Here is a 57,671-nt window from a genome sequence, read left to right on the forward strand (position 1 = left end):
CATATTTGTAATGAAGAGCATAACAAAGGGGATGTCTGAAATGACAAGGAAAATCGTACAGGGGGTCACTTCTTCACTGAGTGTGCTGTTTTTGAGGGATCAGGTGAAATATCTTGAACAAAACGGCTATGAAGTGAAAATCGTATGCAACAATGATTTCGATAAGACGTACAAAGATATCGAATTGGATCATATACCGTTTGAAAGGGAAATCAATATCACTAAAGACATATCTGCACTTTATAAACTCTTCTTATATTTAAGGGGGGAATCACCGGACATCATAAATTTCAGTACGGCGAAAGCCGGGCTGCTCGGTATGATTGCGGGTTTCCTGAATGGTACAGGCACACGCATCTACATCATCAGGGGGCTCAGGCTCGAGACCGTGAAAGGCGCCAAATCCAAAGTGCTGCATCTTACTGAAAGAATTGCATGTCTGCTCAGCACCCATGTGATCGTCATTTCAGAGAGTCTTGAACAGGAAGTGGTCAAGAGGGGACTCGTGAAGCCGGATAAGGTGATGCGGATCGGCACAGGCAGCAGCAACGGCATCGATCTGGAGAAATTCGATCCTGAGAAGATTCCGATGGAGCAGGTCAAGGCACTGAAGGAAGAACTTGGCATCGGCCCGGATGACTTCGTCATGGGCTACATCGGACGCATCACCAGGGATAAGGGCTGTAATGAACTGGTCGAGGCATTTGAGGCATTGTCCGAGGACCGTCCCGATGTGAAGCTTTTGCTCGTCGGGGATTTCGAGGACAGTGATGCCATTGAACAGGAGAATATTGATAAAATCCATGAAAATGAAAATATCATACTGTGCGGCTACACGCTGGACATCCAAAAGTATTACCTTTTGATGGACCTGTTCGTCTTCCCGACCTACCGAGAGGGGTTCGGTAACGTCAGCATCGAGGCACAGGCAATGGGGGTGCCCGTCGTGACGTTCAATGTGACGGGGGCGAGGGATACGCTTCTTGACGGACAGACAGGTATGATCACAAAGAGTAAGGATGCGGAAGGTCTGACGCAGGCAATTAGTCACCTTATGGAGAGTCCGGAAGTGTTGGACAATATGGCCGGAGATTCGCGTAAATTCGTGGCAGATCATTTCGACAGGCGCTTCATGCAGGAAGAATTACTGAAGTTTTACGACAGTCTTGATGTTTCTCAAGTACCGGCAGAAGAAGCAGAGCATTTATAGATAATTATATTTTAGTGAGGGAGCGACTTTTGAGGTCACTCCCTCATTTTTTATTTTTTTTAAGCAAATTGATTAATAATATCCCCTGTTTTTCATATATGAAAACTTATGCATATCATTCAGTATTTTAGGTGTCTCGATATAGAGTCTTTTACTTTAAATTAATGAAACTGACTGTTAATTTGACATGCTATACCGCTATATAACTCGATATCTATATAAAAAAGAGATAATATACTCTAAAATAGTAATTTAAAGATATAATAATCAGAAGATTCTAATAAATAATTAGTTTATTTTAGTTAATGGTAACTTTTTACACAATATGCAATTATGAATTTCTTGATGATTTAATATTCAGAAAAGTATTGATTATTCATTTTGTATTGATATAATAGGATTCAAGTACTATTAAATTGTAAAATTAAACTAATTGAAGAAGCTTTACAATTTAGCGGTTCTTTACAAAATGAAATGCATGGGGGAATGGTTATGGGGGATTCGGTCAATCTGGAGATCGTGCTGAAGATCATCAGGAAGAATGCAGTGTCCATCATATTATTTACGGTCATTACGGGGCTGCTTATGGCTCTGGTCACTTTCTTTCTGCTCACGCCGAAATATGAATCAGAGACCCAGATTTTAGTGAGCCAGCCGGAGAGCAGCGGAATCGTGGACAATCAGAACATCGAGACCAGCCTGCAGCTGGTCACCACTTACAGGGATATCATTTTAAACCCCCTCGTACTCGGGGAAGTCAGAGACAACCTCGATCTGGAACAGACGACGGGTGAATTATCTGAACAGATCACCGTCAGCAATGAAGATCAGTCGCAGATCATCACGGTGACCGTCGTCGGTGACAGCATTGATGAGGCGGCGGGTATCGCAGATGAAATCGCGAGCGTCTTCCAGGAGAGAGTGATTGAAATCATGAACGTAGATAATGTATCTGTACTTGCTTCAGCATTCATGGATGCGGATACTACACAGGTCTCGCCGCAGCCTGTCATAAATATCGCAGTCGGTCTCGTGGTCGGCTTGATGCTCGGTCTGGCACTCGCATTCACGAGGGCATTTTTCGACAAGTCTGTAAGGAACGAAGAAGATGTCGACAAACATCTGTCGATACCGGTCATCGGGTCGATCGATAAATTTGAAAAACAAGTAGGGGCAGGGGATGGACTATGAACAAAAGAAATCATGAAGAAGGCACTGCGCCGAAGTACCTGGTGGTGGACAAACAGCCGCATGCCACTGTGAGCGAACAGTTCCGCACGATAAGAACGAACATAATGTATTCAAGTGTGAATACGGACATCAAATCAGTCCTTTTCACATCGGACCTGGCAGGGTCGGGGAAATCAACAGTTGCTGCGAATATGGCCGTCGCCTACGCACAGGCCGGCAAGAAGACGTTACTTCTTGATGCGGACCTGCGCCGGCCGACCTCCCATGAAACATTCAGGGTGGGCAACAGGGAAGGGCTGTCCACTTTGATCGTCAATGATATCCATCTTAAGGAAGTGATCAAGGGAACCGAATTCGACAACCTGGATCTGATCACCTCGGGTCCGATACCGCCGAATCCGGCAGAGCTGCTCTCAGCACCTAAATTGGATGCGATCATGGTCAGGCTGGTGACGCATTATGATATGGTCATCATCGACTCGCCGCCCATACTGTCGGTCACAGATGCCCAGCTTCTAAGTAAGAATGCAGACGGCGTCGTCCTGGTCACCAACGTGGAAAAGAACAACAGGGACCGGTTGAATGAAGCGAAAGACCTGCTCAACAAGTCCGGCGCGAATATCCTCGGTATCGTCCTGAACGGACGGACTGCGGAATACAAGCGGGACGGCCACAACTACTACTATCAGAAGTCGCAGGCGACTTGAGAAGCGCGGGATGGAAGTAAAGTATTCAGGAATTAAAATAGGTAATGAAGGAAGAGGGTAATATGGGAGCTAAAAAACGATACTTTCTCTTCGTATCCGTTGATTCTTTAATCGTGACTTTTTCAATATTCATCAGTTATTACATTCTTGTCCCCTTTTTCTCGGAGTATTCACTTGCCGTCCTCGGCACGACTTCGGTGATCATCCTCCTCAGCCATCATATTTATGCCTACATCTTTAACCTTTATCACAGGGCATGGGAGTTTGCGAGTGTCAGGGAGCTGGTCTCGATCTCTTTGTCGGTGACGGCGACATTGATCACGACGGCGGTTCTGACTTATATGATGTTCGGCATCACGTTCTTCAGGCTGATGCTCATCACATGGATGATGCACTTGATATTGATCGGGGGTTCGAGGATGACCTGGCGGGTCTTCCACCATCATCTGAAAGGCAGAAGGTACAATGGTTCAAGGATGGTGCGTACATTGGTCGTCGGTGCTGGAAAAGGGGGAACCATGCTGATCAGGCAGATGCTTGATAATCCGACGATGGGCATGAATCCGGTGGCGATCGTGGACGATGATGAGATGAAGCGTAATATGGAAGTGGCAGGGGGCATCAAGGTCGAGGGGAACAGGTATGATATCGGAAATCTTGTGAACAAGTATGATATACGGAAGATCGTCATTGCAATCCCGTCACTCAGTAAGAGAGAATTGAACAGGATACACAGTCTTGTGAATCTCGAAGGTGTGGACGTCCTGATCATGCCGAACATAGAGGATGTGATGTCCGGAAGGCTTGAAGTGAACATGCTGAAGCAGGTGGAAGTCGAAGACCTTCTCGGACGGGAGCCTGTAGAGCTCGACATGGAAGGCATTGAAGAGCAGGTGACCGATAAGACGATTCTCGTGACAGGTGCCGGGGGGAGCATCGGTTCGGAAATCGTCAGGCAGATCGCCAAATTCCAGCCGCGTCGCATACTGCTGCTCGGGCACGGGGAGAACAGCATCTATACAATCCTCGAGGAAGTCCTGGATCAAAAGAATGAAAACATCAGCTATATACCGATCATCGCAGATGTCCAGAACCGCAAGCGGATGTTTGAAGTGTTTGAAAAGTACAGGCCGGATATGGTCTATCATGCGGCCGCCCACAAACATGTGCCGATGATGGAATACAACCCGATCGAAGCGATCAGGAACAACATCATCGGGACGAAAAATACGGCGGAAGCGGCCTGCCACTACAAGGCTAAAAAGTTTGTGATGATCTCCACGGACAAGGCGGTCAACCCGCCGAACGTCATGGGGGCGACGAAGCGGGTCGCCGAGATGATCATCCAGGCACTGGATAAGGACTGTGAGGATACGACACTCGTTGCCGTGAGATTCGGAAACGTCCTTGGAAGCAACGGCTCCGTGGTGCCTAAGTTCAAACGCCAGATAGAAGGCGGCGGACCGATCACCGTGACCGATCCGAGGATGACGCGCTACTTCATGACGATTCCCGAAGCATCGCGGCTCGTCATCCAGGCGAGTACACTCGCAGAAGGCGGCGAAGTGTTCGTCCTCGACATGGGTGAACCGGTCAAGATCGTCGACCTCGCCAAAAATATGATACGTCTCAGCGGATTCAGCGAAGAGGATATCGGTATCGAATTCGTCGGTATAAGACCCGGTGAGAAACTGTATGAAGAACTTCTCAACCCTGAGGAGATTCATCCTGAACAAGTATATGAAAAAATATACCGGGGGAGGGTATCTGAATCCTCTTTACAGGCTATTGAAGAGAAAATAAAGGTGTTTATGGCGCTGAATGAAAATGAAGTGAAGGAAACTCTGATCAACTTTGTCGGCCAGGAAGATAACGGGGAAGAATTGGAGCAGATCCGTGCAGTCTAGGGTGATGAACATTGTCGGGACATTGTTCATGGCGGCGAACCAATGGCTCCAGGTCATATTGATCACACGTCTGCTTGGGCTTTACGAAGTGGGGTTGTTCTCATATTTCCTGGCCCTGACGGGTCCACTCGTACTGTTCGCCCGGTTTTCACTGTCCAGGCTCGTCCCGACACAGACGAAACTGAGTTACGATTATGCGATATTCAAGCAGTTCCGTGATATTACGAACTATGGGTTCATATTCATGAGCCTGGCAGCAGTGATATTCATCGACCTCACTGTTTATGAGAGCATCTGCCTGTTCTTCTTCGTACTCTTCAAGTTTTACGAAAACAAGGAAGAGTTCATCTATACGGAAAACATTTCGGAGTCGCGGATTTCTTTTTTGGCATTATCAAAGATTTATAAAAGCATTTTGACAATCATATTATTCACAGCAAGCATCTTCATATTCGATTCATTGCTGATGGCGATGGTGAGCCTGCTTGTATCACAGGTGCTCATCTATTACTTCTACGGTCTGAAGTTCACGTTCTCACCGCGTAAACCGGTGGTCAAGTTGAATTCCGGCGATTTCAAAAAGATTTTCGCCCTCGGAATCGGGTTGTCACTTGTGGAAGTCCTCTCCTCACTGGTGTCGAATGTGCCAAGGTACATGCTCGAATATTTCCATAGTGTTGAAACTCTGGGTATCTTTGCAACAATCATGTACTTCGCACTGATCACAAACAATATCGTCTTTGCACTGAATGAGGGGTTCATTGCCGGACTCGCCCGTGAAGCAAGGCAGAACATCAGGTCATTCTACCGGTCGTTCTTTAAGATATGCGGTGTATTCCTGATTTTGACCGCGGCCGGGGAGATCATACTCATTCTTTTCGGCAACGACATACTGGTGCTGGTGTACGGGGAGGAATTCATGGGGTATCAGCGTGAAATGCTGCTGCTCGGGGTCTTGTTGTTTTTCATCGTCTACACGAAACTTTTTGAAATGGCACTCAACGTCCTCAATCTCTATACACCGCAGGTCGTGATGCAGGCGATCACTTTTGTTACAACGATTGTGCTCTCCATAGCAGTGATCATACCTTTCGGGCTGGCGGGGGCATTCATCGTGAGCATCAGCACACACTTGCTGCTGCTGCTGGGGCAGATCACGATATTAATGTATCACAGGAAATACAAAGTCAGTATTTAGGAGGGGTGGTGGAATATGATCATCATCTGGCTCGCGGCATCATTATATATCATCGTCAGCTTTTTGTTTCAACATTACATCACAGATACTTACTACATGACGTTTTCATTCATTATTTTTACAGTAATCGTATTATTCTTCACACTTTTGATCAATCATACAAAATTCATCGCCATCATCTACACGAGTTTCATCATAAGGCTGATAATGATGCTGATAGATTCAAGGCCGGGTGAAAAGGTCATTCCGCACAGTGGTGAGGACACTGAGAATTATTATGAGACTGCACTCGAAATCAGCGCCAATCCGGCGCTCGTGAATTCGGACATCTACGGCGGTTTTTATTCGAAATTCCTGGGGCTGCTGTTCCATGTATACGGGGATGACCGGCTGTTCGCACAATTCCTGAACATCATCATCGCCGTCACGGCAATACTGATTATGATAAAGATCTTCAAAATGCTCGATATCTCAGGCAGGGTCCAATGGTTCCTCGTACTGTTGATGGCTTTCTTCCCGCATTCGCTGATATTTTCAAGCATATTGATGCGGGAATCGCTGATATCGATCACCATCGTACTCTCATTATATTTCTTCACCCGCTGGTATAAACACAGGGAACGGTCGAGCGCCCTGCTCAGTGTCGTCTTCGTATTGCTCGGGGCATCCTTCCATACCGCAGTGATGGGGATACTGATCGGTTATCTGTTCGGGTTCATCTTCTACAGGCATAACACAAAGGAGTTCAAATTCTCGGTGGAATCACTGGTGCCGTTCAGCATATTTGCGGTCATCACGACTTATATGCTGGTATTTCCGAATGTGGTCGCGGACCTGCCGATCTTCAACAAGGTGGATCAGGTGTTCAACGAAGATGTCGGCCTGTATGAGACGGTGGCTTCGGCAAGCGGCGGCTCGGCTTACCTTACAGGACTGGAAGTGAACAACCTTTTCCAGCTGCTGCTGTATTCACCGATCAAGTTCATCTATTTCATTGCATCACCCATGCCATGGAACATCGGCAGTTTGAATGAGCTGATAGCATTCCTGCTCGACGGTGTCTTCTACATCGTGGCACTCGCGGTGTTCATAAAAAATTATTACATCATCAAAGAAAGGCCGATCCTTGCGATACTGCTGCTCAGTGTCATGGCCGGCTGGTTCATATTCGGGCTCGCCATCTCCAATGCGGGGACGGGCCTCAGACACCGCTTCAAATTCTTCTACATCATCGTCGTCATACTCGGCGTCATCTGGGATCAGCGGAGAAAACGATGATGCAGCATGCTTCAGGGGAGATTTACATTAAAAGGGGATAACAGGGGGAGTAAAATGTTAAAGAAACTCACAAAAATTGATGCACATGATATTTATTACCATTCACCGATATTCATGCAGCATGTGTTCACAAGTGCGTACGGCTACATGTTGAAAAGGGAGCGGTATACGGGGCTGTACCGTGAGGCGCTCAAGCGCTACATCCGCGGCGGCATCAGGCAGGAGGACCTGCTGCTGGAATTGATGCATCACCTGAAAGGCAATATCGAAGTCTATAAAAACATCCGGATCGATGAAAAGGATCTGTTGAAGAGTTTCAAAAGACTGCCGATGACGGTCAAGGAGGATCTGAGGTCTGAAGTGGAGGAGCGTTCCTATAAAAAAGGAATCATCAGAAAATCCACGACAAGCGGAACGACCGGTGCGAACCTGGTCGTCTACGAATCCGAGCACGACCGGGCAAGGCGGATGGCTTTCCTCGACTACATCAAATATCAGAACGGCGTCATGCCGTTTTCAAGACGGGCTTCATTCACGGAGAAGGAGCTGAACCCCGTCAATCACAAGAACAAGCTGTGGCGCTACAATATCACGATGAAGCAGATGCTCTACGGGGCGAGGAGCATGACGCCGGACAATATGAAGTATGTTTACGCGAGCCTTGCGAAGTTCAAACCGGAGACACTCGATGGCTTTACGACTTCAGTCCATATGGTGGCCAAGTACATGCTCCGGAACGGCATCACCGCGGATTGGGAAGTCAAAGGCATCTTCCCTTCCTCCGAAATGCTGCTCCCTCATATGAAGGAGGATATCGAGAAGGCGTTCAATACGAAGCTCATCGACACATATGCAAGTTCCGAAGGTGCACCGTTCATCTACGGCACTCCGGAAGGATGGTACCAGGTCGGTCATGAAACGGGTCTGTTCGAGTTCTTCAGGAAGGACCACAATATATACGAAATGGTCGTCACAAGCTATGTCAACCATGCGACACCTGTCATCCGTTACAGGATCGGGGACCAGGTGGAGATAGAGTCGGATGCGAAATACCTGAACTCTTATGAGGATGATATCAAAATCAAGAAAATCATAGGCAGGGGCGCAGATTTCCTTTATACGACGGATGGGAATAAAATCACGAGCGTCATCGCCACATGGGTCATACTGGGCATGGAGGAGCTGGTCTCCCATATACAGTTTGTTCAGAAGGCGATGGATGATGTCATCATCAACCTGGTTGTGGAGGATGACTACACTAAAGAAGATGAAGCGGCCATCCGGGAGAAGATGAAGCGCATGCTCGGGAAAGACATCGGCGTCACTTTCAAATATATGTCCGCAATCCCAAAAGAGAGAAGTGGAAAGACGCGGATGATCATCAATGAAGTGGGGTGAAGCTGATGGATAGAAATGTGGGCGTAGTGGGACTGGGTTATGTCGGACTGCCGGTGGCAGTCGCTTTCGGCAGACACAGTCAGGTCATCGGATACGATGTTAGTGAAAGCAGAATCGGGGAATTGCGGCGCGGGTACGACCGGACCGGTGAAGTGAGCCGGACAGCACTCTCGGATACGGATATTTTATTCACCACCGATGAGGGTGTGCTCGGAAGTGCGGATTTCATCATCATTTCAGTCGGAACACCGATCAATGAACATAACCAGCCCGACCTGGGCCCGCTGCTCGATGCGAGTGCGGCGGTCGGCAGGGTGTTGAGAAAAGGTACAATCGTCGTCTATGAATCGACGGTCTTCCCGGGGGCCACCGAGGAAGAATGCCTGCCCGTATTGGAAGCGCATTCCGGCCTCATCAGTGGGAAGGATTTCTTCATCGGGTATTCACCGGAGCGGATCAATCCGGGGGACAGGGTGAATACTTTCGAAAACATTTTGAAGGTCGTCAGTGGAGAGACGGAAGAGGTCATGACAATCATCGCTGATGTCTATTCAACAGTCGTCAAAGCCGGTGTCTACAAAGCACCGAGCATCAAAGTCGCAGAATCCGCGAAATTGATTGAAAACATCCAGCGTGACGTCAACATTGCGTTGATGAATGAACTGGCAATCATACTGGACAGGGTGGGGGTGGATACGAAGGATGTCCTGGAAACGGCAGGGACGAAATGGAATTTCCTGAAGTTCTATCCGGGTCTTGTAGGCGGGCACTGCATCGGTGTGGATCCTTACTATCTCACTTACAAGGCCGAAGAGCTCGGCACCTATCCGGAGCTCGTCCTTGCGAGCAGGCGGATCAATGACGGCATGGCGAAGCACATCGCACTCGCTATACTGGAGCAGATGATCAATAAAGGTCTGCATATACGCGGAGCAACCATCAATATCCTGGGACTTACATTCAAGGAGAATACACCGGATCTCCGGAACACGAAAGTCGCAGACCTCATCGAGGAGCTCGAGCGTTTCGGGATGAACATCGTCGTAAACGATCCAGTGGCGGATAAGGATGAAGCGAAACGGTTGTATGATGTCGACCTCATCGACAAGGAGTGGCTGACGGAAACCGATGTAATGATTTTTGCAGTGGCGCATGACGAATACAGGAAGAACATCACAGAATACATGAATTTCCTCGGAGATAACGGTATCGCCGTAGATATCAAAGGCATGATCACAGAGGAACATCTGGCCGGATATCAGACATTATGGAGACTGTGATTACTGAAAACGCGACTGCGTTGAACAAGGGACTGGGTCAAGGGAGTATAAATGGGCAGGATGAATGACCAACACGTTTTAAGGGGAAAGGGGCTTATCATATGGTTTCAAACAGGGTATTTCTATCGTCTCCGCATATGGGAGGCAGCGAAGAGAAGTATGTCAGTGATGCATTCGAGAAGAACTGGATTGCACCGCTCGGGGAGAACGTCGACGAATTCGAAAATCAGATCAGGCAGTATACAGGGACGAAGGCTGCGTGCGCCGTATCCAGCGGCACCGGGGCAATCCACCTCGCACTGGACGTGCTGAATGTCGGCAGGGGAGATATCGTGTTGTGTTCGTCGCTCACTTTCGTCGCGAGTGCGAATCCGATCCTCTATATGGGGGCAACACCGGTATTCATCGATTCCGAGATGGACAGCTGGAATATGTCACCGGATCTGCTGGAGAAGGCCATGAGATTTTTCCGGATGAAAGGGAAGCTGCCGAAGGCGGTCATCGTGGTCAACCTTTACGGCCAGTCGGCAAGGATGGACCGGATCATGGAAATCTGCAACCGCTACGGCGTACCGGTGATCGAAGACGCGGCGGAATCCCTCGGTGCAGAGTATCAGGGGCAGCCGAGCGGGACGTTCGGTAAGATTGGCATATTTTCCTTCAACGGCAACAAAATCATCACGACTTCCGGGGGCGGCATGATTGTTTCGGACGAAGAGCTGCTCATCAAGAAGGCGTTGAAAAAAGCGACGCAGTCAAAGGAAGTTGCAGAACATTACCAGCATAATGAAGTTGGCTACAACTACCGATTGAGCAACATCAGCGCAGGCATCGGCCGCGGACAGATGGAAGTGCTCGAGGATCGGATCAAAAAGAAACGGGCGATCTTTGAGCAGTACGTTGAGGGCTTCAGCGATATAAGCGCCATCAACTTCATGCCTGAAATCGAAGGATCGTTCCATACAAGATGGCTGTCGACGTTCACTATCGACCCGGCCAAATCACCGATCACTCCGCGTCAGATCACACGGCATCTGGCCAATGAGAACATTGAGGCACGTCCGGTGTGGAAACCGCTTCATATGCAGCCTTTATTTGAAACGTGTGGTTATTTCAGGGGCGTACAGGACAATGCCAGATATCTTTTTGAACATGGTGTATGCCTCCCTTCCGACACGAAGATGACGGAAGAGGAGATCGACAGGGTCATCACCCTGGTCAGGGAACTGCTGCCGATTCACAGAATCATTGCGTGATTATCAGGATGGTATAAAGGGAGAGGTGTCATAATAATGACTCAGAACAGTATGGGAGCTTACAAGGGGACGTTCGGAAAAAGGAGTCTTGACCCTGAATCACTTGAAACGGCGTACACAGCTGAGGAAAGCAGCAGCAACAGGATCAGAGTGACGAGGTTTAAAAGGGAAGCGCTGGACGCAGCCGCCGGGGGTGCTGCAGAAGCAGAACAGGCCGCTGCGGTGAAAAGCCCGGCGGTGGATTTGAAGACGGCGGACCGAGATATACGCCCTGCAGCCAAAAAGGCCATGGACATCTACTTTACGAAGGATTACGTCAAAGTCAATGAACTCATTGAAAACGGGGAAGGCAAGTTTTTTGAAATCAAGAGCAAATATGGTCACGTCACCCATAGTGCAATCAAAAGGGAAATCCACACGACAATCAACGGGGAAAAATATTATGATCTGATTTCACCTTACGGCTACGGCGGTCCGGTCATCCATGAATCGACGAATAAGGAAAAGCTGATGTCAGAATTCGAGGACTGCTTCAGTGTCTACTGCGCAAACAATAATATCGTCTCGGAATTCATCAGGTTCCATCCGATATTCCAGAACCAGGAAGACTTCAAGGGTATTTACGACACAATGTACTTAAGGCAGACCGTCGGGACCGACTTCATAAAGTTCGAAGACACTTTTCAGAACGAATTTTCAAGGACTGCCAGGACAAAGGTCAGGAAGCGGCTCCGGGATGACAGGTTTTCTTTCCATATCGACAGGGGATTCAAGAATGTCGAGCCTTTTATCGACATCTACAATTTGACGATGGAACGGCATAATGCGACGCAGTTCTATTATTTCAACAGGGAATATTTCTACGCATTGAAGGATAAATTCGGGGACGACCTGATGACGATCAGCGTCAAATTTGAAGATAAGATCATTGCGATGGGGCTCTACTTCCTGTCGGGTGATGTCATACACGATCATCTTAACGGGACGAATCCGGATTATCTCGAGTATTCACCCGCTTATCTTTTGAAATATGCCTCGATGAAGTGGGGCGTCGAGAACGGTTATTCACTGATTCATTACGGCGGCGGCGTCTCCAACGCCGAAGACGATCCGGTACTGCATTTCAAGAAACGGTTCAGTAAGCATACGGAATTCGAATTCCACATCGGGAAGAAAATATGGGACCGGGAAGTATATGACACACTGTGTGATATGCGGGGAATGGATAAAAACAGAGACTTCTTCCCGGCGTATCGGTGAAGGGAACCGGCGGACTGAAAGTGAGGATGATTATAATCGGGGGCTGCGTCATCCTGCTGTTCATCATCATCGTCTTCATCGAGAGCTTCGACCACAATGTGAATGAAGACCCCGTGCCTGCGGACGTGATCATCATGCTCGGCGGGGATGATCAGGGGCGCCTGAAAAAGGCAGCTGAACTGTACCATGAGGGATACGCAGATTATGTGATGATTTCTCCACTTATGAGTGAATTTTATTCACAGAGCCGGGAGTTCGCCAACGCACTCGGCATTCCTGATACGGCAATCATCGCAGAGACAGAAGCCACCAGCACTTATACAAATGCCGTCCTGACTCTTGAAATGATGGAGAAATTAGGGCTTGAGAGCGCCCTCGTCGTGACGAGTGATTTTCATATGAAGCGCTCCAGGCTTTCCTTCGAACGCGTGAACCAGGACCGTTTTGAACTGACCTATGTTGCTGCATTGAGCGAAAACGGAGAGAAATGGCATGAAAGGTCTTATGCCAGACTGCTGTGGTCCAAGGAGTTCTATAAAATATGGGGCTACAGGCTCGGCTTGTATAAAGTGCTGGATCTCCCCGACGATTGATTATATCGGATTGTACCTATAAAAGAAGCGGGTGAGACTGATGATCTCCTATCAGACAATGAATATTCATCTCAATAAGATCGTATTGCCGCAGACCGTTGCACACATTCTTGAGTCGAAATTTGATTTCACGGATGCGGAGCTGGAATTCATCAATGGTGCCAATCAGTTTTTGAAGGCACATGCAGGTATTGAAAACTATAAAGTGAAGCAGGTATACTGCATCGGCACATGCCTCTTCAATTTTACGCGGATTGGGCTTTATTTCCTGCTGGAAGATGAAGTGTTGACCATCAGCACTTCGAACTTGAAGAAGATCAACGGCGAAGAACCTGACTGGCAGGTCAGACACTTTCCATTCAAGACCATTGAGGCACTCGACCTCGAGATGGTTGAAAATCTCAATGATCATAAGTATGAAGCGGGGATATTATATGTGACGGTCATCAATGACAAAGGCATCAGCCGCACCCATGTGCTCCATAATATCAATCCGGAACATATCCACTGCTTCAGGGATTTTTATACTAATATCATGGAAAATAAAAGGATCAGGGGAGCTTGAATATAAATGGCTTTACATGTTTATCCACGGCGCTTCAAAGGAATTTGAATGGTGAGGTGATAGGCATGGAAAAAGAGAAGGTCAGAAAAAAGGTTGAGAGGATTTTTGAGACGCCGAAGGTTGGCATCATGTCCACCGCCTACGGCAACAAACCCTATAGCCGTTATGTAACATTTTATAATGACGGTTGGAATCTTTATACTGAGGTCACAGCAGAATCCGTCGATTCGGATGAAATCAAGGACAATAACCTCAGCTACATCATCCTCGGTTATGATGAGGAGGCGGATTCGAGCTATGTGGAAATGCTCGCCAGGACGGAAGTGGTCATGGATCAGCCGACAGTGGACTGGCTGTGGGATCAGCAGGATGACCATGATATCGAGGCGCTCGAAAACCAGGTGATGGTGGTGCTGAAATTCATTCCGAAAGAGATCAAGCTGATGAACGCGAACGATGAAATTGATGTGCCGGAAGTGCTTGATTTTGCCGGCTGATTGAAGAGATGATTCTTCTTGATGAAGAGGCATCTCTTTTTTTATTCCGGAAAGAATTGCAAACGGCCGGGAAAAGATATAGTTTTAAAGTAATACATAAAGTGAAAGTGGTGTGCATATGCAGGCTGTCAAACAACCTCAGAAACTCCGGGACAATATCCCCCTCGTCATCGGCATCATAGCGGTGGCTGCAATGCTCCGTGCACCGCTCACCGCGGTCGGGCCGGTGATCGGCGACATCCGGGAGGATCTCCTGATTTCGAATACGGTGGCGGGTCTGCTCACCACGATTCCGCTGCTCACTTTTGCGGCGGTGTCCCCGTTTGTCTCGAAGGCCGTCGATAAGTTCACGATGCCGGTCACGATATTCTATGCGATCATTTTGCTGATTGCTTCATTATATATAAGGACACTTGGGACACTTGAATGGTTCTTGATCGGGACTGTCCTGCTTGGGGTTGCCATCAGTGTCGGCAATGTGACGCTGCCGAGCTATGCCAAATGGAAGTTCCCGCTTCAGATGGGATTCATCACCGCAATCTACAGTTCGACGATGAACCTCACTGCTGGACTCGGCAGCGGATTCAGTGTGCCGCTTGCGGAGATCGGCGGAGGTTACGGTCTGTCGCTCACGATATGGATCGCGTTCGGTGTTGTGGCGCTCATCGTCTGGATCCCACAGCTGCGAGGTGCAGGAGAGATGCGTTCGGCGGTACGGAAGGTGGAGCGTGCGCCGGGACGGAAGATTCATCAGTCGAAGATGGCCTGGGCGATTGCGATCATGTTCGCACTCCAGTCGACGACGTTCTACACGAATGCTGCATGGCTGCCGTCCATTTTGATGGAGAAGGGGATGTCGGCTGAAACTGCCGGATACCTCTTCATGTTCTGTCAGTTCGCCCAGCTGCCGATGACGTTTTTATTCCCTATACTCGCAAGCCGGGTGGACAACCAGCGAACGATTGTTTTTGCCATCACCGGACTGCTGCTGACCGGATATCTGCTGTTGTTTGCACAGTCATTTGCATTCCTCGTCATCAGTATGATTTTCATCGGCTTCGGTACGGGCGCTGCCTTCAGCACATGCATGCTGCTGTTCTCATTGAAGGCACGGACAGATTCCGGAAGCATCTCACTTTCCGGATTCGGCCAGTCGATCGGCTACCTGCTTGCAGCCATCGGACCATTCCTGATGGGTTATCTGTATGATGCGACCGGCACATGGACCCCCGCGCTGTTCTCTTATCTCATCATCGTTGCGTTGTTCTGTGCGGCGGGTGTGATTGCGACCAGGGAATTTTATATAGAGGATGAGCTGGAGGATAAGGTGTAGGCTTGATGCTTGCTCTATCGGAGTCTCGTTTGCATAACGAGGTGGTACTAGCCGTTTAATGGAGTCTCGATCGCGAAACGAGGTGGTACTAGCCGTTTAATGGAGTCTCGATTACGGGACAAGGTGTGGGGTTTATTTTATTAGTTAATATACTTAATATTCTGTAAATTAAATCATCCCGCACAGGGTATATGAATATTAACAGTCGGGGAAAATTGTGTGTATTCGAATACCTTCAAGGGGATGATGGATTTGAAGAAAGAGAGAAAGACGCCATCAATCTGGTACTCTGTGTTTGTGATGATTATGGTTATCGTTCTGATCATGGGCGGTGTAATTGTGTTCGATGCGTCCATCGAACTGATGCTGCTGATTACATTAATGGCGACAATACCGTTCGTATTATATTTGGGCTTTACTTTTAAGGAACTGGAGTCCGCGATGCTGTCGATGATGGCAAAAGCACTGCTGCCTTCCATGATCATTCTTGTCGTCGGGGCCATGATTGGGGCATGGCTGATATCAGGCACTGTGCCGACATTGATCTATTACGGCATCCAGTCGATTTCACCGGGGTACTTTTTTGCCACTGCTTTGATTTTCTGTACGATCGTCTCAGTTTCTACGGGAACTTCCTGGGGGACGATGGGGACGGCAGGTGTGGCTTTGATGGGCATCAGCCATGGTCTCGGTCTGCCTCCCGGCATGTCTGCAGGTGCAATCATCAGCGGTGCATATTTTGGTGATAAGATATCTCCGTTATCAGACAGTACGAACCTGGCTGCGGCAATAATGGAAGCGGACTTGATGGACCACGTAAAACATATGCTGTGGACGACGATGCCCGCCTATATACTGACGCTCATCGTCTTCATCGTGCTCGGCCTGAATTACGGGGGACAGGAGGGCGGGAGCCTTTCGAATATAGAAGTGATGACCGAATTCCTCGCATCGCACTATGATCTTGGGCTGGTGACCTTGATTCCTTTGGCTGTGGTCCTGCTGCTGCTCGTTTTGAAGAAGCCGCCGGTCACTTCCATCTTCATCGGTGCGGCGCTCGGCGGACTGGTCGCGATTTTTTACCAGGGTGCCGGCATTACAGAAACGCTGGGCACGATGTATGACGGCTATGCAGTGGACTCCGGTATTGAAGCGGTCGATTCACTGCTGACGCAGGGCGGCATCACCAGCATGTTCAATCTTCTGGCATTGTTCCTGTTCGCTTTGGGGCTCGGCGGATTGCTGCAGGAATCCGGCATACTCCAGAAATTCCTGGATACGTTCTTCAGCCGCGTCAATTCCGTGAAGACTCTGGTGCCGACTTCCATGGTGGCGAGCTACATCGGCACGGCGATTTTGGGCACAGCGAGTGCATCGATCGCACTCGTCGGGACGATGCTGAAGCCGTTATACAGAGAACAACGGCTGAAACCCCAGAACTTATCGAGGCTGATGGAGGATACCTCCACCCAGGGCGCGGTCGCAATCCCCTGGAACGGTAATGCGATATTCGCAGCGGCAGCACTCGGGGTGGCACCGCTGACTTTCCTGCCATTCCTGTTCCTCGCATTCTTCACGCCAATCTTCACTCTGTTGTACGGGCTGACCGGATTCACGATGATTAAGATGGATAAGGAAGATGAGGATATTGAAGAAGATTTTCAGATTTAAGGCAGGGGACGCCTTTCCGGTGAGGGAGGGCGTTTTTTATTGGAACTGGAAGTTTTTAATATATTTGATTCTTGACGTGCTATGATGAATCTGAGAAAACTAGTTGAAAGATCGGTGTATGAAGATGAAGAAAAGAATCATCATTGTTATAGTAGGAATTATCCTGGTGATTGCGGCGGTATCCATTGCCGAGAGTTTCAACCACGGGCGGAGTGATGCACCGGAAAAGGCGGATGTGATCCTGATGCTCGGCGGCGGTGACGGGGGCAGGATGGTGAAGGCGGCGGAACTGTATCATGAAGGGTATTCCGAGTATGTCGTCATTTCACCTGCACTGGATGAATATTATACGCAGTCCGTGCAGTTTGCACTGGACCTCGGCATACCTGAGGGTGCAATTATTGAGGAATTGGTTGCAACGAGTACTTACACCAATGCGACAGAGACGATGGACATTATGGAGGCACATGATTTCCAGAGTGCGCTTGTGGTGACGAGCGATTACCATTTGAAGCGGTCGAAATTGATTTATGACCGTGTGAACAGCAATCATTATGACGATGTATTTGATTTTACATATGTCGCTGCACTCAGTGCGGACGGGGATCCGTGGTATGAACTGAGCTATGCGACTAATATCTGGTTCAGGGAGTATGTGAAAATGTGGGGATACCGGCTGGGGCTGTATCATTTCATAGATATTCCGGATGATGGGGATGCTCAAGTTTAGCCTGCAAGCACTCGTGGAGCGGACGAGTGCCTGTTAAACTTCCTGCAGGAACTCGTGGAGTGGACGAGTGCCTGTTAAACTTCTTGCAGGAACTCGTGAGCCGGACGAATACCTGTTAAACTTCCTGTAGGAACTCGTGAGCCGGACGAATACCTGTTACCCATAAAAAAGACCCTGAAATGGCCATGCCATCCCAGGGTCGATCTATTTCATCCAGTTTTAAGTGAATAGTGCCTTGACTTCAAGGTAGTCTTCAACACCGTACAGGCCGTTTTCGCGTCCGAGGCCGGATTGCTTGTAGCCGCCGAACGGGGCTTTCGGTGAGCGGTCACCACCGTTGACGAAGACGTTGCCGGTGCGGAGTTGTTTCGCAACTTTGAGTGCCGTATCGAAGTCTGGTCCGGTGACTGCACCGGAGAGGCCGTATACGGTATCGTTCGCAATTTCAATCGCATCGTCCTCATCTTCATATGGGATGACGGTGAGGACAGGTCCGAAGATTTCTTCCTGTGCGATGGTCATATCGTTCTTCGCATTCGTGAAGACGGTCGGTTCGACATAGTAGCCTTTCCTGTCGACTTTGCCGCCGCCGACGAGGACTTCCGCGCCTTCTTCCTTGCCTTTTTCGATATAATCGAGCACTGTTTCCATCTGGTTCTTGTCGACGAGCGGGCCGATATCGGTATCATAATCGGTCGGGTCGCCGATTTTCACGTCTTTGTAGTATTCCTTAATTCTTTCATTCACTTCATCGAGCTGGTCTTTCGGCACGAGCAGGCGGGTGAGGGCTGAACAGCTCTGGCCCTGGTTGTTGATGACGGTCTTCGCCGCTTGGTCGATCGCCTGGTCCAGGTCGCCGCCTTTCAGATAGACGAGCGGTGATTTTCCACCGAGTTCAAGTACGAGTTTCTTGATGTTCGAACCTGCGTTTTCATACATTTTCTGACCAACCGGAGTGGATCCTGTGAATGAAACGACGGATACATCTTCGTGTTTCGTCAAATAGTCGCCGAGGTCGCCGCCGCTTCCGGTCACCATATTGAACACACCGTCCGGCAGTCCGATTTCATCTATGATTTCAGTGAGGATCATGGCGGTGAGCGGTGTCAGGCTCGCCGGTTTCACGACGACGGTGTTGCCTGCAAGGAGTGCCGGGGTGATCTTCCTCTGAATCTGGTTCAGCGGGTAGTTCCACGGCGTGATGCACGCAACGACGCCGAAACCTTCCTTCTGGAGGATCGTGCCGTCGTCCATTTCCTCTTCGAACTTCAGCTTATCGAAATCATCCAGAGTCGCTTCCATCTCTTTCAGCGACAGCGGCACCTGGCCTTCTTCCGAGAACGTCTGCGAGTTGCCGAGTTCTGCGACCATCGTGTCAGCGAGTTCCTGTTTCTTCGCTTCGATGCCGTCCTTTATCTTTCTGACGTACTCTGCACGTTCTTTTGGAGATGTTTTATTCCATGCAGGGAATGCCTTTTTGGCTGCGGCCACCGCTTTATCAACGTCTTCGTGGCTGCCTTTCGGAACTTTTGCGATGATTTCCTCCGTCGCGGGATTCTCCACTTCGCTGTATTCGCCTGAGTCGGAATCCTGCCACTTGCCGTCGTAGTAAATTTGATACTCTTTCACAAAAATCTCCTCCTGAATATATGTTGAGTCGTAAATTCCGCTTGTTCTTAATCTACCCTTCACGCAGATTTAAAAAACATGACAGGATGCATATTCCATTTCTTTACAGGGTACAGTATAGAAAGTTTCCAGTTACATAATAAAGGTCACGAAAGAAGGGGTTGCCATGATCCAGTATAAAGTGTTGAACGAGTATCTCGACAACATCAATCTGCCGAAGACGATCGAAGAGGTGCTGTCACATAAGTATGAGCTGGAGGGGAAGGAATATGACTTCATGAATAGTGCGAACCAGTACCTTAAAGTTCATGAGAACTATGAGACATACAGAGGGAAGGATGCCCACTGCATGGGCACATGCCTCACCGACTTCACACGCGTCGGCATCTATTTCCTTCTGGAGGATGAGATCGTGACGGTCAATACCTCGACGCTGAACAAGTCCGACTTCAAATGGGAAGTCTTCCATTTTCCGTTCTCCGAAGTGGATGACCTTGAACTCCTCGTGATCGAGGGGATGACGGATCAGGACTATGAAGCGGGCATACTGTATTTCAAAGTCCAAAACGACAAAGGGGCACGTCGCACGCATGTGCTCCGTAACGTCAATCCGAGGCATTTCTACTGCTTTGAAAAATTTTACGACAATATAAAGAACAGCAGGAAAATTTCCGGTTCCTAATGATTTCATGCATATTATCTGTAAATTCGGGTAGAGTGGAAGACCAAGCGAATAGTAAAAGCCTAATATATAAATGAGAAAGCACAGCCTCCGCCGGCTGTGCTTTTTTGCATTCAGACGGGGTATAGGGGTAGTACATCAACTTTCAAAGGGGCGGTTCAAATGGTTTCAATATATTTTGCAGCGAAGAACACGATTTACAAGGCGGTTGAAGATGATGGATGGACGCTTCAGGAGATCGAGGGGCCGGAGGACATCCGGAGCGTCGCTTATGATGAAGTCTCCGGACGGCTGTATGCCGGCACTTTCAATAAAGGACTCCACGCAAGTGACGACGGCGGTAATTCGTGGCAGCAGTGTGGTGCAGACGTGCTGCATCCAAGGGTGATGAGCCTTGCCGTGAGCAGGACCGAACAGCTCGGTGAATTCAGTGTGATATGGGCGGGGACGGAGCCGAGCATGCTGTACCGTTCGGAGGACGGCGGCATGACGTGGACCGATTCGCCGGCACTGCTGGAACTCCCTTCCGAGCCGGAATGGAGTTTCCCGCCAAGGCCTGAAACGCATCATGTGCGGACAATCCAGCTGGACCTCCATGAAGCGGGACGGATTTTCGTCGGCATAGAACTCGGCGGCGTGATGAGGAGTAATGACAATGGCAAGTCCTGGGAGGACCGGAAGCCCGGGTCGCACCATGACAGCCACTCCCTCGAGGCGCACCCGTATGTGGCAGGCCGGATTTACGAAGCGGCGGGCGAAGGGTTCGCGGAAAGCAAAGACGGCGGTGATACTTGGGAGAAGTTCAATGAAGGGCTTGGCGGATACACTTACATGGTGGATGTTGCGGCAGACCCGGGGAATCCGGATACATTGCTCGCCTCGGTCGCCAATGGGCCTTACCAGGCATATCTGCCGGAACGGGCGCATACCCGTATAGCGCGCAGGACGGGTGAAGGCGGATGGACATTCATCGATGACGGCCTGCCGGAGCCGGACGGTTCATCAGTTTTTGCACTTTTGACGGATGATACGCAGAAGGGTGTATTCTACGCGTTGAACAACACTGGACTCTATATTTCAAAAGATGCCGGGATGTCGTTCAAAAAGGCTGAAATGGATTGGCCGAAGGCCCTTGAAAACTTGCGAATCATCGATGCGGTCCTTGTGAATTGACGGCTTTATAGTTTATATGGTTTCCGCATGGGTAAAAGTGTAGAAATGGACTGTTTAAATGTTCAGTAAATTTCAATATGGAGCTGATATTTGTGAAAGTCAAAAACCCCATCCCACGTGACAAAGGCGTCGACAACACACTCGATCTAATGCAGGAAGGGTTCAATTTCATACCCGACCGCAGGAAAGAACTGGAGTCCGACATATTTAAGACGCGCCTGCTCGGTAGGAAAGCGATCTGCATCGCCGGGGAGGAAGCGGCTGAAATATTCTACGATGAATCGAAGTTCAAGCGTAAAGGTGCCATGCCGAAACCTTTGAAGAGCTCGCTGCTCGGTGAAGGCGGCGTCCACGGCCTGGATGGTGAAGACCACAGGCAGCGCAAGCGGATGATCCTGTCCATGATGACGCCGGAACGGCTGGAGGACATGAAGCGGATTGCCGTGGAGGAACTGGATAAAAGGGCGGCGGAATGGGAAAATCAGTCCGAAGTCGTGATACTCGATGAGATACAGAAAGTGTTCGGCGTCACCGGCATGCGCTGGGCGGGGCTCCCGCTTGAAGGGGAGGACATCGAGCAGAGAGTCGACGAGCTTGTGGACATGGTCGACTTCGGCGGTTCGGATGTTGCGAGGACGGCTGCGAGTTTCACGTCGGGCATGGCATCGAGGAAAAGCCATGAAAAATGGCTGAAGCAGCTCATCAAGAAAGTGCGTGCCGGCAAACTCGATGCACACCCGAGCACACCGCTCTACATTGTGGCGCACCATACCGAAAATGACGGCAAGCCGCTCGATCTGCATTCGGCGGCGGTGGATCTGAACAATGCCTACCGGCCGCTGATTGCAGCCGCTTATTTTGTCGCGTTCGGCCTGCTCGCGATCCATGAGCATCCGGGCGTCGGGGAGAAGTTGAAATCCGATAAGTCCTACAGCAAGATGTTCACCCAGGAAGTGCGCCGCTATTATCCTTTCGCACCGGCGATGGTCGCAAAAGTGAAGAACAAATTTGAATGGAAGGGCCATAAGTTCAAGAAGAACCGTATGGTCATACTCGACCTGTTCGGCACGAACCGGCATCCCGATGCATGGGAGGACCCTGATGAATTCAAGCCGGAGCGTTTCAGGGACTGGGACGAGAGTCCGTTCGCGTTTGTGCCGCAGGGCGGCGGTGACTTTTATGCCGGCCACCGCTGTGCAGGCGAATGGCTCACAGTCATGGTCATGCGCTCCACATTCGAATACATCACCAAATCAATGACCTACGACGTGCCGAACCAGGATCTGGAGTATGATATGACGAGGATCCCGGCCTTCCCGAAAAGCGGTTTCATCATCAACAATGTGAAGCGCACCGGTGTTGCGGCCGAAGATCTGAAGATGGACGAGCAGAGTCCGACCGTGGTGAAGCACAGCGCTGAATAAGGTGGAGCTGAGACATAACTTTATATGAAAAAATGAATCCGTACGTTTGCTTTCCTGGGGCATCGCGCAAGCCTGTAGTCTTGCGCAGATGCTGTTCCCCTGGGAGTCAAACGTACGGATTTTTCGTCTCATTCATTCAATTTATAATTTTTTAAGGACTTAGGTGCCAGCCCCTTTTCATTTTATATCCGGCTGATCATCTGTTCATTCATCTCCGAGAATTTCTCGTTATGGCTGGAGACGATGGCTTCATCCGCCGCTTCGCCGCCGCTGATGTACTGCTTCGCAAAATTTGCGGCCATCGCCGCTTCCGGGAAGCAGCTCGCAATCAGATGCACCCGGTTGTCGTAGGTGATCTGGTCGCCGCACGCATAAAGACCCGGGATGCCGGTGCCGACGGTGTTCTCGGTCTCAATCATCTGATGTTCGTTCATAGGAAGATTTTGCCCAAGCCTTTTGACGAATTCACAGTCGGCATCGAAGCCATGGTTGATGACGACGGCATCGGTTTTGATTTCAGTGCCGTCGGAGAGTCTCACACTTTGAATTTCATCCTGGCTGCTGTTCGGCGTGAGCTTATCGATCGCAGCACCCTTGACCACACGGACGCCTTTCTCATCGAGCTTTCCGACCATCGCCTCATGTCCCTTCAATTCACTTTTCCGGCAGACGAGCGTGACGGAGCCTGCGATGCCGCTCAAGTCATGCGCCCAGTCGACTGCGGTGTTGCCACCGCCGGAGATGAGAATTTCTTTATTCTTAAAAGACTTCAAATCCTTCACCGTATAATACAGGTTCGACATTTCAAACTTCTCGGCACCGTCGATATCGAGTTTCACGGGTGAGTAGATGCCGAGGCCGGTTGCGATGATGACGGATTTTGATGTGAAACCGCCGATTGAAGTCTCGGTCTTGAAGATATCCCCTTCCTTTGTAATATCGTGGCACGTCGTGCTTGTGGAGACGTCGGGGCCGAAAGTATACGCCTGTTCGATCAGCTGGCGGACGATTGCGTCCCCCGTATTCGCCGGCATGCCGCCGATATCCCATATGAACTTCTCCCTGTATATGTTGAGCTTGCCGCCGAGTTCCGCGTGATGCTCAATCAGTTTCACCGACATGCCGCGGAGGCCTGCGTAAAATGCAGCGTAAAGGCCGGCCGGGCCGCCACCGACGATCAGCGTGTCATAAACTCTCATTTATATTTCCCCTTTTGGATTGTATTTTCACTTAATATGTTTTATTATAACTACATTGAGAATGATTATCAATTGATAATCAGCGCTTAAATAAAAAATCAGGGAAGTGTGTACATATGAATAGATTTGGTCTTTTATTTGCAGGTATCATTTTTGCCTCGCTGCTCGCGGCATGCGGCGGGGAAGCGACGGGTGACGATGACGGCGGCACTGCCGAAATGCGGGAGTATACGACGGATGCGGGGGAGACGATTGAAATCCCTGCAGAGCCGGAACGCATCGTCGTCATGGCATCAAGCTACTTCGGCAATTTCAAGCATCTTGATGCGAACATGGTCGGGGCGCATACGGTCGTCACGCAGAGTGAAGTGCTTGAGCCGATGACCGAAGATGTTGAGATGATCGAGGAGGGGAACATCGAACAGATCATGAACCTCGATCCGGACCTGATCATCGCTTTTGAAACGGATGAGAATCTTGAGAAGTATGAAACGGTGGCACCGACGATTCCGGTGCAGTATGAAAAATGGAATTACCTGGACATCCATGAGGAGTTCGGCAGCATCACAGGCAACGAAGAGGCGGCTTCTGAGTGGATGGCTGAATGGGAAAGCAAGCTTGCTGAAGACAGGGCGGCCGTTGAAGAAGCGGTCGGCACCGACGTGAGTGCAAGCGTGATCGAGCAGTATGCGAAGGACATCTACGTTTACGGCACGAACTGGGGCCGCGGCACGGAAATTATCTATCAGGAACTCGGCCTGGATGTGCCGGAAGCGGTCGAAGCGGATGTTGTCGAGACGGGCTGGAAGAACATCTCGGCTGAAGAGATCGACAAGTATGCGGGTGACTTCATGTTCGTCGGCACGGGGGATTCCGGGGCGGACAATGCATACCGCGACACCAATGTATGGAAAGAGCTCGATGCGGTGCAGAATAACCGCGTGATCGAGTTTGATTCACCGACTTTCTACTATAATGATCCGTATTCACTTGAGCATCAGCGGGAATTCATCGTGGATGCGCTGACCGAATAAATACAGGCAGGTGGTTGTATGACCAGTGTGACGATTGAAAATATGGATTTGACGATCGATAAGAAGGATATATTGAAGAACATCAACCTGGAGCTCATGAGCGGTAAGATCACGACAATCATCGGACCGAACGGCTGCGGCAAATCGACGCTTTTGAAGACGGTGTCGAACATCATCCAGGCGGGTGAGGGATCGGTCTACATCAACGACCTCGACATCCGCCGCATGAAATCGAAGGCACTCGCGAAGAAGGTCGCGATACTTTCGCAGAAGAACCGGCTGCAGTATGACTTGAAGGTGCGCGACCTTGTGAGCTTCAGCAGATATCCGTACCTGCGCAGGTTCCAGGGGCTCACTGCTGACGATCACAAAATCATCGACTGGGCGCTCCGGGAAACGGGTGCGGATGAATTCAGCGGCCGGATGATGAGCGAGCTGTCCGGCGGCCAGGCGCAGCGCGTGTGGATCAGTCTGCTCCTTGCCCAGGGGTCGGACGTGCTGTTGCTCGACGAACCGACGACCTACCTCGATATCCACCATCAGCTGGAGACATTGAACATTATTCGGGATTTGAATAAAAAGACCCGTCAGACGGTCGTGATGGTTCTGCATGACATCAACCAGGCGCTGAAGTATTCGGATGAAATCGTCGTGATGAACCGCGGTGAGATCGTGAGATGCGGCACACCGGCGGATGTCCTGACGAATGACATACTGAATGAAGTCTTCAACATCAACGGCAGGATCACAACGGACCCGGTCACGGGGAAACCGGTGCTCTCGGACTATGAGCTGTTCTGCCGGACGGTGAACGGGCGGGCACTTTAAATGAAAGATGGCTGGCTGGTTCTCCTTCTATGCATTTTCGTCGGCGTATCCTTCTTTGCCGCCATGATGTTCGGGGTCGAGAATTACTCGTTAGGTAAAGTGGTGGACACCCTGTCTCCGGGCGGTGAGCTTGACCGGGCCGGCGGCATCCTTTATGAGATCCGCCTGCCGAGGGTCGTTGCCGCGTTCCTGGCGGGACTGATGATCAGCATTTCAGGCCTCATCATGCAGACGGTCACGCATAATGATCTGAGCGAGCCGAGCATACTCGGCGTGAACGCGGGCGCGAATTTCGCGATTGTCGCAGCGACGCTCGTGCTTCCGGTATTGTCTTTTGCAGCGATGCTTACAGCGGGGTTTCTCGGCGGGCTCGTGGTCGGCGTGATCATTTTATTCGTGACACGATTCAGGTCCCCGATCCACCTTATACTTGCGGGTGCGGGGATTTCACTGTTTTTATATGCCGTGACGGATTTCCTCGTGATCACGAACAACCTCGGCCAGTATCTTGCTTTCTTCACGAGCGGCGGTGCGGCCGGGGTATCACTTGGACAGCTTGGGGTGATCGCCCCGGTTGCGGCCGTGGTGATCGTGATATTATATGTACTGTCAAAAGAGCTCGATGTGTTTTTATTCGGCGAGGAGATGGCGGCCTCGCTCGGGCAGAACCAGCGTATGTACCAGGTGATCACGCTTGTATGTGCGGTGCTGCTTGCATCGATGAGTGTCGCGATCGTCGGGAACGTCGTGTTCCTCGGCCTGCTTGTCCCGCATATCGTGAAGATGATTGCAGGGTACATGCACCGCTGGACGATTCTTTATACGGGGCTTTTCGGCGGGGCGCTGTTCATGCTGTCGGATATGGCGGCGCGGATGCTGAATGAAACGCCGGTCAACGCCATCATCGCGATGATCGGACTGCCGTTCTTCATCTACATCATCAGGACGCGGGGGCGGAAATATGCGTAATCCTTTGAAATTGGTCATCATTACCGTACTGCTCCTGGTGACCGTCGTTTTGACGCTCGTCACCGGCACGTTCAGCTTGAGCCCCGGCGATCTTTTGGATTTAATTATGGGCCGGGCCGGGGCGGATGTGAATCTCGTGTTTTACGAATTCAGGATGCCCCGCGTTATTATCACCATTCTCTGCGGCGCGGCACTCGCCTTAAGCGGATTGATTCTTCAGGTGATCTCAAGGAATCCGCTCGCCGACCCCGGCATCATCGGTGTCAATGCGGGAAGCGGGTTCGGGGTTGTGCTGTTCCTCATGTTCGTAAGCGTCGGGGGCAGCAACAACCTGTATGCACTGCCGGTGATGAGCTTCATCGCGGGGCTCATCACGGTACTTCTGGTGTTCGTGCTCTCTTTCGTGCGCGGCAGCTTCAACAGCAACATGTTCATACTGATCGGGATCGCGGTTGCGATGGGGGTGACGGGCTTTTTGTACGTCTTCACCTCAACGTTCGATGACAGGCAGATGACGATGCTGAACCAGTATCTCGCCGGGAACATCTGGGGGGACACATGGGCATTCGTCGTGGTCATACTCCCGTACATCTTAGTGGTTTCCGTCTTCGCCTGGATGAAAATCAATGAAATGGCCATGCTGAACCTGGAGGATGATACACTCCGCGGGCTCGGCATGAACGTGAACGTCGAAAAGGTGCTCCTGATCATCTGTGCGGCGATGCTCTCAAGCGTTGCGGTCAGTGTCGCCGGTGCCATCAGCTTCATCGGCCTGATCGCGCCGCATATCGCAAGACTTTTATTCAAAGTGGAAATGAAATTCGTCTTCATCGGCACGCTCGGAATCGGGGCGCTGCTGCTCAGCGTCTCCGACCTTATCGGCAAGCTCCTGCTTGCACCATTGATCATTCCGGCGGGGATTGTCGTCGCACTGATCGGCGGACCGTACTTCATATATCTCCTTATGACGGCGCGGAAAGTATAAACTTTCCCGCTGTTTTTTCATGTCTCCGGTTATAGTATGATGTAAACGGGGTATAAGAAGTTAATCAAATTTATTGGGAGTTGGAATCATGCAGAAAAGTATAAGTGGAATAGAGAGGCAGGAGCTTGACAACACAATGTCGAAGCGCTTCATATGGGCTGTGGCCTACGGCTCGTCCATCGGCTGGGGTGCCTTCATACTGCCGGGCGACTGGCTGAATTCATCGGGCACACTCGGTGCAACGCTCGGAATCACCATCGGGGGGCTCCTGATGCTGATCATCGCCGTGGCGTACGGTGCACTGACCGCAAAATTCCCGGTCTCGGGCGGGGAGTTCGCCTTCACCTACGCAGGTTTTGGAAAATATTTCAGTTTCATCGCTTCATGGTTTCTCGTGCTCGGTTACATATGTATCGTCGCCCTGAACGCGAGTGCATTCAGTCTTTTATTCAAATTCGTACTGCCGGATGTCCTCGAAGTCGGCTACCTGTATACGATCGCCGGCTGGGATGTCTACATTATGGAAGTGATTTTATCCACGCTGATACTTGTGATTTTCGCCTACATTTCATCGAAAGGATCGGGGTTATCCGGTAACCTGCAGTTCATTTTCTGCCTGTTCATGGGGCTCGTCGTTGCAGGATTGTTCGCAGCATCATTCTTTGCAGGGGACTTTTCGTTTGATAATGCACAGCCGTTGTTCAACGCCGAAAACGGCGTTTGGACATCAATCATCCTGATTGTCGCAATTGCACCGTGGATGTACGTCGGTTTCGATAACATCCCGCAGGCGGCGGAGGAATTCAAGTTCCCGGCCGAGAAGACGTTCAAGCTGATCGTTTTCGGCATCATCGCTTCAATTCTGACGTATGTTGCGATGATCCTCATCACTTCATGGATCTATGCTGATCAGAACGCAATCGACGGCGCGATGTGGGTGACTGGTTCCGTCATCAATTCATCGATGGGCGGCATCGGCATGACGCTGCTTGCGTTCGCGATTTCATTCGGGGTGTTCACGGGGCTGAACGGGTTTTATTTATCCTCATCACGCCTGATTTTCGCCCTCGGACGTGCGAATTTCGTACCTGAAATCTTTGCGAAGATCCACCCGAAGAATAAAACCCCGTATATTGCGGTTTGGTTCGTCCTGATCGTGACGCTCGCGGCCCCTTGGCTCGGGCGTACGGCACTGAGCTGGATCGTGGACATGTCCTCGGTCGGCGTATCGATCGCATTCCTTGCGACCAGCCTGGTGGCGGTGAAATTCTTCAGGAACGGCGTGGAGAAGAACATGGTCTATACGGTCTTCGGCGTGCTCGGTGCGATCATCTCGGTCGTGTTCCTGGTGCTGCTGCTCTATCCGGGATCGCCGGCATCACTGTCCGTGCCGTCCTACATCGCACTCGGTGCATGGATATTGCTCGGCGCAATATTCTTCATGACACAGTTTAAGAAGATTAATGCGATGACCAAGGAAGAGCTGGACTTCCTGATATTGAAACAGGATAACGGTAAAAAAGAATAGGTTGATGAGTTGAGCGCCTGCGGGCGCTCTTTTTGTTGGAAAATTTAGGGGAGAGAGTGGTTAACAGGCACTCGTGGGCGTGACGAATACCTAATGGGATTTCTGCAGGAACTCGTGGACGTGACGAGTACCTATTAAAGCTTCCATCACATGTTCGCGCGGGTCACGAGCATGCGCAGGGGAGGAATGGATCATTCGACAATGACTGATGACTGTTTCCGTTCGCAGCATACCTGGTTGCGGCCGAGTTTTTTGGCGATGTAGAGGTGTTCATCGGCCAGCCTGTAGAGGTCAGCGATTGATTTAACCTGGGAGGGGTAGGTTGCGACACCGATCGAGGTGGTGAGTGTGATGATATCGTCATCGACTTTCACCTTAAGGGACTCGATGGCGGCGCGTACCCGCTCGGCCATCTCCACAGCACCATTCAGGTCGGCATCCCTCACCATGACGGCGAATTCCTCGCCGCCGACGCGGGCAATCGTCTCTTTTACGGTGCAGGTTTTCTTCAATGCGTCGGCGGTCGCCTTGAGTACGGCATCGCCTGCAGGATGGCCGTAAGTGTCGTTGATACTTTTAAAGTGGTCGATATCCAGCATCAGAAGGGCGGATTCCTTAGTCGTATCGACCTGTTTGATGACTTCATCGAATGAGCGGCGGTTCAAAAGTCCCGTCAGGCCGTCATGGGTGGCCTGAGTCGAAAGAAGGCGGACATTCTTCACGAATTCCTGCTGATAGCGGATGATGCCGATCCCGGTGAGCAGGCTGACCGTTGTAAGCGTGAGATATAAGGCGGTCGTGCTGACTGCGAATGGAATTTCCCCGCTGATCCAGTAGATGTGCAGAAAGAAGAAGAAGGCCAGGACGACGAGTGATGACAGCCCTTTCAACTCCACTCTTGAACCCTTGTACAGCGTCTCGATGATGATGAAGAGGATGCCGACCCATATATAGGTTTCGATGGGAAAGATGAGCGAATGGTAGGGGAGGGCATAAATCCAGATTCCGAACATGACTGCACCGATGATGAAGGAAACCCTGCCGCTGTATACCAGGCAAATCAGGAGTGCCGTGATTCCAAGACCGAAAGTGATATCGAACTGCGTCTCAATTGCGTAAAAACTCAATATGATGGCCATAAATCCGCTGACGGTTCCACTCAGCACTTTTTCACGGGTCGTGCTCATCATGGCGAAGCCGAGCCGCCATTTTATCTGATAATAAATGTACTGTAATGCAATCAGGACACACACCAGGGTGAACATCTGCAGGAACAAGGCAAACGCCTCCTAAAAAATTTTATGCAAAATATTATGTAATGGCTTACAAAACCAGTATAAAGGTGTAATATGATAATATCAATACATTAAAACACCTGAGGTGATATATTGTCTGAAAACACAGTTAATATTCATATTGTCGAATCCGATAAACTGTTCATGAAAGTCCTGCTGCGCACAATCGGGGATATTGAAACCGGCCACGATATCCGCATCCATTCCCATAACGACGGATTTGCCTTTATGGAGGACGCCCGGAAGTCGGGCGGACGCACCATATACATCATCAATGATGTCCTGCCGAAGAAGAGCGGCATCGAGCTTGCGAAATATATCCGTACATACGATAAGACCGGGGTCATTTATTTCATGACACGGGCGAACACTGAAGCGGATATGATTTATGCGGTCAACGCCGGCGTGGACAACTATTTCACCAAACCGTTCAACCTAGGGCTCTTCCAGGCGCTCGTCAGACGCCGGATTATCCGGGGTGATCTCGCATGACACTCACGGAAATCGTCTGGACGATCATCATTGTGCTCGCCGTACTGCTCGCTTTGCTCATCGGCATCACCATCTGGCGCGCAGTCTACCGCGAGAAGCGCCGGGAGGCGGTGGATGCATATATCGAAGATCATTTTGATGCCTGGTTCGACCATCTGTACTACGGGGCGCCGGCGCCCGAATACGACCGTAGCAAGCGCCATCAGCGCATGGCGATCGAACGGATTTTCTCCTCATTCCTGCATAACGGCCATTCTGAGGAAATAAAAAAGCGCATCTCCGAATATGCACAGGAGAATTTTTCTGCGGATTACAGGCGTGAGCTGAAGTCGCCGCTCTGGGCACACAGGGTGAATGCGCTGACGAGGCTTTCCGATTTCGGGGTGTCGGGATTTACGGATTTCCATGATGACCGCCGGATTGCCCGCATGACACGCTTTGAGTTCTTCCGTTACCTGATCTATTTGTCCCATTTCGACATGAACGCCTTCAGGACGAAGTTCCTGGCCAAGAAGGATTTGACGGAATATGACTATAAGAAAATCTTCACACGGCTCGACGATGACCGGATATACAATATCCAGTCGCTCTATGCCGTGATGCCGGATGCCGGCAAGTATGCATATATCGACCGGCTTTCCCGTACGGGGAACCTTCATGCCGGCAGGTGGCTGGAATCACTGCTTGAAGATGACAATGCCGAGATCAGGATCCGCACGCTGAAGGCGGTCCAGACGCGCGGCATCATCGAGGATCCGGCACGCTACATGAAGTGCTTCACATCAAACGTCTGGACGGAGCGCATGCTCGTCTGCCGGATCGCCCCCTATATCGGTGATGGGAGCATCGAGGGCTTGAGAAAATGTGCGGCGGATCCGCATCCGCTTGTGCGGAGTGCGGCCCTCGGGTCATTGAAATATTTCCAGCCGGCGGTCATGAATCAGGGGGTGGCGGAATGATGGGCACCATCACGGATATATTAGGAATCTTGATCATCGCCTATATGCTGCTTGTAATCGTGTTTTATATTTTTATGATGGCGGTGGCTTACTTCACACTGGCACGTGAGAAACGGCTCGACCAGGATGCGCTTGAAGATGAGATGCAGATGAACATCTTCACAAAGCCCGTCTCCATTCTGGTGCCGGCATACAACGAGGAGCTCGGCATCATCGAATCGATGCACTCGCTGATCACGCTCAGATACCCGGAAACGGAGATTATCATCATCGATGACGGTTCGAAGGACCGTACGTCCGAAGTCGTCATGGAAGCGTTCAAAATGACACCTTCCGACAGGACGCCGCAGGCCGACCTCAAGACGGCGCGCGTGACGGCCGTCCACCGTTCGACGCTCCATCCGAACGTCTTCCTCATCCAGAAGGAGAACGGCGGCAAGGCGGATGCACTGAATGCAGGCATCAACTATGCACGCTATCCGTATTTCTGCTCGATCGACGGAGACTCAATATTGGACAGGAACTCGCTGCTCCGCGTCATGCAGCCGATCATCACATCCGACGGCCAGGTCGTTGCAGCAGGCGGCAACGTCCGCATCGCAAACGGCAACGACATCCACTTCGGTGCGATGGAACCCCGGGCGCTCGGCAACCATCCGATGGTGCTGATGCAGATCGTCGAGTATCTGCGCGCGTTCATGCTCGGGCGCATCTTCTTCAGCCGCTTCAACATGGTGCTGATCGTCTCCGGCGCCTTCAGCATCTTCAATAAACGGATCGTCATCGATGTCGGCGGGTATTCCGCGGATGTCATCGGCGAGGATATGGAACTCGTTGTGAAGGTCCACGGCTGGATACGTGAAAATGGATCGGACGAACGGATTGAATTCGTGCCGGACCCCGTGTGCTGGACGGAGGCGCCGACGTCAGCGAAAGTGCTGAGAAGGCAGCGGCGCCGCTGGGCGCAGGGGCTGTTCGAGAGCCTTTGGAGGCACAAATATATGGCGCTCAATCCGAAATACGGCCGCATCGGTTTCATCGCGATGCCGTATTTCTGGCTCTTTGAGGCATTCGGCGCACTCGTCGAATTCGCGGGTTACGCATACATCATCATCGCGTTCCTGACCGGCACGCTCAATACGGAGATCGCGGCGCTCCTGCTGCTCACATTCGTCGTCTACGGCTCCATCTTCTCGACATTGTCGCTCATGATCGAGTCATGGACGACGCACAACAACGCAAAACCGAAGAGCATACTGAAGCTCGTCGCGATGTCACTCAGCGAATCATTCTGGTACCGCCCGATGATGATACTCTTCAGGCTGGAAGGCATGGTGCGCTTCTTCACCAAGAAACAGGAGTGGGGCAATATGGAGCGTAAAGGTCTCGGCAGAGGTACATGATATGAAGAAGACATTATGGCTCACTATACCGCTTGTCCTTATCATCACAGGATTAATCACTTATTTCACAGTATTTGCGGAAACTGAAAGGGAGGCGCATCAGATGCAGCCGGCCAGAGTGCATGACGGCATGATTGAATTGAATTCTTCGGACGGTTTTTCACCAATCACGATCAAGGGCGTGAATATGGGCATGGCGAAGCCCGGGCATTTCCCCGGTGAAGCGGCGATCACGGAGGATGAGTATCACCGCTGGTTCGAAATGATCGGCGCGATGAACGCCAATACCGTGCGTGTCTACACGCTGCATCCGCCGGGCTTCTATCAGGCACTGAAGGATTACAATAAAGACCACCCGGAGGCGCCGGTGTACATCATGCACGGATTCTGGGCGGATGAGGATAAGATGCACGCCGACCTCGACGCTTTCGAGGAAGAGCTTAACGAGGAATTCGAGACCGACATCCGGCACATCATCGATGCGGTCCACGGCAATGCGGATATCCCGGAGACGCCGGGCAAGGCGCACGGGAAGTATAAAGCCGACGTATCAGAATATGTGATCAGCTGGATGCTCGGTGTGGAATGGTTCCCGCCGTTCGTCATGGAGACGAATAAAAAGCATGCCGGTACGGATGAGTTCGACGGCGTCTATTACAGTACGGAGGATGCTGGGCCTTTCGAGCACTGGCTCGCAAAAAAGATGGAATTTGCGACGGCCTACGACCATGAAAATTACGGGTCGCTGCGCCCGATGAGCTTCACGAACTGGGTGACGACCGATCTTCTGGACCATCCGGCGGATTCATCCGATATGGAGGATGTGGTGAGTGTGGATCCGAATAAAATCCACACTGAAGGTATGATGGCCGATGTCGGGCAGTTCGCCTCGTACCATGTCTATCCATATTATCCGGACTTTTTGAACCATGAACCGGAGTACATTGAATACGTCGACCACCGGGGCGAGAAGAACAACTATGCAGGCTACCTGCGCGATCTGCATGAGGCGCACCGCCTGCCGGTGCTCATCGCAGAATTCGGACTGCCGGCCTCGCGCGGCATGACGCACCGGAACCCTTTCGGCTGGAACCAGGGTTTTATTTCCGAAACGGAGCAGGGTGAATATGTGTCCAGCATGTTTGAGGATATCATCCACGAAGGCATGATGGGCGGACTCGTGTTCACATGGCAGGACGAATGGTTCAAGCGGACATGGAACACGATGGATTACGACAACCCGGATGCCCGCCCGTACTGGTCGAATGCGCAGACGAACGAGGAGCAGTTCGGCCTGCTCAGCTTCGATACGCATAAGATCGGCGTCGACGGTGATGCGGGCGATTGGGAAGAAGATCCGATGTATGAAGATGACGGGATGATCAAGTCATTTGCGATGGACCATGATGAACGGTATTTATACTTCAAGGTGAAACATGATCCAGGCTTCACCGGCGACATCGAAATACCGCTCGATATCGTGCCGGGGCAGGGGAATCATGAAGCGAGGGGCCTTGAAACGGCTGATGCGGTGGATTTCATCATCCGCATCAATGATGAATCAAGGATTGTCGTCGATGATTACTACGATTTCTTCAAAGTCCAGTACGGCCACGGGCTCGGCATGATCGATGCAGAAGGTGAGCCGGAGAAGGATTCAGGGGAATACAACCCGATCCGTTATGCATTGAGCAAGGAAATCTATCTGCCGCACCTCGACGAGATACTCCCGTTCGAGTACTACGAGACGGGGCTGCTCCGGGAAGGCATTGCGAATCCTGAAGCTGAAGGGTACGATTCCCTGAATGATTATTACTGGAACCGGGAGGACGGCGTGCTTGAGATACGCATCCCATGGATGCTGATCGGGGCGAGGGACCCGTCCGCCCGTGAGTTCATCGGCGATATCGTCAAGGACGGTCTCGATGCCAGCGTCGATATCGACGGCATCAAAGCGGGTGTCATACTGACCGGCGACGGCACCAAAGCAAGTCTCCCGGGAACGGTGGACGGCGAACTTCCGGAGATGTCGATGTACAAATGGGAAGGCTGGGACCTCCCCGCATATGAAGAGCGCCTGAAGCAGTCCTACTTCATTTTAAAGGACACATTCGGCGAAATTGAATGATTTCCGCCCCGCTCCGGCGGGGCATCATTATTTCTATTGACCGGGATTATGTAAACGCTTACAATAAAAGTGTTTTATTTATATTACAGATGTGTTACAATAATTACGTTCTGAAAACATATGCACGAACTCTGATCATGAGGGAGCAATCATAATGAATGACCGGAAGAGAATATGTTTATCACTGCTGGCTTTTATGGGTCTTGCAGGATGCGGCCGGGAAGGGGACGAGGCGGCGATCACCGAAAACGAGATGAACGCAGTCCATACCCACGAAGTACATAAAATCACCGATTTCGTCCTGGAGGACGGATCCGGCCTGAAAATCAACGATAAAAAATCTGCACCGGCGGTCGGACTCGATCAGGCGGTCCATGCCGGGGATGAGAAACCGGATATCAGCGGCCGGGAACGCTTCATCAGGGAGCTTTCAGGCGTACAGTACAGTGTCGGCATGATCTGGGAGGACAGTTTCAGTCATCTGTACCGGACGCTGGTGAACACGCAGGCCGATATCATCAAGGATGATGAAGAGCATTTGACAGCGAAGCAGCTCGAAGAAGTCGCACTCCAGATCGAATTGATCCATTCACAGTATTCAGACCTTGAACAGGACCTGAGTAACCTGGAAGTGCCGAAGGCGGTCGCCGATGCCGATATGGAGAACGTCGAGTCGGCGATCGAGGAATTGTCCATGGCGATCGAAAACCGCACACTCGCACTGATCGAATTCAAGTCGATCTACGAGGGCACGGATTATGAGCTGCATGATGAGCTGCTCGCCATCCATGTGGAGAACAGCGACAAATACCTGAACCGGGCGGACGGCACGATAGAAGATTTGAAAAATGCGGTTGAAGACAAATAGACACCGGGATGATTGTCCCGGTGTCTTTTATTTAAGGGTACTGCAGAAGGGTTTTCCCGGCTGCAGTGGGTGGAATACTATTTTTTTTCTTTCTCTTTGTTGTCTTTATCGTCTTTACCGCTCTGATTGACTTTATCCATGACGCTGTCGCCTTTCTCCTTGGCGCTGTCCCACTTCTCGTTCGCATTTGAAGCAGTGTCTTTCGCTTTGTCCATGAAGTTTTTGTCAGCCATAGTTAAAATCTCTCCTTTGTAATCTTTATTTCTGTTACAGTCATACTCTACCCGCCTGAAAATCCTTTAAACATGTAATGCGTTAATTAATCTTTGGAAGCCGCTGAAAGCCCCATGTTTACTGTGGAAATGGTACGGGTATACAGTTTTATGAATCATATAATAAGGAGAGATGTCTTGTGAGTAAGAAAGTCGCAGTACTGATGGCGGATTATGTTGAAGAAATCGAATATACAAGTCCTAAAGAAGCGATAGAAGCAAAAGGCTATGAAGTGGAAGTCATTTCACCTGACGGAAAAGAAGTGAACGGCAAGAACGGCGACACTTTCCAGGCGGATAAGAGCGTCTCGGACGCCAATCCGGAAGATTATGCAGCAATCCTCGTACCGGGCGGTTTTTCACCGGACGTATTGCGCGGCAATCCGGATAACGCCAAATTCGCCGGACATTTCCTTGAAAATAAAAAACCGACGTTCTCGATCTGCCACGGCCCGCAGTTCCTGGTCGACACAGACAAGCTGCGCGGCTACGATCTGACGAGCGTTGCGAACGTGAAGAAGGACCTTGAGAATGCCGGTGCAATCTATCATGATGAATCCGTGGTCGTGTCAGACAATCTGATCACGAGCCGCACGCCGGATGACCTTGACGATTTCAACAAAGCCATCCAGGAAGCGCTGAATGAATAATAAGTGAACCCCGCTCTTAAGCGGGGTTTTTTGTATGAAAAAACCCCGGATGCCCCGGAGTTTATTCCACCACTGTAATGGTCCTTGCATATGCATGCGGATTTTCAAACTGGTCGAAGACAGCATAGGCGATTGTGTACTCGCCCGGCGTATCGGTGTCGACTTCACCTGAAATGAATGCGGTATGCGCGATATCGAGCCCGTCCGTATCGATGATCTCGATGCCTTCGCGCGCATTGAAATCCTCGCCGACGCTGATTGTGACATCTTCCATATTGTTAAACAGCACGGTCGATGATGTGTCTTCCGATGTCCCTTGAAGCTCTGCCTCGGTCGGCGGAACGAGCGGGATCGGGTCGGACGGGGCATCGCTCACCGTGATGGAGCGGGTGTATTCGAACCAGCCGTTCCGGCTGTTCTCGACCCGGTATGAAACCGTATATGTCCCCGGCGTGGATGTATCCACGTTGTCATCTGTGATTTCGATGTTGTCCGTGATATTGCCGTCCTGGTTGTCGAGCGCATAGACGCCCGCCATCGGATCGAAATCATCCCCGACCTGTACATTGACGGTATCCAGGTTTCTGATCGTCGGTGCAGGATTGTTATAGGCCGCAATCTCTTCCTCCATCGTCGGTCCGCTGTAGTCTTCATAGACCGGATTCGCTTCCGCGCCCCCTGCATCTTCCACCATTTCTGCCGTGATCGGCGCAACCGGCAGGAGGCCCGCCATCACTTTCACCATAGTATTGATATTCATTTATCTGCTCACCTCATCAGTGCTTTCGGTAGTATATCCTGAAGTGTATACTCATCCAGGGTTTTAAGGTAATTCTCCAGCGCGTCGTTCAGCACGAACTTCAGGCCGCATACGGGGGTGAGGACGCATTCGTTGTCAGGTCTGAAGCATTCCGCCATATGGAAATTATCTTCCGTGTTCCTCACGACGTCGCCTATCTTCATATCTTCCGGTTTATATTTTAGCATAATACCGCCGCCGCGGCCACGCACAGTATGTATATAGCCGAGCTTCGCGAGATTATGGACGACCTTCGTCAGATGATTTTTCGAGATGTTGTAGTAGTCCGATATTTCATCGATCTGCACTTTTTCATCCGTCTGCCGCGTACCGAGGTACATCAGCACCCTGAGGGAATAGTCCGTATATAAAGTCAGTTTCATATTTCTCACCTCTTGATTATACTTTACATCAAACGCGCCAAATAATCCCCATATTAAACATTGACAACTTTGTGAATATATTAACAAAGGGTTGTAAATCTGTCTTCCCGGGTATAACATTAAAGATGTATAAAATATATAACTTTAAAAAGGGAGCGTTTTCATGGAACCTCATAAAAAAGAAATCATCAAGGCAACTGTACCTGCATTGGAAGAACACGGCACGACCATCACTACAGTGTTTTACCAGAACATGTTCAAAAAGCATCCGGACCTGTTGAACATGTTCAACCAGACAAACCAGAAGGTCGGCGACCAGCCGAAGGCCCTCGCATTCACAGTGCTCCAGGCGGCAAGGCACATCGATGACCTGGAGGCGATCGTACCTGCGGTCATCGGCATCGCCCATAAGCACCGCGCGCTCAACGTCAAACCGGAACATTATCCAATCGTGGGCGAAAACCTGCTCGAAGGCATCAAGGAAGTGCTGGGTGATGCAGCGACACCTGAAATCATGGATGCATGGGAAGAGTACTACGGCGAGATCGCCCAGATCTTCATCGATGTGGAAGCCGGCATGTATAAGGAAGCGGAATGGGACGGCTTCGTACCGTTCAAGGTGACCGGGAAGGACCAGCTGTCTGATGACATCGTCCGCTATACGGTGAAGAGCGACGAAGTGGACTTCGATGTTCGCGCCGGCCAGTACATCACGGTCAAAGTGGACCCGTCGGATTACCCGTACGAGGCGCTGCGCCATTACTCCATCTGTTCGGTCCATACAGAGGAAGGGCTCCAGTTTGCTGTGAAGAAGGAAGGGACGGATGACACGGCAGGCGTCGTCTCCCACCATATGCACGACGACGTCCAGGTCGGAGACACGCTCGAACTGAGCGCACCTGCAGGTGACTTCCTCCTCGATCCTGCAGATGAAAAACTCCTCTTCATCGCAGGCGGCGTCGGTGCGACACCGGTCATGGCGATGATCGAAGAGGCGATTGAAGCGGGCAAGGATCCGAAGTTCATCTACAGCGTGCAGAATAAAGGGATGCACCCGTTCAAGGATGAGATGCAGGAATTTGGTGAAAAGATCGATGTGAAAGTGAAATACAGCGATGATGAAGGTTTCTTAAACCACGAAGACTTCGAAGGTCTGCAGGACCGCAGCGTCTACATCTGTGGATCCATGCACTTCATGAACGCGATGATCAAAGTGCTGCATGAAGTCGGCTTCAGTGAAGACAACATCCACTTCGAACCGTTCGGTCCGAAGATGAGCCTCGTCGGCGAGACGGTTTAACAGGCTTCACAGACGGATTTTGCGCCCCGGCCGGAAAATAATCTGGCCGGGGTCTTTTATTTCTTAAAATATTGGGTATATGAAGTCTATATTGATTAGGAGGGACATCTATGACATACATATGGCTCGTGGTGGGATTTGTGCTATTGATCAAGGGCGCGGACTGGTTCGTGGACAGTGCGTCGACGATCGCAAGGAAGCTGAGCATCTCGCCGATCGTCATCGGGCTTACGATCGTCGCTTTCGGGACGAGCGCGCCTGAAGTGGTGGTCAACATCATCGCAGCACTTGAGGGCAACGGTGATATGGTCGTTGGTAACGTCGTCGGGAGCAATATCGCGAACATCACCCTGATACTCGGGCTCACCGCGCTCGTCTCGCCGATCGTGGTGGAGCGGAGCATTGCGAACCGGGATATGATATTTGCGCTCGGTTCGGTCTTCCTGCTGCTGATACTTGTGGGTGAACGCTGGTTCGGCGGCTCCGGTGAGAGTATGCTGACGCGGCTGGACGGCCTCATCTTTCTTTTGGGCATGGCATTTTATATGTTTTATGTGTTTATGAAGGCCCGGCGCACGCGTGTTGCGACGCTGGATGAAGAGCTGCGCCTCACGGAGGCGCGGGAGCCCGGGACGGCCTCCCGCGGCTGGGCATCTCTCATCATCGTGCTGATTGTGGGGTTAGCCGGCATCATACTCGGCGGTGAGCTCGTGGTTTCCAGTGCCACTGAAATCGCGATTGCGCTCGGCATGTCGCAGGCGTTGGTGGGTCTCACCATCGTTGCGATCGGTACGTCGCTGCCTGAGATGGTGACGTCGATCATGGCTGCGGTGAAGGGCGAGACGGATATGGCGATGGGCAACCTCGTCGGCAGCGGGATCTTCAATATCCTGCTCGTGCTCGGGCTTTCGGCGACTGTGGCGCCGCTTGCGGTCAGCAGTGTGATCATCATCGACATCTTCGTCATGATTGCGGCGACGATCCTCGTGTTCGTGATGTCGAAGTCAAGCTACCACCTGAACCGGGTGGAGGGCGGATTCCTTTTCGCGATATACATCGTTTATCTCGTTTATATCATTATGAGAGGCTGATGGTTTTATTTTCTTGAAATAATTAATTTACTTGCATTCAATAAAAATCAAATCTCCTGTTTTTCGGCATATATAGATGAGGGGTGTTTTTTCGCCGCTCGTATATGCCGGAAGGCGGGAGGTTTTTTATTATGAGGATGAAGACGCTCGAGCACCAGTGGCTGGATGTGCTGTGCGGACGGGGCGGCGGTGGCGGGAAGGATGTGCAGGAGCTGAAGCGGCTTGCCGCGGGTTACGAGGGCGAGTGCGAACTGGACCGCTGGCTTAGGGATTTTGGCCGCCCGCACTGGAAAATTTTCAGGGACATCTGGATCGACGCGGGCGGCACCACGCAGATTGATACCCTTGTGGTGACGGGTGAGGGGATCCATGTGTTTGATGTGAAGAATTATTCCGGTGAGCTTGAATATGTGGACGGGAAATGGTGGAGTGGCGGCAGGCGGCTGAATAAGGATATATTCATCCAGCTGAAGCGGTCGATGGAGAAGATGGGTGTGATGCACCACCGGATCGGCGGGCGCGGCCGGCTCACCGGGCGCATCGTGTTCGTCGGCGAGCATGGCCGGGTGCATGTGAAGGATCCGGTCGATGTGGAAGTCGTCATGCGGCATGACATCCGCCGGATGATACATAAGCTTGCCGATGATGAGAATTGGAATGATGTGCTGGATATAGGTGAGACTGCGCGGGCGGTTGAGGGTTTCATGATTGAATGTCCATATAAGCCGCGGGAGCTCGATGATGTGGAATTCGGCCGGCTGCGATGGGGTGTGCGATGCGGGGCGTGCGGCGGGTTCGGCGTTGTGGCGAAGCGGTATCATATCGAGTGCCGCTGCGGCCATGTCGAGCCGAAGGAGAAAGCTGTGCTGCGGACGATCTGCGAGTACGGGGTGTTGCGGCATGAGCGGGATTTGAAGGTTGGGGAGGTTCATCAGTTTTTGGGAGGGATTATTTCAAAAGTGCGCTTAAGCGAGATTTTGAGGAAACATTTTCAATTGAAAGTTTCCGGACGCCATGCCACATATGTAAATCCGCGTGCTGAGTTCCGGTATGTATTCAAAAATATTGTATTCAGATATGAAAGGGTTAAATAAAAATATGATAATAAGGAAAAGCTATGGTGGGATAAGTTTAACGCATGTTCGCGAGCGTCACGAGCATGTGATGGAAAGTTAGCGCATGTTCGCGGGCGTCACGAGCATGTGATGGAAGTTTAACGCATGTTCGCGGGCATCACGAGCATGTGATGGAAGTTTAACGCATGTTCGCGGGCATCACGAGCATGTGTTAACCCCCCATCTCAACCAAAATCCACCCCCAACCAAACAAAACCCCCGGTCGCCTGACCGGGGGTCCAATTCATAAATTATTCGATGCCTTTATTCCATTTTGCAGCAAGCAGTGTGTTGTTCAGGACCATTGTGATGGTCAACGGGCCAACACCGCCTGGTACAGGTGTGATGTAGCTTGCAACTTCGGAAGCGGAGTCGTATTCGACATCGCCGACGAGTTTGTCGTCGACCATCGTGTTGCCCACGTCGATGACGATTGCGCCTTCTTTAAGGTGTTCGCCTTTGACAAGGCCCGGCTTGCCGACTGCTGATACGACAACGTCGAAGTCTTTCAGCTTCTCGACCATGTCTTTAGTGCGTGAGTGCATAACAGTCACTGTTGCGTTCTCGTTCGTTAAGAGTTTTGCAACCGGCTGGCCGACGATGTGTGAACGTCCGATGACTGCAACGTCTTTGCCTTCCAAAGAACCTGTATGCTTAAGCAGTTCCATGATGCCGAGTGGTGTACATGGCACGAATGTGCGCTGGCCAGTGTAAAGGCGGCCGATGTTGATCGGGCTGAAGCCGTCGACGTCTTTCTCAGGGGAGATCGCCTCGAGCACTTTGTTCTCATCAACCTGATCCGGAAGTGGAACCTGTACGAGGATGCCGTGCACTGAATCATCGTTGTTCAGGCGTTTCACTTCGTTCAGCACATCTTCTTCGGAAGCTTCTTCAGGGAGATGGACGATATCAGAAGTCATGCCGACTTTTTCAGCAGCTTTGTTTTTTGATCTGACATAACTCAATGAAGCACCATCGTTACCTGCGATCACAACAGTCAGGTTTGGCGTGATGCCTTGTGATTTTAATTTTTCAACTTCTTCTGCAAGGCCTGCGCGGTAATCTTTTGCGATTTCGCGGCCGTTTAAAATTTCAGCAGTCATAAAATTTCCTCCTAATAATATCTGTATATCCATATACATTATGTACGAATCGGCTGAAAATTTCAATGAAAGAAATTTCACGAACAATACGGGGTCATAAAACACCTCATCGTTCGTATATACAAACGATGAAAGTTTAAAATAAAATAATGTTCGTGAATGAGTTGAATCGAAGCACCTTAATTGATAGAATAAAGTTGAACATTCGACTTTAGAACAATCAGGAGGATGAAACAATGAGCGTAGGCATTATTATGGGCAGCTCTTCGGACTGGCCTACGATGAAACTTGCAGCAGAGATGCTCGATGAATTCGGCATACAATATGAAGCGAAGGTGGTCAGTGCACACCGCACGCCGAAAGACATGGTGGCGTATGCTGAAAGTGCCGGGGAGCGGGGCTTTAAGGTGATCATCGCAGGCGCCGGGGGTGCGGCGCACCTGCCGGGCATGGTGGCGAGCCTCACCAATCTGCCGGTGATCGGCGTGCCGATCGAATCGAAATCGCTGAAGGGGCTGGATTCACTGCTGTCGATCGTGCAGATGCCGGGCGGCATCCCGGTGGCGACGATGGCGATCGGCGAGGCCGGCGCTAAGAATGCCGGCATATTCGCAGCCAGGATGCTTGCGATTTCGGATGGGGATCTCAGCTCAAAATTATCGGAATATACGAAATCATTGGAAGACAAAGTGGAGGCTATGCAGAATGACCTTAAGTAGAAGGATTTATCCGGGAGCAACAATCGGCATCATCGGCGGCGGTCAATTGGGTAAGATGCTCGCACAGAGTGCGCTCAGGATGGGCTACAAAGTGGCGGTGCTCGATCCGTCGGAAGATGCACCTGCAAAGGCGACGAGCCATTTATTCATCAATGCGGCGTTCGATGATGAGAAAGCGCTGAAACAACTGGGCGGCGCGTCGGACATCATCACTTACGAATTCGAGAACATCGACGGCCCGCTGCTCAAGCGCATGGTGGACGAGTACTACGTGCCGCAGGGTGCGGAGACGCTGCTCACCCTGCAGAACCGCGAGACCGAAAAAGAGGCGATCAGAAGCTCGGGCGCAAAAGTTGTGCCGTTTGCGGAAGTTTCAAACGATGAAGACGTCAAAGCATTCGCCGAGAAGGAAGGCTGGCCGGTCATCGTGAAGACGGCGACGGGCGGCTATGACGGGAAGGGGCAGTACTTGATCGAATCCGCAGACGACCTCAAAAAAGAGCCGATCCCCTACGAAGACACGCAGTTCATCGCGGAAAAGTACCTCGACCTCGAACGCGAAGTCTCACTCACCGTCGCAAGAAGCGCGGACGGCAAGACGATCGTCTTCCCGCTCCAGGAGAATCTGCACAGGAACCAGATCCTCTACCGCACGATTGCGCCGTCAAGGGTCGACCGCCAGAAGGACGCTGAAGCGGAAGTTGAAAAAATCATGAATAAACTCCATTTCGCCGGCGTGTTCACGGTCGAATTCTTCATAGACAAGTCAGGCGAACTGTACGTGAACGAAATCGCACCGCGCCCGCATAATTCTGCGCACCATACGATCGAGTCATGCAACATTTCACAGTTCGATGCGCATATACTTGCGCTCACAAACCAGCCGATGCCTGAGATCCGCCAGCATAAGCCGGCAATCATGATGAACCTGCTCGGCCAGGATCTGGACAGGCTCGGGGACGCGCTTTACGACCATCCGGAATGGCATGTCCATCTGTACGGGAAGTCCGCACGGAAGCCGGAACGGAAGATGGGGCATGTGACGATGCTTACAGATGATACGGCAGATACGCTTGAGAAACTCAAGACGGATTTTGAAAAGGAGAGGAAGGCATGACCACACTGTTATATGAAGGAAAGTCGAAGCGCATGTACGAAACCGGCGACCCTTTCGTCCTGAAAGTCGAATATAAAGACGAAGTCACCGCAAAGAACGGCTCGAGGCATGATTTTGCACCTGGCAAGGGGCGCCTTAACAATCTCATCACATCTAACATCTTCGAGCGGCTTGAAGCAGCGGGCATCCCGTCGCACTTCATCGAAACGACCGGTGAGGCGACACAGATCGTCCGCCGCGTCGACATGATACCGATGGAAATCGTCGTGAGGAACCTCGCTGCAGGGGACATCACGAACAGGCTCGGATTCAAAAAGGGCGAGGAGTTCGCGCCGCCTCTCATCGAATTCTTCTTAAAGGACGATGCGCTGCACGATCCGCTGATCAACCGGGCGCATGCAATCCATATGAAGATTGCGACGCACGATGAAATCGATGAACTGAAAAAACGCGCCAACCAGATCAACGTTGCACTGCTCGACATCATGGAGCCGATGGGCCTGAAGCTCGCCGACTTCAAGATCGAATTCGGCCGTGACAGGAAGGGCAATATACTGCTTGCCGATGAAATATCCCCGGACACATGCCGCATATGGGATGCCGCGACGGGTGAGAATTTCGACAAGGATGTTTACCGTGAAGGCACCGGCTCCGTTGTGGATGCCTATCAGAAATTTTATGAAAAAATGGAGGAAATCAAATAATGGCTAAATTCACCGAACCGACCGCAAAAGATATCAGGGATGAGAAACTGTATACGGGCATGGGGCTGACCGATGCCGAGTACGAGAAAGTCAATGGCATCCTCGGCAGGGAGCCGAACTATACGGAAACGGGCATTTTCGCTGCAATGTGGAGCGAACATTGTTCATATAAACATTCAAAACCTTTCCTGAAACAGTTCCCGACCGAAGGCAAAAAGGTGCTGATGGGGCCCGGCGAAGGTGCGGGCGTCGTCGATATCGGCGACAACCAGGCGGTCGTCTTCAAAGTCGAATCCCACAACCATCCATCCGCAGTCGAGCCGTATCACGGTGCAGCGACAGGCGTCGGCGGCATCACGCGGGATATCGTCTCAATCGGTGCAAGACCGATCGGCCTGCTCAACTCCCTCCGTTTCGGTGAACTTTCCGAGGCGAACAACCGCAGGCTCCTCGATGGCGTGAAGGACGGCATGAGCGATTACGCCAATACGATCGGCATCCCTGCAGTCGGCGGGGAAGTCGAATTCGACGGTCATTATGACGGCAACCCGCTCGTAAACGCCATGGTCACGGGTCTGATCGACCATGACAAGATCCAGAAGGGCACGGCCAAAGGTGTCGGCAATAAAGTGATCTACGCAGGTCTTGAAACGGGCCGCGACGGCATACTCGGTGCATCATTCGCTTCCGAGGAACTGTCGGAGGATGCGGATGTCGCACCGCCGACCGCGCAGGTCGGCCACCCTGAGGTGGGTAAAAACCTGATGGAAGCGACACTTCAGGCGATCGAATACCCTGAACTCGTCGGCATCCAGGATATGGGTGCCGCAGGCCTCACTTCCTCAAGCTCCGAAATGGCGGCAAAAGGCGACCACGGCATGACGCTGAATCTTGAGAAAGTGCCCGTATCGGAAGACGGCATCAGCCCTTATGAAATGATGCTTTCGGAAACGCAGGAACGCATGCTGCTCGTCGTGGAGGACGGTTCCGAAGATAAATTCCTCGAGCTGTTCAAAGAGATGGACCTCGCGACCGCGGTCATTGGTGAAGTGACGGACAACGACAGGCTCCTCCTTTATTTCGAAGATGAACTGTACGCGGACATCCCGGTGCAGCCGCTGTCGGAAGAGGCACCGGTCTATGTGCTTGAAGGCGAAAAGCCGGAGGAGGACACACCGCGTGAAGATTACTCCGATGAAGATCTGGATACGGCATTCAAATCGTTGATCAGTCATCCAACCATTGCAAATAAAGCCCTTATATACGATGCATTCGACTCGGGTGATGCGGACACGACGCTCCAGAAATCCGGATTCGGTGCAGGCATCGTGAAGATCGAAGGGACGGACAAAGCGGTCTCCATGACACTCGACGGCAAGAGCCGCTACGTCTATGCGGACCCTTACAACGGCGGCAAGGAAGTCGTCGCACAGGCGTACCGCGACATCATCGCAACAGGTGCCGAGCCGCTTGCGATGACGAACTGCCTGAACTACGGATCACCTGAGAAGCCTTTGATCTACAACCAGCTCGGCGAGTCGACGAAAGGCATGGCGGAAGCCTGCGAAGCACTCGGCACACCGGTCGTCTCGGGCAACGTGAGCTTATATAACGAAACGAAGGAAGCAAGCATCTTGCCGACACCGGTCATCGGCATGGTCGGTCTGATCGAGGACATCGGGTTCTTAAAAGAGGACAAAGTCAAAGACGGCGACGCGCTGTACCTTGTCGGTGAATTGAAGCCGCAGTTCCAGGGCTCGCAAATCGAGAAACTGATCGACGGCGACATCAGAAAGGCTCGTCGTGACATCGACCTCGGACTTGAAGCAGAGCGCGGCGAAATGCTCCGTAAAATGTATGTGGCGGGGGACATCCACAGAATCGCACCGCTTGGACGCGGCGGCCTGATCGCTAAACTCGCACAGCTCGCAGGCTTCTACAACACAGGCGTTGACGTCGACATCGATGTGCGCGGAGATCTTTTATTCTCAGAAAGTGCATCGAACTACCTCGTCGCAGCACCTTCAGGCATGGACATCGACGGTGCGGTGGAAATCGGAAAGCTTACGGGCCAATCATTCAAAGTGCAGGCACAGAACTTTAATGCTGAATATGATATTGAAGAAATCAATGCGACTTTGAAAGGGGCAATACCGGAATGGATGAATTCGACGGACTAAAAGAAGAATGCGGCCTGTTCGGCATCTGGGGCCACCCGGAAGCGAGCGAACTGACGTATATTGCGATGCACAGCCTGCAGCACAGGGGCCAGCAGGGTGCCGGGATCGTCTCCTCAAGCGGGGACTACCTCTTCGGCGCCCGCGGCATGGGCCTGCTGACGGAGGCACTCAGTAAGGAACAGCTTGATTCACTGAAACCTTTCCCACATGCGATCGGGCATACGAGATACGCATCGAGCGGCGGCAGTGAGCTCTCCAATGTGCAGCCGTTCCTGTTCAAAAGCCATAAGGGCGACCTTGCACTTGCGCACAACGGCAACCTGGTGAACGCGATGAACTTGAGGCGTGCACTTGAAGACCAGGGCGCGATCTTCCAGACGACTTCGGATTCCGAAGTGCTCGCACACCTCCTCCGACGTGAAAGAGGCGGCGGGGAAGAGAGCTTTGAAGGACGGAAGAAAAGGATAAAAAAAGTCTTGAAGCAGGTGAAGGGCGCGTTCGCATTTATGATCATGCATCAGGACAGCCTGACGGTCGCACTCGACGACCACGGCGTAAGGCCGCTCATGCTCGGCAAGAAGGACGGATCATACTGTGTTGCGAGCGAAACGTGTGCATTCACGGCCATCGGGGCGGAGTACATCCGCGATATCGAGGCGGGTGAGATGATCACGATCACGGACGAAGGCATCGATTTCGATCATTATACGGACACAACGAGCCCGCATATGTGCTCCATGGAGTACATCTACTTTGCGCGCGCGGATTCCGAATTCAGGCGGACCTCCACCTACAGGATACGTAAGGAGCTCGGACGGTCGCTCGCGGAGGAAATGCAGGGAATTGATGCGGACATCGTCATCGGTGTGCCGGATTCATCACTTGCCGCTGCGCACGGTTTCAGTGAAGCATCCGGCATCAAGCAGGAGCAGGGGCTTCTGAAGAACCGCTACGTCGGCCGGACGTTCATCACCCCGGGCCAGGAGGCAAGGGAGCGTGCGGTGCGCATGAAGCTCTCGCCTGTGCGTGACATCGTCGAAGGCCGGCGGGTCATCGTCATCGATGATTCGATCGTGCGCGGGACGACCAGCCGCTTCATCGTGAAGGCCCTGAAGAAGGCGGGGGCGAAGGAAGTCCATATGGGCGTCTCCTCACCGCCGCTTAAAAACCCGTGTTATTATGGTATTGATGTATCGACGCATGCGGAGATCATCGCAAGCACGAAGTCGCCGGAGGAGATCCGTGATGAAATCGGTGCGGATTCACTGACTTACCTCTCCGTCGACAAGATGCACGACGTCTACCATTCATTCGGCTCAAAAGGCCAGTGTGATGCATGCTTCACCGGGAATTACCCGATCGACATCGAGGAAGCGATCCTTCCTCAGGAAAAAGATTTAAAACAAAAGGGAGTGTAGTGATGAGCGAGCAGTATAAAAAAGCCGGCGTGGACATTGAAGCGGGCTACGAAGCGGTCGAACAGATGAAATCACACGTGAAGAGGACGAGGCGGCCGGAAGTGCTCGGGGGCCTCGGCGGCTTCGGTGCGGGGTTCGATCTGTCGCAGCTGAATATGAAACAGCCGGTACTCGTATCCGGCACGGACGGTGTCGGCACGAAGCTGAAGCTTGCGATCGACCATGACCGTCATGATACGATCGGCATCGATGCGGTGGCCATGTGTGTGAACGATATTTTGACGACCGGTGCGGAGCCGCTTTACTTCCTGGATTACATAGCGGTTGAAAAAGTGGTGCCGGAGACGGTTGCGGATATCGTGAAGGGCGTCTCCGACGGATGCGTCCAGGCGGGCTGCGCTTTGATCGGCGGAGAAACGGCCGAGATGGGCAGCATGTACGGACCCGGCGAATATGACCTCGCAGGCTTTGCGGTCGGTGCGGTGGAGAAGCCGGATTACATCGACGGCGCGAGAGTCAAGGCGGGCGACGTCATCATCGGCCTGCCGTCGAGCGGCGTCCATTCGAACGGCTACAGCCTGGTGAGGAAGATCATCGCCGACAACAATATCGATGTTGAAGCGGACCTCGAAGGCGAAAAGCTGATAGACCGTCTGCTTGAACCGACGCGCATCTACGTGCGTGAGGTGAGGGGTCTGATGGAGAAGGTGGACATCAAAGCGATGAGCCACATCACCGGCGGCGGCTTCGTCGAGAACCTGCCGCGCGCAGTGCCCGAGGGTCTCGGCATCGAGATCTCGACGGGTGAGATCAAAGTCCCGGCGGTCATCAATTGGCTGATCGAACAGGGCGGCATCAGCAAGGATGAAGCGTACAACGTCTTCAATATGGGCATCGGTTTCGTCGTCATCGTCGATGCGGCTGACGCCGACACGGCACTCAGTGCCTTGCGTGATGCGGGCGAGGCGGCGGTTAAGATCGGTGAGGTTACCGGCAAAGCAGGGATTGAGATCCATGACTAAACCCCGCGTTGCCGTCTTCGCTTCCGGCGGCGGCACGAATTTTGAAAATCTGGTGCGGAAGCAGGAGGAGATCGGCATCGACATCGTCCTGCTGATCTCGGACTACAACGAAGCATACGCAATCCAGCGTGCCATCAACCATGATGTCGACTATATCGTCGTCGAGCGTGAGAAGTACGCGACGAAGGCGGAATTTGAGAGCGACATTTTAAGCGTAATGAGGATGTACAACATCGAATATATACTGCTCGCCGGATTCATGCGGATATTGTCCGCAGATTTCGTCGGCAGGTACCCGCGGAAGATCATCAACATCCATCCGTCGCTGCTCCCGGATTTCAAGGGCGCGGACGCGATCGGCGATGCATTCCGCGCCGGCGTGAGAGAGACCGGGGTCACCGTGCATTTCGTCGACGCCGGCATCGATACGGGTGAGATCATCGCCCAGGTGCCCGTCGATGTGGCGCCGGAGGACACGCTCGAAGAACTGGAAAATAAAGTCCACAGCATTGAATACCAGCTCTATCCGCAGGCAGTGCGGATGATTTTGGCAAAACGTCAGGAGGATGAACAATGAAAGCATTAATCAGCGTATCGAACAAGGCGGGCCTTGAAGATTTCGTGAAGGGGCTCGTTCAGGCAGGCTATGACATTTATTCCACGGGCGGCACTTACGAGAAGATCAAAAGTTTCGGCGTCGATGTTTCAAGCGTAAGCGATCTTACTCAATTTGAGGAGATCATGGACGGCCGCGTGAAGACGCTCCATCCGAAGATTCACGGCGGCATACTCGCAGACCGCGACAATGCGTCCCATGTGGAGGCGATGGAATCGAACGGCATCGAGGCGATCGACCTTGTGGTGGTCAACCTCTATCCATTCAAGGAGACGGTCGCAAAAGAGGGCGTCACGGAGGAGGAAGCGGTCGAGAACATCGATATCGGCGGGCCGACGATGCTCCGGGCTGCTGCTAAGAATTTCAGGCATGTCACGACCGTCGTCAACCCGCAGGATTATGATGAAGTGCTTGAGCATATCGAAGCAGGCACGCTCGACCTCGAGTACAGGCGCACATTGAGCATCCGTGCGTTCAGGCACACGGCCGAGTACGACCGTGCGATCGTCAGCTACTTCACCGACAGCGAACGCACTTTGAGGTACGGTGAGAACCCGCATCAGGATGCGAAGCTCGTCCGGACGACGGATGATAAGAACACGATACTGAATGCGACCGTGCTTCAGGGCAAGCAGCTCAGCTACAACAACCTGCGTGACGCCGACAGTGCATTCGCGCTCGCCAAAAAGTTCGACCTCCCGGTTGCGGTTGCCGTGAAGCACATGAACCCGTGCGGCGTCGGCACCGGCGAGACGATGGTCGAGGCGTTCAACAATGCGTTCGAAGCGGACAGCCAGTCGATCTTCGGCGGCATCGTCGCGCTGAACCGTCCGGTGGACCGTGAGGCGGCCGAGGCGATGAGCAAGGTGTTCCTGGAAGTCGTCATTGCACCATCCTACACGAACGGTGCACTTGAAGTGTTCGATAATAAAGAAAACCTGAGACTTTTGACGGTCGATTTCACAGAAGAAGTCGACGGCGATGAATTCGTCAGCGTTTCCGGCGGGTATCTCGTCCAGGACCGTGACACCGGCAGGCTGAACCCGTCGTCGATCGAAGTGGTGACGGAGACGTCGCCGACCGAAAAGCAGATGAAGGCACTCGCCCTTGCATGGGAAGTGTCGAAGCACGTGAAGTCGAATGCGATCGTGCTCGCGAATGACAAACAGACAGTGGGCATCGGTGCCGGTCAGATGAACCGCGTCGGCGCGCTGAAGATCGCAGCCGACCGGGCCATCAGGCTTGATGGCGATGTGGTGCTCGCAAGCGACGGCTTCTTCCCGATGCCTGACTCCGTCGAGCTCGCGCATAAGCATGGCATCAAGGCGATCATCCAGCCGGGCGGCTCGAAGCGCGACCAGGAGTCGATCGACTTCTGCAACAAACACGGCATTGCCATGGTCTTCACCGGCATGCGCCATTTCAAGCACTGATCAATGGATACGCGTATTTTATTTTGTGATGGAGGCTTTAAAATATGAAAGTAGCAGTGATAGGCAGTGGCGGCCGTGAGCATGCGCTCGTCAAAAAATTTCATGAATCACCGTCCGTGAGCGGGATCGTCGCGATACCCGGAAACTATGCGATGGGCGATATGGCAAAGCTTGTGCCGGACATCGACCTGGAAGATTTTGGTGAAGTGGGGAAGATCTGCGACCGTGAAGAAATCGAGTGGGTCGTGATCGGTCCGGAAGCGCCGTTATCCGGCGGTATGGCGGATTTCCTCGAGCGCCAGCATGATTTGAAAGTGTTCGGCCCGAGGAAACTGGAAGCACAGCTCGAATCATCGAAGGCTTTCGCAAAGGACCTCATGAAGAAATATGATATCCCGACCGCGAAATACGAAATATTCACAGACCATGATGATGCGCTGGACTACGTCAACCAGGTGGGTGCACCGATCGTGGTCAAGAAGGACGGGCTCGCTGCAGGTAAAGGCGTCGTCGTGGCACAGGACATCGAGACCGCCCGCGCGGCGGTCCGTGACATGATGGCGGACTCGAAAGGCCACGTCGTCATCGAGGAGTTCATGGAAGGCGAGGAGTTCAGCCTGATGGTGCTTGTGAACGGGGAGTTCATCTATCCGTTCGAAGTGATGGCACAGGACCATAAGCGCGCCTTCGATGGGGACACGGGACCGAACACCGGCGGCATGGGCGCCTATGCACCGGTGACGCATATTCCGGAGAGCCTGCGCATGGAGGCTGTCGATAAAATCGTGAGGCCGATGGCAAAAGCGCTTGTGGATGAAGGCCTCAACTACTTCGGCGTGATGTACCTCGGCGCCATCGTCACCGAAGACGGTGTGAAGGTCATCGAATTCAACGCAAGATTCGGCGACCCGGAAGCACAGGTGCTCTTCAATCTGCTGGAAAGCGACCTCGGAGAAGTGCTTGAGAATATGTATCATAAAAAGCCGTTTTCACTCGAATGGCGGACCGGATGCGTCGCGGGTGTGATGCTCGCGAGCCAGGGCTATCCGGGTGCGTTTAAGAAAGGGAAGCCTGTAAAGGTTCCGGAAACGCTCATGCCACGCTGCTTCGTCAGCGGACTGGACCGGAATGAAGACGGCACCGTCGTCACATCCGGCGGCAGGGTGCTGCTCGTCACCGGCCACGGCGCCACCATCGAGGAAGCGGCCGCAGCCGCTTACGAAGGCGTCGGCCAGATCGAATACGGGACAGATGACCTCTTTTACCGGAAGGACATCGGCTACAGGGCGATGAAGTAAGTTGGAAACACCCGCGGTTGCGGGTGTTTTTATTTTGTGCGGATTTCGCGTGTGTCTCACGCATGCTCGCATATTAAGTGAGGAGCAGATTTAACTGGTTTCAGTCTGTTTTTGGCATTTGGAATGCTGATTTCGCAACCTCCGGCGACAACCTGGGCCAACATTGCGATTCCGGGTGCTGATTTCGTAACCTCCGTTCACATTCCGAGTTAAAGTTGCGATTTCGGGTGTCGATTTCGCAACTTCAGCCATATCTCGAGTGAAGGCTGGGGAATATGGATGTTACTTCGCAAGATTACGCTAATTTCATGGTGCAGGTTGCGATTGAAGATGGGGCATGAGAATAAAATCCCGACAGCGGTGTCATCGCCAGCACCTCTATCCGGATTCAAAGACAAAATCCTGACAGCCGCCTCAGCATCGGCACCTCCGTCCGGATCCGGAGAAAAAATCCTGACAGCGGCCCCAACACCGGTGTCTCCGTCCGGATCCGGAGAAAAAATCCTGACAGCGACCCCAGCATCGGCACCTCCGTCCGGATCTGAAGACAAAATCCAGACAGCCGCTTCAGCATCGGCATCTCCGTCCGGATCCGGAGACACAATCCGGACCTCCGCATCAGATCCCCAAACACAAAGAAAAGCACCCGTCGCATGCGGGTGCTTTCTTCTTGCATCTTGCATAAAGCAAAAACTATAAGGTGAAACTTAAAGCCCTTAGATTATGGTGCTATTCATAGGCGTCCTGGAGGTTTTCCTTTGTTTCCTGTTCGCCTTCTTTCGCGTCATCACTTTCTAGATCTTTTGTATTTTCTTTCGCGTCACGCTCTTTTTCACGAGCCTGTTCGCGTTTCTCTTCTTCGAATACATCTTTTTTATCCTTGTCCAAAGCCACTTGTATCACTCTCCTGGGAGAATATCATTATATTATATTATTATCTGTACTCTATATATACCCAGGGCCTCCTGCAGTAAACATGGAGATCAAAAAAATTTTCAAATAAAATCATGAGGCCGCACACATATGCAGCCGCTTGTATAATGCAATATTCCTGTATTTCTACTATAATGGTGAGGGACTGAGGTGAACTGGATGTTTAAAAAATTGAGAAGTCAGAGTGAAGTGCATATCAGCCTGCTGCTCGGCTTATTCTTCATAATATTAGGTGTTTTCATTTTATTTAATACCGGAAGGATACGGGGTGCTGCAGAAGGCAGTCCTGTGGATGAATCGGAGATCGATACGATATGGGATCTGTTCAATGCTTTCTTCCTTGAAGTGACGAACATGCTGTCGATCCTGATCGGCAACTTCCCGATCATCGCCGGCATACTGCTCATCCTGTTCGGCGTCTTCATGTTCAAGGTCGGCAAGACGGTCAGGGACACGACGAGGTATGATGGGATGCTGTCTTTCTTCTTCCTTGGGCTTGCGTTGTTTTTATTCATCATTACAACCATATTGATGATGCAGGTCTATGGCTGGTGGGCGATTTTATTCTTCATCGCATTCATGGTCCATCTGCTTTACAACATCTACAATGAATATTTGAACCCGAAGCACCGGAAAGAGCATTACATGATCATCATGTTCTTCTACGGCGTGGCGTATTTCTTCACGCAGAATGCCGTATATTCGAACATCGAGGATGCACTGAACCCGACGGATGTCCTCAGCATCAACATGTTCTTCGCCCTCGTGCTGGTGCTCGCACTGATGGCGCTGTGGGTGGGGGTCTTTTTATCCAAATCCAAAAACCTGCTCAAAAAACCGAAAACGAAAAGTGAAGAAGAATTATCCAGAAGTTCGAAGCGCGGCATAAGCAAACTGAATCCGAACCAATATCTCGGGTTCTCGGAGAAGATGTACCAGTTCAGGAACCGTTTGCTCAACCGCACGAAGGACTTCCTCGAAATCGGGATCCCGGGATGGCTCAAGGTCAATTACCTCGAGCTGTTGCTCGGCCTGCTCGTCCTCGTATTCATCGGGGTGGAATTCAACAACAGGCAGGGTGTATTCACGGAAGGCTATTTCAGGCTGTCGCAGATGAGCTATCTGTATGAATGGATCAACCTGTTCCTGACGCTTGTGCTGGCACTTCTCTACCTGTACTTCACCGTCATGAACCTGTGGAAGAACATCTACTACAACAGGCAGATGATCGTCATCATCGCGCTGTGGCTGAAGCTTACGGTGAGCCTGTTCATCACCGTCTTCCACGAGGTGGAGCTCTCGCTCTTCATCCTGCCGTTCAACATCGTACTGGTGGTGCTCACGACACCGCTTGTATTATTCAGCATCTTTAAAGAATTCAATGGAGGGACTGCAAATGACAGAAATAAAAAAGCAAAAACTTGAAGGCCGCATCGATAACCCGGATGTAAAGGAACGCATCCATCAGGTGATCGAAGATTACGAGGAGAAACAGCCGGGGAGTGCGGCACCCGTCCTCCTCGGCTTCTCCTCCGATGAAGGCGTCAAGCGCAATAAAGGTCATGCCGGCGCAGCGGAAGGGCCGTTCAAAGTCCGCGAGAAGCTTGCGGGCCTGCCGTATACTGAGGAGATCTACGATTACGGCACCGTGATGGGGACAGAAGACCTCGAGACCTCGCAGCATGCCCTCGGATCTGCAGCTGCGGAAATCCTCGGAAACGGTGATTTCCCGCTCATCATCGGCGGCGGGCATGAGACGCTCTACGGGCATTATCTCGGTGTCAGGGAAGCATACCCCGATGCGAAGATCGCGGTGCTGAACTTCGATGCGCATTTCGACCTCCGGATCGAGAATCAGGCGACGTCCGGGACGATGTTCTATCAAATACTGACGCAGGACACGGACGTCGACTATTATGTGCTCGGCATCCAGGAAAGCGGCAACACGGGCACGCTTTTTGACACGGCGGATGCGCTCAACGTGAACTATGCGAAGCTCGGCGAGATGCGGAGTTCGCCGAAGGTCACCGGCTACATGTTCAAGGCGCTTGAAAGCTATGACTTCGTCTTTGCGACGCTGTGCATGGACTCGATCGCAACAGCCTATGCGCCGGGCGTCAGCATGTCGCTGCCGAACGGTTTCACATCAATGGAGATACACGACCTGATCGAACGGCTTGCGGGCGTCGAAAACCTCGCAAGCTTCGACATCAGCGAGACGGCACCGCCGCTTGATCAGGGTGACCGGACGAGTGCGCTCGCCGCAAGCCTGCTACACAAATTCCTCATTACAAAGGATGCTTTCAGATGAATGTCATACAATTGAAAAAAGGTGCAGAGAAACCTTTCCATAATGGTAAACTGAATATCAACGAAGAAGATTTGAGCGACTCCGTCTTTTTGAAGGACGGCGAAGTGGTCGAACTGACCGATTACCTCGGCGGGTTCATCGGTTATGCGATGATGAGCTTCGAACAGAGGACACACGGCTGGATCCTTTCGCACGACAAGGATACACCTATAGATGAAGCATTCATCAGGGAAAAGATCACCGGGGCGATCGAGGATCGGACGCCGCTTTACAACCAGGAGGATACGGATGTCTTCCGCATCTTCAATGAAATCGGCGACGGCATCGGCGGGTTGTCCATCGACAATTTCAACGGGCACCTGCTCATCACCTATTATTCCGCAGGAATCTACAAGATCCGCAATCTGGTCGTCCAGGTGCTGATAGAGGCACTCTCGCCGGACTCGATCACTGAGCAGACGAGATTTTCAATCGACGGCCGTATGCAGATTGAAAACAACCACGTGACGGGCAATGTGCCGGAGAAGATCGTGGTGA

The 57,671-nt window shown here is 51.7% G+C and carries 54 protein-coding genes (1 of these 54 only partly in view); 45 read left to right on the plus strand and 9 right to left on the minus strand.

Going from position 1 to position 57,671, the window contains the following annotated elements:
* Window positions 1–40 precede the first annotated feature (40 nt).
* The 16 genes from CRN96_RS00260 to CRN96_RS00335 all read left to right on the plus strand — a co-directional run bounded on the left by CRN96_RS00260 (window position 41) and on the right by CRN96_RS00335 (window position 18,074).
* Window positions 41–1,210, plus strand: a complete 1,170-nt coding sequence (locus CRN96_RS00260; protein WP_097038023.1) for a glycosyltransferase family 4 protein — start codon at window positions 41–43, stop codon at window positions 1,208–1,210.
* A 492-nt stretch (window positions 1,211–1,702) separates the two neighbouring features.
* Window positions 1,703–2,401 carry a YveK family protein gene (locus CRN96_RS00265; RefSeq protein WP_097038024.1) on the plus strand — a complete coding sequence of 233 codons (699 nt, stop codon included), beginning with the start codon at window positions 1,703–1,705 and terminating at the stop codon, window positions 2,399–2,401.
* Window positions 2,398–3,108 (plus strand): CpsD/CapB family tyrosine-protein kinase, encoded by a 711-nt coding sequence (locus tag CRN96_RS00270; RefSeq protein ID WP_097038025.1) that lies wholly within the window; start codon window positions 2,398–2,400, stop codon window positions 3,106–3,108. Before CRN96_RS00265 ends, CRN96_RS00270 begins: the two co-directional genes overlap by 4 nt.
* Window positions 3,109–3,170: 62 nt before the next feature.
* Window positions 3,171–5,015: a polysaccharide biosynthesis protein gene (locus CRN96_RS00275; protein WP_097038026.1), complete on the plus strand. Its 1,845-nt coding sequence runs from the start codon at window positions 3,171–3,173 to the stop codon at window positions 5,013–5,015.
* A gap of 4 nt (window positions 5,016–5,019) precedes the next feature.
* Entirely contained in the window at window positions 5,020–6,213 is a 1,194-nt protein-coding gene (locus CRN96_RS00280) for a lipopolysaccharide biosynthesis protein (protein WP_245844499.1), read from the plus strand.
* A gap of 15 nt (window positions 6,214–6,228) precedes the next feature.
* Window positions 6,229–7,491 (plus strand): phospholipid carrier-dependent glycosyltransferase, encoded by a 1,263-nt coding sequence (locus CRN96_RS00285; RefSeq protein WP_097038028.1) that lies wholly within the window; start codon window positions 6,229–6,231, stop codon window positions 7,489–7,491.
* A gap of 54 nt (window positions 7,492–7,545) precedes the next feature.
* The gene (locus CRN96_RS00290) at window positions 7,546–8,889 is read left to right on the plus strand and encodes a phenylacetate--CoA ligase family protein (RefSeq protein WP_097038029.1); all 1,344 of its coding nucleotides are present in this window, start codon (window positions 7,546–7,548) and stop codon (window positions 8,887–8,889) included.
* A 5-nt stretch (window positions 8,890–8,894) separates the two neighbouring features.
* On the plus strand, window positions 8,895–10,169 hold the full coding sequence (locus CRN96_RS00295; RefSeq protein ID WP_097038030.1) for a nucleotide sugar dehydrogenase: 1,275 nt from the start codon (window positions 8,895–8,897) through the stop codon (window positions 10,167–10,169).
* A gap of 101 nt (window positions 10,170–10,270) precedes the next feature.
* On the plus strand, window positions 10,271–11,425 hold the full coding sequence (locus CRN96_RS00300) for a DegT/DnrJ/EryC1/StrS family aminotransferase (RefSeq protein ID WP_097038031.1): 1,155 nt from the start codon (window positions 10,271–10,273) through the stop codon (window positions 11,423–11,425).
* Between the two features lie 51 nt (window positions 11,426–11,476).
* A complete protein-coding gene (locus CRN96_RS00305) occupies window positions 11,477–12,685 on the plus strand; it encodes a GNAT family N-acetyltransferase (RefSeq protein ID WP_245844500.1) in 1,209 nt (402 codons plus the stop codon).
* 26 nt (window positions 12,686–12,711) lie between these two features.
* Window positions 12,712–13,278: a YdcF family protein gene (locus CRN96_RS00310; RefSeq protein WP_245844543.1), complete on the plus strand. Its 567-nt coding sequence runs from the start codon at window positions 12,712–12,714 to the stop codon at window positions 13,276–13,278.
* A 58-nt stretch (window positions 13,279–13,336) separates the two neighbouring features.
* Window positions 13,337–13,843 (plus strand): hypothetical protein, encoded by a 507-nt coding sequence (locus CRN96_RS00315; protein WP_143544267.1) that lies wholly within the window; start codon window positions 13,337–13,339, stop codon window positions 13,841–13,843.
* Between the two features lie 65 nt (window positions 13,844–13,908).
* On the plus strand, window positions 13,909–14,340 hold the full coding sequence (locus tag CRN96_RS00320) for a pyridoxamine 5'-phosphate oxidase family protein (RefSeq protein ID WP_097038033.1): 432 nt from the start codon (window positions 13,909–13,911) through the stop codon (window positions 14,338–14,340).
* Between the two features lie 118 nt (window positions 14,341–14,458).
* Window positions 14,459–15,673: a CynX/NimT family MFS transporter gene (locus CRN96_RS00325; protein WP_097038034.1), complete on the plus strand. Its 1,215-nt coding sequence runs from the start codon at window positions 14,459–14,461 to the stop codon at window positions 15,671–15,673.
* A gap of 246 nt (window positions 15,674–15,919) precedes the next feature.
* Window positions 15,920–17,344 (plus strand): Na+/H+ antiporter NhaC, encoded by a 1,425-nt coding sequence (nhaC, locus tag CRN96_RS00330; RefSeq protein ID WP_097039606.1) that lies wholly within the window; start codon window positions 15,920–15,922, stop codon window positions 17,342–17,344.
* A gap of 124 nt (window positions 17,345–17,468) precedes the next feature.
* Window positions 17,469–18,074, plus strand: coding sequence for a YdcF family protein (locus tag CRN96_RS00335; RefSeq protein ID WP_097038035.1), 606 nt, complete (start codon window positions 17,469–17,471; stop codon window positions 18,072–18,074).
* Window positions 18,075–18,293: 219 nt separating this feature from the next.
* Here CRN96_RS00335 and CRN96_RS00340 read toward each other — a convergent pair whose 3' ends face one another.
* Window positions 18,294–19,703, minus strand: coding sequence for an aldehyde dehydrogenase family protein (locus CRN96_RS00340; protein ID WP_097038036.1), 1,410 nt, complete (start codon window positions 19,701–19,703; stop codon window positions 18,294–18,296).
* A 166-nt stretch (window positions 19,704–19,869) separates the two neighbouring features.
* Between CRN96_RS00340 and CRN96_RS00345 the strand changes: the two genes are divergently transcribed.
* From CRN96_RS00345 to CRN96_RS00355, 3 genes are all read left to right on the plus strand, one after another.
* Window positions 19,870–20,385 (plus strand): hypothetical protein, encoded by a 516-nt coding sequence (locus CRN96_RS00345; RefSeq protein WP_245844502.1) that lies wholly within the window; start codon window positions 19,870–19,872, stop codon window positions 20,383–20,385.
* A 162-nt stretch (window positions 20,386–20,547) separates the two neighbouring features.
* Window positions 20,548–21,558 (plus strand): WD40/YVTN/BNR-like repeat-containing protein, encoded by a 1,011-nt coding sequence (locus CRN96_RS00350; RefSeq protein ID WP_097038037.1) that lies wholly within the window; start codon window positions 20,548–20,550, stop codon window positions 21,556–21,558.
* Window positions 21,559–21,635: 77 nt separating this feature from the next.
* Window positions 21,636–22,982 (plus strand): cytochrome P450, encoded by a 1,347-nt coding sequence (locus tag CRN96_RS00355; protein WP_245844503.1) that lies wholly within the window; start codon window positions 21,636–21,638, stop codon window positions 22,980–22,982.
* Between the two features lie 182 nt (window positions 22,983–23,164).
* Here the strand turns inward: CRN96_RS00355 and CRN96_RS00360 are convergent, their stop codons facing one another.
* A complete protein-coding gene (locus CRN96_RS00360) occupies window positions 23,165–24,181 on the minus strand; it encodes an NAD(P)/FAD-dependent oxidoreductase (protein WP_097038038.1) in 1,017 nt (338 codons plus the stop codon).
* Between the two features lie 116 nt (window positions 24,182–24,297).
* Here CRN96_RS00360 and CRN96_RS00365 point away from each other — a divergent pair, with 116 nt between their 5' ends.
* The 5 genes from CRN96_RS00365 (at window position 24,298) to CRN96_RS00385 (ending at window position 29,525) form a co-directional block, all read left to right on the plus strand.
* Entirely contained in the window at window positions 24,298–25,215 is a 918-nt protein-coding gene (locus CRN96_RS00365) for an ABC transporter substrate-binding protein (RefSeq protein ID WP_097038039.1), read from the plus strand.
* Window positions 25,216–25,233: 18 nt separating this feature from the next.
* A complete protein-coding gene (locus tag CRN96_RS00370; protein WP_097038040.1) occupies window positions 25,234–26,043 on the plus strand; it encodes an ABC transporter ATP-binding protein in 810 nt (269 codons plus the stop codon).
* Window positions 26,044–27,012, plus strand: coding sequence for a FecCD family ABC transporter permease (locus CRN96_RS00375; protein ID WP_097038041.1), 969 nt, complete (start codon window positions 26,044–26,046; stop codon window positions 27,010–27,012). It begins immediately after the preceding gene.
* A complete protein-coding gene (locus CRN96_RS00380; protein WP_097038042.1) occupies window positions 27,005–27,997 on the plus strand; it encodes a FecCD family ABC transporter permease in 993 nt (330 codons plus the stop codon). The genes CRN96_RS00375 and CRN96_RS00380 overlap by 8 nt, the downstream gene beginning before the upstream one ends.
* A gap of 88 nt (window positions 27,998–28,085) precedes the next feature.
* Window positions 28,086–29,525, plus strand: coding sequence for an APC family permease (locus CRN96_RS00385; RefSeq protein ID WP_097038043.1), 1,440 nt, complete (start codon window positions 28,086–28,088; stop codon window positions 29,523–29,525).
* A gap of 191 nt (window positions 29,526–29,716) precedes the next feature.
* Here the strand turns inward: CRN96_RS00385 and CRN96_RS00390 are convergent, their stop codons facing one another.
* Complete coding sequence (locus CRN96_RS00390; protein ID WP_097038044.1) at window positions 29,717–30,802, minus strand: GGDEF domain-containing protein; 1,086 nt, start codon at window positions 30,800–30,802, stop codon at window positions 29,717–29,719.
* Between the two features lie 111 nt (window positions 30,803–30,913).
* Between CRN96_RS00390 and CRN96_RS00395 the strand changes: the two genes are divergently transcribed.
* The 5 genes from CRN96_RS00395 to CRN96_RS00415 all read left to right on the plus strand — a co-directional run bounded on the left by CRN96_RS00395 (window position 30,914) and on the right by CRN96_RS00415 (window position 36,670).
* Entirely contained in the window at window positions 30,914–31,312 is a 399-nt protein-coding gene (locus CRN96_RS00395) for a response regulator (protein WP_097038045.1), read from the plus strand.
* Window positions 31,309–32,271 (plus strand): hypothetical protein, encoded by a 963-nt coding sequence (locus tag CRN96_RS00400; RefSeq protein ID WP_097038046.1) that lies wholly within the window; start codon window positions 31,309–31,311, stop codon window positions 32,269–32,271. Before CRN96_RS00395 ends, CRN96_RS00400 begins: the two co-directional genes overlap by 4 nt.
* Entirely contained in the window at window positions 32,268–33,674 is a 1,407-nt protein-coding gene (locus tag CRN96_RS00405; protein ID WP_342745129.1) for a glycosyltransferase family 2 protein, read from the plus strand. The genes CRN96_RS00400 and CRN96_RS00405 overlap by 4 nt, the downstream gene beginning before the upstream one ends.
* A 1-nt stretch (window position 33,675) precedes the next feature.
* Entirely contained in the window at window positions 33,676–35,802 is a 2,127-nt protein-coding gene (locus tag CRN96_RS00410) for a hypothetical protein (RefSeq protein WP_097038047.1), read from the plus strand.
* Window positions 35,803–35,998: 196 nt separating this feature from the next.
* Entirely contained in the window at window positions 35,999–36,670 is a 672-nt protein-coding gene (locus CRN96_RS00415; protein WP_179647058.1) for a hypothetical protein, read from the plus strand.
* Window positions 36,671–36,747: 77 nt separating this feature from the next.
* On the opposite strand, the gene CRN96_RS13190 is transcribed toward CRN96_RS00415, so the two are convergent.
* A complete protein-coding gene (locus tag CRN96_RS13190; protein ID WP_179647059.1) occupies window positions 36,748–36,903 on the minus strand; it encodes a hypothetical protein in 156 nt (51 codons plus the stop codon).
* Window positions 36,904–37,082: 179 nt separating this feature from the next.
* Here CRN96_RS13190 and CRN96_RS00420 point away from each other — a divergent pair, with 179 nt between their 5' ends.
* Window positions 37,083–37,592 (plus strand): type 1 glutamine amidotransferase domain-containing protein, encoded by a 510-nt coding sequence (locus tag CRN96_RS00420; RefSeq protein ID WP_097038049.1) that lies wholly within the window; start codon window positions 37,083–37,085, stop codon window positions 37,590–37,592.
* A 61-nt stretch (window positions 37,593–37,653) separates the two neighbouring features.
* On the opposite strand, the gene CRN96_RS00425 is transcribed toward CRN96_RS00420, so the two are convergent.
* Together CRN96_RS00425 and CRN96_RS00430 are read right to left on the minus strand one after the other, a co-directional pair.
* Window positions 37,654–38,352, minus strand: a complete 699-nt coding sequence (locus tag CRN96_RS00425) for an immunoglobulin-like domain-containing protein (RefSeq protein WP_097038050.1) — start codon at window positions 38,350–38,352, stop codon at window positions 37,654–37,656.
* 8 nt (window positions 38,353–38,360) lie between these two features.
* Window positions 38,361–38,774: an RrF2 family transcriptional regulator gene (locus CRN96_RS00430; protein WP_097038051.1), complete on the minus strand. Its 414-nt coding sequence runs from the start codon at window positions 38,772–38,774 to the stop codon at window positions 38,361–38,363.
* Between the two features lie 163 nt (window positions 38,775–38,937).
* Between CRN96_RS00430 and CRN96_RS00435 the strand changes: the two genes are divergently transcribed.
* The 3 genes from CRN96_RS00435 to CRN96_RS00445 all read left to right on the plus strand — a co-directional run bounded on the left by CRN96_RS00435 (window position 38,938) and on the right by CRN96_RS00445 (window position 42,259).
* Window positions 38,938–40,074 carry a globin domain-containing protein gene (locus tag CRN96_RS00435; RefSeq protein WP_097038052.1) on the plus strand — a complete coding sequence of 379 codons (1,137 nt, stop codon included), beginning with the start codon at window positions 38,938–38,940 and terminating at the stop codon, window positions 40,072–40,074.
* A gap of 110 nt (window positions 40,075–40,184) precedes the next feature.
* Window positions 40,185–41,165 (plus strand): calcium/sodium antiporter, encoded by a 981-nt coding sequence (locus tag CRN96_RS00440; RefSeq protein ID WP_097038053.1) that lies wholly within the window; start codon window positions 40,185–40,187, stop codon window positions 41,163–41,165.
* A 131-nt stretch (window positions 41,166–41,296) separates the two neighbouring features.
* On the plus strand, window positions 41,297–42,259 hold the full coding sequence (locus CRN96_RS00445) for a nuclease-related domain-containing protein (RefSeq protein ID WP_179647060.1): 963 nt from the start codon (window positions 41,297–41,299) through the stop codon (window positions 42,257–42,259).
* A gap of 272 nt (window positions 42,260–42,531) precedes the next feature.
* Here the strand turns inward: CRN96_RS00445 and folD are convergent, their stop codons facing one another.
* Window positions 42,532–43,383 carry a bifunctional methylenetetrahydrofolate dehydrogenase/methenyltetrahydrofolate cyclohydrolase FolD gene (gene folD, locus CRN96_RS00450; protein WP_097038055.1) on the minus strand — a complete coding sequence of 284 codons (852 nt, stop codon included), beginning with the start codon at window positions 43,381–43,383 and terminating at the stop codon, window positions 42,532–42,534.
* A 236-nt stretch (window positions 43,384–43,619) separates the two neighbouring features.
* Here folD and purE point away from each other — a divergent pair, with 236 nt between their 5' ends.
* From purE to purD, 9 genes are read left to right on the plus strand one after another with little or no spacing between them, the layout of a single operon-like run.
* Complete coding sequence (gene purE / locus CRN96_RS00455; RefSeq protein WP_097038056.1) at window positions 43,620–44,102, plus strand: 5-(carboxyamino)imidazole ribonucleotide mutase; 483 nt, start codon at window positions 43,620–43,622, stop codon at window positions 44,100–44,102.
* Window positions 44,089–45,219, plus strand: a complete 1,131-nt coding sequence (purK, locus tag CRN96_RS00460) for a 5-(carboxyamino)imidazole ribonucleotide synthase (RefSeq protein ID WP_097038057.1) — start codon at window positions 44,089–44,091, stop codon at window positions 45,217–45,219. The genes purE and purK overlap by 14 nt, the downstream gene beginning before the upstream one ends.
* Window positions 45,216–45,923 carry a phosphoribosylaminoimidazolesuccinocarboxamide synthase gene (gene purC / locus CRN96_RS00465; RefSeq protein WP_097038058.1) on the plus strand — a complete coding sequence of 236 codons (708 nt, stop codon included), beginning with the start codon at window positions 45,216–45,218 and terminating at the stop codon, window positions 45,921–45,923. Before purK ends, purC begins: the two co-directional genes overlap by 4 nt.
* The gene (gene purL, locus CRN96_RS00470; RefSeq protein ID WP_097038059.1) at window positions 45,923–48,103 is read left to right on the plus strand and encodes a phosphoribosylformylglycinamidine synthase subunit PurL; all 2,181 of its coding nucleotides are present in this window, start codon (window positions 45,923–45,925) and stop codon (window positions 48,101–48,103) included. Before purC ends, purL begins: the two co-directional genes overlap by 1 nt.
* Window positions 48,082–49,521 (plus strand): amidophosphoribosyltransferase, encoded by a 1,440-nt coding sequence (purF, locus tag CRN96_RS00475; RefSeq protein ID WP_097038060.1) that lies wholly within the window; start codon window positions 48,082–48,084, stop codon window positions 49,519–49,521. Before purL ends, purF begins: the two co-directional genes overlap by 22 nt.
* 2 nt (window positions 49,522–49,523) lie before the next feature.
* The gene (purM, locus tag CRN96_RS00480) at window positions 49,524–50,543 is read left to right on the plus strand and encodes a phosphoribosylformylglycinamidine cyclo-ligase (protein WP_097038061.1); all 1,020 of its coding nucleotides are present in this window, start codon (window positions 49,524–49,526) and stop codon (window positions 50,541–50,543) included.
* Entirely contained in the window at window positions 50,536–51,120 is a 585-nt protein-coding gene (purN, locus tag CRN96_RS00485; protein WP_097038062.1) for a phosphoribosylglycinamide formyltransferase, read from the plus strand. Before purM ends, purN begins: the two co-directional genes overlap by 8 nt.
* A complete protein-coding gene (gene purH, locus CRN96_RS00490; RefSeq protein ID WP_097038063.1) occupies window positions 51,117–52,592 on the plus strand; it encodes a bifunctional phosphoribosylaminoimidazolecarboxamide formyltransferase/IMP cyclohydrolase in 1,476 nt (491 codons plus the stop codon). Before purN ends, purH begins: the two co-directional genes overlap by 4 nt.
* A gap of 44 nt (window positions 52,593–52,636) precedes the next feature.
* Window positions 52,637–53,890 carry a phosphoribosylamine--glycine ligase gene (gene purD, locus CRN96_RS00495; RefSeq protein WP_097038064.1) on the plus strand — a complete coding sequence of 418 codons (1,254 nt, stop codon included), beginning with the start codon at window positions 52,637–52,639 and terminating at the stop codon, window positions 53,888–53,890.
* A gap of 209 nt (window positions 53,891–54,099) precedes the next feature.
* Here the strand turns inward: purD and CRN96_RS00500 are convergent, their stop codons facing one another.
* Entirely contained in the window at window positions 54,100–54,492 is a 393-nt protein-coding gene (locus CRN96_RS00500) for a hypothetical protein (protein ID WP_097038065.1), read from the minus strand.
* 127 nt (window positions 54,493–54,619) lie between these two features.
* The gene (locus CRN96_RS13195; protein ID WP_179647061.1) at window positions 54,620–54,784 is read right to left on the minus strand and encodes a hypothetical protein; all 165 of its coding nucleotides are present in this window, start codon (window positions 54,782–54,784) and stop codon (window positions 54,620–54,622) included.
* 198 nt (window positions 54,785–54,982) lie between these two features.
* On the opposite strand from CRN96_RS13195, the gene auxA reads away from it, so the two are divergent.
* The 3 genes in view from auxA to CRN96_RS00515 are tightly spaced (each overlapping or abutting the next) and all read left to right on the plus strand, a layout consistent with a single transcriptional unit that may run on beyond the window.
* Window positions 54,983–56,248, plus strand: a complete 1,266-nt coding sequence (gene auxA / locus CRN96_RS00505) for a lipoteichoic acid stability factor AuxA (protein ID WP_097038066.1) — start codon at window positions 54,983–54,985, stop codon at window positions 56,246–56,248.
* Complete coding sequence (hutG, locus tag CRN96_RS00510) at window positions 56,220–57,134, plus strand: formimidoylglutamase (protein WP_097038067.1); 915 nt, start codon at window positions 56,220–56,222, stop codon at window positions 57,132–57,134. The genes auxA and hutG overlap by 29 nt, the downstream gene beginning before the upstream one ends.
* Window positions 57,131–57,671 carry the 5' end (the start) of a class I SAM-dependent rRNA methyltransferase gene (locus CRN96_RS00515; RefSeq protein WP_097038068.1) on the plus strand. It continues 644 nt past the right edge of the window, so only the first 541 of its 1,185 coding nucleotides appear in the window; its start codon is at window positions 57,131–57,133; its stop codon lies off the right edge, out of view. Before hutG ends, CRN96_RS00515 begins: the two co-directional genes overlap by 4 nt.

The sequence above is a fragment of the Salinicoccus kekensis genome, assembly GCF_900220995.1.
Lineage (GTDB): Bacteria > Bacillota > Bacilli > Staphylococcales > Salinicoccaceae > Lacicoccus > Lacicoccus kekensis.

Coding starts and splice junctions, on each gene's coding strand:
- CRN96_RS00260 (WP_097038023.1), top strand. CDS start 41: ATGACAAGGAAAATCGTACAGGGGGTCACTTCTTCACTGAGTGTGCTG.
- CRN96_RS00265 (WP_097038024.1), top strand. CDS start 1,703: ATGGGGGATTCGGTCAATCTGGAGATCGTGCTGAAGATCATCAGGAAG.
- CRN96_RS00270 (WP_097038025.1), top strand. CDS start 2,398: ATGAACAAAAGAAATCATGAAGAAGGCACTGCGCCGAAGTACCTGGTG.
- CRN96_RS00275 (WP_097038026.1), top strand. CDS start 3,171: ATGGGAGCTAAAAAACGATACTTTCTCTTCGTATCCGTTGATTCTTTA.
- CRN96_RS00280 (WP_245844499.1), top strand. CDS start 5,020: ATGAACATTGTCGGGACATTGTTCATGGCGGCGAACCAATGGCTCCAG.
- CRN96_RS00285 (WP_097038028.1), top strand. CDS start 6,229: ATGATCATCATCTGGCTCGCGGCATCATTATATATCATCGTCAGCTTT.
- CRN96_RS00290 (WP_097038029.1), top strand. CDS start 7,546: ATGTTAAAGAAACTCACAAAAATTGATGCACATGATATTTATTACCAT.
- CRN96_RS00295 (WP_097038030.1), top strand. CDS start 8,895: ATGGATAGAAATGTGGGCGTAGTGGGACTGGGTTATGTCGGACTGCCG.
- CRN96_RS00300 (WP_097038031.1), top strand. CDS start 10,271: ATGGTTTCAAACAGGGTATTTCTATCGTCTCCGCATATGGGAGGCAGC.
- CRN96_RS00305 (WP_245844500.1), top strand. CDS start 11,477: ATGGGAGCTTACAAGGGGACGTTCGGAAAAAGGAGTCTTGACCCTGAA.
- CRN96_RS00310 (WP_245844543.1), top strand. CDS start 12,712: ATGATTATAATCGGGGGCTGCGTCATCCTGCTGTTCATCATCATCGTC.
- CRN96_RS00315 (WP_143544267.1), top strand. CDS start 13,337: ATGAATATTCATCTCAATAAGATCGTATTGCCGCAGACCGTTGCACAC.
- CRN96_RS00320 (WP_097038033.1), top strand. CDS start 13,909: ATGGAAAAAGAGAAGGTCAGAAAAAAGGTTGAGAGGATTTTTGAGACG.
- CRN96_RS00325 (WP_097038034.1), top strand. CDS start 14,459: ATGCAGGCTGTCAAACAACCTCAGAAACTCCGGGACAATATCCCCCTC.
- nhaC (WP_097039606.1), top strand. CDS start 15,920: ATGGATTTGAAGAAAGAGAGAAAGACGCCATCAATCTGGTACTCTGTG.
- CRN96_RS00335 (WP_097038035.1), top strand. CDS start 17,469: ATGAAGAAAAGAATCATCATTGTTATAGTAGGAATTATCCTGGTGATT.
- CRN96_RS00345 (WP_245844502.1), top strand. CDS start 19,870: ATGATCCAGTATAAAGTGTTGAACGAGTATCTCGACAACATCAATCTG.
- CRN96_RS00350 (WP_097038037.1), top strand. CDS start 20,548: ATGGTTTCAATATATTTTGCAGCGAAGAACACGATTTACAAGGCGGTT.
- CRN96_RS00355 (WP_245844503.1), top strand. CDS start 21,636: ATGGAGCTGATATTTGTGAAAGTCAAAAACCCCATCCCACGTGACAAA.
- CRN96_RS00360 (WP_097038038.1), bottom strand. CDS start 24,181: ATGAGAGTTTATGACACGCTGATCGTCGGTGGCGGCCCGGCCGGCCTT.
- CRN96_RS00365 (WP_097038039.1), top strand. CDS start 24,298: ATGAATAGATTTGGTCTTTTATTTGCAGGTATCATTTTTGCCTCGCTG.
- CRN96_RS00370 (WP_097038040.1), top strand. CDS start 25,234: ATGACCAGTGTGACGATTGAAAATATGGATTTGACGATCGATAAGAAG.
- CRN96_RS00375 (WP_097038041.1), top strand. CDS start 26,044: ATGAAAGATGGCTGGCTGGTTCTCCTTCTATGCATTTTCGTCGGCGTA.
- CRN96_RS00380 (WP_097038042.1), top strand. CDS start 27,005: ATGCGTAATCCTTTGAAATTGGTCATCATTACCGTACTGCTCCTGGTG.
- CRN96_RS00385 (WP_097038043.1), top strand. CDS start 28,086: ATGCAGAAAAGTATAAGTGGAATAGAGAGGCAGGAGCTTGACAACACA.
- CRN96_RS00400 (WP_097038046.1), top strand. CDS start 31,309: ATGACACTCACGGAAATCGTCTGGACGATCATCATTGTGCTCGCCGTA.
- CRN96_RS00405 (WP_342745129.1), top strand. CDS start 32,268: ATGATGGGCACCATCACGGATATATTAGGAATCTTGATCATCGCCTAT.
- CRN96_RS00410 (WP_097038047.1), top strand. CDS start 33,676: ATGAAGAAGACATTATGGCTCACTATACCGCTTGTCCTTATCATCACA.
- CRN96_RS00415 (WP_179647058.1), top strand. CDS start 35,999: ATGGGTCTTGCAGGATGCGGCCGGGAAGGGGACGAGGCGGCGATCACC.
- CRN96_RS13190 (WP_179647059.1), bottom strand. CDS start 36,903: ATGGCTGACAAAAACTTCATGGACAAAGCGAAAGACACTGCTTCAAAT.
- CRN96_RS00425 (WP_097038050.1), bottom strand. CDS start 38,352: ATGAATATCAATACTATGGTGAAAGTGATGGCGGGCCTCCTGCCGGTT.
- CRN96_RS00430 (WP_097038051.1), bottom strand. CDS start 38,774: ATGAAACTGACTTTATATACGGACTATTCCCTCAGGGTGCTGATGTAC.
- CRN96_RS00435 (WP_097038052.1), top strand. CDS start 38,938: ATGGAACCTCATAAAAAAGAAATCATCAAGGCAACTGTACCTGCATTG.
- CRN96_RS00440 (WP_097038053.1), top strand. CDS start 40,185: ATGACATACATATGGCTCGTGGTGGGATTTGTGCTATTGATCAAGGGC.
- CRN96_RS00445 (WP_179647060.1), top strand. CDS start 41,297: ATGAGGATGAAGACGCTCGAGCACCAGTGGCTGGATGTGCTGTGCGGA.
- folD (WP_097038055.1), bottom strand. CDS start 43,383: ATGACTGCTGAAATTTTAAACGGCCGCGAAATCGCAAAAGATTACCGC.
- purE (WP_097038056.1), top strand. CDS start 43,620: ATGAGCGTAGGCATTATTATGGGCAGCTCTTCGGACTGGCCTACGATG.
- purK (WP_097038057.1), top strand. CDS start 44,089: ATGACCTTAAGTAGAAGGATTTATCCGGGAGCAACAATCGGCATCATC.
- purC (WP_097038058.1), top strand. CDS start 45,216: ATGACCACACTGTTATATGAAGGAAAGTCGAAGCGCATGTACGAAACC.
- purL (WP_097038059.1), top strand. CDS start 45,923: ATGGCTAAATTCACCGAACCGACCGCAAAAGATATCAGGGATGAGAAA.
- purF (WP_097038060.1), top strand. CDS start 48,082: ATGGATGAATTCGACGGACTAAAAGAAGAATGCGGCCTGTTCGGCATC.
- purM (WP_097038061.1), top strand. CDS start 49,524: ATGAGCGAGCAGTATAAAAAAGCCGGCGTGGACATTGAAGCGGGCTAC.
- purN (WP_097038062.1), top strand. CDS start 50,536: ATGACTAAACCCCGCGTTGCCGTCTTCGCTTCCGGCGGCGGCACGAAT.
- purH (WP_097038063.1), top strand. CDS start 51,117: ATGAAAGCATTAATCAGCGTATCGAACAAGGCGGGCCTTGAAGATTTC.
- purD (WP_097038064.1), top strand. CDS start 52,637: ATGAAAGTAGCAGTGATAGGCAGTGGCGGCCGTGAGCATGCGCTCGTC.
- auxA (WP_097038066.1), top strand. CDS start 54,983: ATGTTTAAAAAATTGAGAAGTCAGAGTGAAGTGCATATCAGCCTGCTG.
- hutG (WP_097038067.1), top strand. CDS start 56,220: ATGACAGAAATAAAAAAGCAAAAACTTGAAGGCCGCATCGATAACCCG.